Genomic DNA, 57,671 nt, shown 5'->3' with positions numbered 1-57,671 from the left:
CGCCGATTCCGCTGGTCTACAATCAGGTCGGCGTTCTTATCGGCATGACGCAAATCCTGCTGCCGCTGATGGTTTTGACGCTCTATTCCTCGATGAGCCGCATACCGATGGACCTGCGCGAAGCGGCAGACAGTCTCGGTGCGCATCGGGTAGTCAGCTTCGCCAAGATTTTCTTCCCTCTCAGCGTGCCCGGCATCATTTCCGGCCTCGGCCTGACCTTTACGAGTGCGTTGGGCTTCTATGCCACGCCGGTGATGCTGGGCGGTCCGGGCGATCAGGTCGTCACGCAGGCGATCGATATCCAGCTCAACACGCTCGACGACTTCGCCGGTGCCGGCGCGCAGGCCGTGATCCTGCTGCTGATCGTCTCGGCCGTTCTGATCCTGTTGCGTCGCTTCATCGGCAGCACCGTCGATGCCGGCGATGTCTCGAACCTGCGTTCGGCGTCGAAGCGTCACTTCGGCGGCACGACGTGGGAGAACATAGCCTGCTCCGCCGAATGGCTGCTAGACGGCCTCTACCGGCTGGGCAATGTCGGGATCTGGCTCAACCTGGTCCTGACGGTCGTCTTCCTTTCGGCGACGATCCTGACGGTCATTCCGCTCGGCCTCAGCAGCGACGAATTCCTTCGCTTCCCGCCTCGCGGCTATGACGGACGCTGGATCGCGGAATATTTCCGCAACGCCGACTGGCTGCAGTCGACCTGGTTCAGCATCTGGCTCAGCGTCTGCGGCGCCGGCGTCGCGTTGGTGCTAGGCTCGATGGCAGCATATGGCATGGTCCGACTGAACAGGCGCAACACGGCGCTGGAAGTGTTCTTGATCTCGCCGATGATCGTGCCGCAATTCGCCATCGTACTCGCACTCTACTTCCTGTTCATCAAGCTTAACATCATCGGCTTGCCTATCACCTATATCCTTGCATATGGCCTCTTTGCGTTTCCGACTGTTTTCTTGGTCATGTACGCGTCCTTCCAACGGTTCGACATGTCGGTGGTCCAGGCGGCGGCGATTTCGGGCGCGCGTACGCATGTGATCTGGCGATCAATCATCGCGCCGCTGATGGCCAGCGCGATGTTGAGTGCCGCCATCCTCGCCTTCCTCCTGGCATTCGACGACCTCATCGTCGGCCTGTTCTTTAGCCGTAGTGGGCGATACACGCTTCCGATGCGGATGTGGGCAGATATCCGCGTGGAAATCAGTCCCCAGATCGCAGCCGTGGCAGTGGTCTTCTTCGCGGTAGCGGCGATTGCAGGCCTGTTGTTCGGGCTGTGGTCGCTTCTTCAGGCCAGGCGGCGGGCGACATTACGGTGAGAACAGGAAGTGGCCGGGATCGGCCGCGGATCGCCGTGCCCAAATTTCCGGATTGCCAAGAGACGGCGGGTCATAGGACTCGCTGGGAACAACAAGACTACAACGACCCTAACGAAAGTATCGAATATGCCAATCTCCCTTAGAACGATCGACCTGCCAACATTCGGAACACCCGTCGTTACGCCTGCTATCCCTCGAAAGGTCTACGACGCCAGGGCCAGCGCCCTGCTCAAGAGCGCGGGGACCGATTGGGTAGCAGTTTATAGCGACCGCGAACATCTTGCCAACTTTGCCTTTCTGACCGGTTTCGAGCCGCGCTTCGAAGAGGCGTTGCTGCTGCTCGGCTCCAACGGCCGGCGTGTTGCACTCTGCGGCAATGAAAGCATTGACTACGCACGGCTTGCGGAACTTCCCGACCTTGAGACAGTGCTTTGCCAGAGCTTCAGCCTCATGGGCCAGGACCGGTCGGTGGCGCCGTCGCTGAAGGTTGTCCTGGACGAAATCGGCGTGCGGGGTGGCGACACCATCGGCGTTGTAGGCTGGAAATATCTCTGCGCGGCGGAATGGAACGAAAGTGCGCCGAGCTTCCAAGTCTCGGCCTATGTCATCGACAGCCTCAAGCTCGCAGTCGGGGCAGGGGGGCAACTGACAGACGTCACGGCCGCGCTCATGCATCCGGAAACCGGTCTGCGCGCTGTCGTCGACGTACATCAGATCGCCGCCCATGAATGGGGCGCTGCCCGGGCATCGGATGCGGTCTGGCGCATCGTTCGTGGTATCAAGCCAGGCGACAATGAATTCCTGGCGGCCTCCCGGATGGGCTATGCCGGCGAGGAACTGTCGGCCCATGTCATGTTCGCCTCCGCACCGGCCGGGACGCCCGTCGTCGGTCTGCGCAGCCCGAGAGGACGGACGTTACGCCGCGGCGACGGTGTCACCACTGCTGTGAGCTTCTGGGGTGGTCTGTCCTCGCGCGCTGCGTTGCTCGACACGAACAACGAGGAGTTTCTCAAGGCCGCGAAAGCCTATTTCAGCGGCGTCGTCGCGTGGTACGAAACCGTTCGCATCGGCACGAGCGGTGGGGAAATCTTCGATGCCGTCGTCCAGGTGCTCAAGGACGGTGGTCTCAAACCTGCCCTCAACCCCGGCCATCTGGTGGGGCATGATGAGTGGGTCAACACGCCCATTTATCCCGGCTCCGCCGACAAGATCGTCTCAGGCATGCCGTTCCAGATCGACATCATCCCCACCCCGATGCCTGTAGGGCAGGCGCTCAACATGGAAGATGCGGTCGCCATTGCCGACGCGAACCTGCGCGCGGAGCTCGCGAGGCTCTATCCCGAGATTGCCTCCCGCATCGCCGCGCGCCGCGACTTCGTCCAGAGCCAGCTCGGCATTTCGCTCGATCCGAGCATCCTCCTCCTCTCCAACACGCCGCTCTGCCTCGCGCCGTTCTGGCTCTCCCCGGACCAGCTCCTGACGCGCGATTAACGCAATCGGCCGCCGCCCAAGCGGGTCGCGGCGGCCGCCAACATAACGGGTATGCCACGATGCAGTTTTCACGGGCCGAGTTTGACGAACGCATTTCGCGTCTCAGGGCCGAACTCGAACGGCGCAATCTCGAAGCGCTGTTGATCGACGACTCTGAAGTTACCGCCTATTTCACCGGTTCGGAAACTGCCCTGACGCTTTTCCGTGGGGGCATCATCCCGCTCCGTGGCGAGCCCTTCTTCGTCCTACGGCATCTCGACGTACCGCCCATGCGCGATCGCACCTGGATCAAGGACATTACCGGATTTCGGGACTGGGACGATCCGGTCGCGCTGCTGGCCGAGAAGATCCGGTCGCACGGCTTGGATCGCGCCCGGATCGGCGTCGATTTTGGCAGCCATACTCTGACCATCAAGGCCTTTGCCGATCTCAAGGCGGCGCTGCCCGACATCGAGTTTGTCGATACCGACCGGTTGGCCTGGAGGGACATGAGGCGCATCAAGTCCGCAGCGGAACAGCAGAAGCTCGCCCGCGCAGGCCACATCGCTGACCGCGCTTTCGCCGAGGTGATAGCGGCCACCCGTCCGGGGATCACGGAGCGTGAAGCGGCCAAGATCGCGGTTTCGACCTATATCGAGGAAGGCGCCGACACCGGCACGGTGGGCGTGATCACGGCAGCCAAGTCGAGCTGGGATTTTCTGCACGGCCATCTGCACGACGACCCTTTGCAGGTCGGCGATGTCCTGCATCTCGAACTATGCGGCCGCTATCACGGTTATCAGGCCCGCGCCATGCGCGACGTCTGCATCGGCCGCCCCCGGCCGGAACTGGTGGAGACGGCAGACACCCTGATCGCTCTCCAGGATCGCCAGATCGCCATGCTCCGGCCCGGCGTGCCGGCCAACGAAGTCGACGCGATCCTTCGCCAGGGCGTGCTCGATGCCGGATTGCGCGAAAGCTACGACAACATCACCGGCTATACCGTGGGCTTCTATTCGGAATGGTACATCGAGGCGAGCGACTTCGCCTGGACCTTTACGCCGGCATCCACCTGGACGGTCGAGCAGGGCATGGCGTTCCACATGTACACGTCCGCCAATGGATTTGCGATCAGCGATACCGTCGTCGTCGGTCCGGACGGTCCGCAATTTATGACCACGACCGAACGCAAGCTGTTCGTGTCGCGGCAGGGATAGAATTCGATGATCGTCGACATCAATGCGGATATCGGGGAAAGCTTCGGCCCTTGGAAGATGGGCCATGACGACGAGATTCTCGCCATCGTGACCAGCGCCAACATCGCCTGCGGCTTTCATGCCGGCGATCCGGCGGGCATCCTTTCGGTGCTTCGGGTCGCGAAGGAGCCTGGCGTAGCGATCGGCGCGCATGTCGGCTATCGCGACCTCCACGGCTTCGGGCGGCGCGCGATGACGCCGTCCTACGAAGACCTGTTCGCCGACGTGATCTACCAGATCGGGGCGATCCGCGGCCTGGCCGATGCGGCCGCCGCCCGCGTGGCCTATGTCAAGCCGCATGGCGCGCTCTACAACGCCATTGCCCGGGACAAGGCCCAGGCCCGTGCCGTCATCGACGCTATTAAGGCGATCGATCCCGGCTTGGCCATGCTGGCTCTGGCCGGAGCCCCGATCATCGGCTGGGCGGGCGAGGCGGGCCTCGATACCGTGGCAGAGGCCTTTGCCGACCGGGCCTACAATGCTGATGGCAGCCTGGTGAACCGCAACCTGCCCGGCGCGGTTTTGCACGATGCCGGCGAGATCGCCGATCGCATGCTCGAACTGGCCACCGACGGGACGATAAGGGCGGTCGACGGAACCAGGGTGCCGATCGAGGCACGGTCGATCTGCGTCCACGGTGATACGCTGGAGGCTGTTGAGATCGCCGGCCGGCTGCGCACGACCCTGTCTTCCAACGGCATCAGGCTTGGTAACTTTGTCGAGAGTCGTCATGGCTGATGAGATTTCTTTTCGGCCGCTCGGGATGGACGGCCTGCTTGTCGAACTGGCCGATCTACAATCGACGCAGGCATTGCTTCTCGCCCTGAAATCGGCCCCGATTGTAGGCGTCCACCAGATCACGGCCGGCGCGCTCAGGTTCGACCGGTCGATCGCATCAGCCCGTTCGATCGAGTCCGAGATTGCGGCCAGAGACCTGTCATCGGTCGAGACGATTGCAGGCGAAGTGGTGGAGATACCCGTTACCTATGACGGCGAGGATCTCGGCGACTGTGCCGAACGTCTCGGCTGGACGGTCGAGGAACTCATCCGACGGCATTGCGAGGCGACATTTGCGGTGGCCTTCATGGGCTTTGCCCCCGGCTTCGGCTATCTGAACCCGGTCGATGCTTCCTTCGACGTGTCGCGCCTGTCGACCCCGCGCCGCCGCATCCCGGCCGGTTCGGTAGCCATTGCCGGCAGGTTTGCTTGCGTCTATCCGTCCGACAGCCCCGGCGGCTGGCGCCTGCTCGGGCGGACACCGCTCAGGATGTGGGACACCGCGCGACTCCGGCCCGATCTCGAAGCCGACTTTCCATGCTGCCGGCTGATCTTGTTGACGTGGTTACTCAGAAGACTGATGCCTTCGTCTGTCGGGCGGGGCGACGGCCAAGTCTCGATTCTGTCGCGCCAGGACGTACTCTGCCAGTTCGTCAGTCCAATCTCTGGGATGATCGCCACGGCGTCACCCACGCGAACTGGGTCTCGAAGCCCGATAGGTATTCAATGTTGGCTTCAGATATTAGAATGATCGCATCGATCCCGGCCTTAGTCATGGCTGTTCGGGTCCGCTCGATCCGTGTCTCGAACTCATCCGTGTGAAGGGAGCCATCTCGTTCGTCGCGATCCTAGTCGTCGTCGATTGAAGTGCCATCAGTTCGTTCCTCCATTCAGAATAGATGACAGGAAGCCCCACGTGCAGGCCTCCTGCGGATCGGTGAACATCTGGTCCGGTGATCCCTGTTCAACGATCCGGCCCTTGTCGAAAAAACAGACCCGGTCGGAAATCTCGCGGGCAAAGCGCATCGCGTGCGTGACGAGCAGCATCGTTAGGTCGTGCTCGTGAGCCAACGAACGGATGACCCCGAGGACCTCGCCGACAAGTCGGGGTCGAGCGCTGACGTGGGCTCATCAAAGAGCAGGACCTTGGGTCGCATTGCGAGCGCCCTGGCAATCGCCACCCACTGCTGCTGGCCGCCGCTCAATTGGCCGGGAAAGGATTGGGCCTTCGCATCCATGCCTACCATCTTTAGGAAATCCATGGCGCGGGCCTCGGCCTCGCCCCTCTTCATTCCCAACACCGATATCGGTGCTTCGATAACGTTGCGAAGGACAGTCATGTGAGGGAACAGGTTGAAGCTCTGGAAGCACTGCCGACGTTTCGACGCACCTCCTGAAGGTGCTTCTCCGATGCCTTGAACGGGCCTTTACCGTTTGCCTCGTGATAACTGACGCCATTGAGCGTCAAGGTCCCTCCCTGGAAAGGCTCCAACGTCATCAGAATGCGCAGCACTGTCGACTTGCCCGAGCCGCTCGGTCCGATAAGCGTAACTTTGGCGCGAACGCCAAGGTCGAACTTTCCAAGAACCCCATGATGGCCATAGCGCTTGGACACCTGGTCGAACTTGATGAATTCGCTTATTTGAGGGCAATTCCTTTCTTAGGAATGATGCGTTCGGCGCGGCGGAGCAGACCGTTGTCAGGACGAGGAAAATGGCACCGACGACGGAGAGCGGCACCGAATACTCGAAGGTTCGGTCCCCGATGCGATTGGATAGGTTGAGTATTTCGACGACGGTGATCGTCGAGAGGATCGGCGTGTCCTTCATCATCGAGATGAGATAGTTGCCGATCGCCGGGGTGATGCGCGGTACGATCTGGGGGATTACCGCCTTAGAGTAGACGCGTGCCCGGGAGAGGTTGAGGGCCGTGGCCGCCTCCCACTGGCCTTTGGGTAGCGCCTCCAGGCCTGCCCGGTAGACTTCGCTCATGTAGGCGGCGTATTGCAGACCTAGAGCCATGCAGCCAGTCCAGAAAACGGGGAGCACGAGGCCGTATTCGGGAAACACGAAATAAAGGAAAAAAGCTGCATGAGGAGCGGTGTGTTCCTCAGGGACTAGACCACATTATCTCGTCATCAACAGGCGCCGTGTGGTCCGGGACGAGGTGAAAATTTTCAAGAAATGGCCGATCAAGACCCCCCATCTGCGATAGCGGCGGTACATGAATGATAAGAATCTATCACATGCTTCAGTGTTGAATGGCCGCAGACTCTTCTTCGAGTTGGAACCTTAACTAATTCTCAGAAAACGAAAAATCTAGGTCATTCAACAATGTTTCAAGCTCGTGAGAGCTGCCTGAAATGTAATCCTTTTGGCCCAAATCGATAAAAAATTATCGCGCCTTTAACAGATTATCGTGATCCTCATCGTTAATGTCGGATGAAGACATACGCGGCGCTATGACGGCATTCGCTAAAATAAGATGATATTTTGAGCCATTCCGGCCAATTTGCGCCCGCACTAGTTGCTGGAATTTTTGAAGGACCGATGCTGTGAAAATCCGTTTCAACCTAATGACCAAGATTCTGGTGGTGGCGTCGCTCGTCGTCGTTGCTGCTTTTTGTAGCTTTTCCGTTTATATCGATTCGCTCCAGCGTCAAGCTACAAGGGACGCAGTTTCCGAAGAGATCGAAACAGCTGGCCAGCAGGCGGCGCAAAGCATCGCGAACTGGCTCAACGCGCGTATCATGCTGACAGAGCTCTCCGCCAACGGCATAACTGAAGGTGAAACCACGAAGGAGATTTCGGAAACCTTCACAAAGCCAGTACTGCAAAGAGAGTTCATCTTGAACTATTATGGTGATGAGCAGGGCATGTTCACGAATGTGCCCAATCGCGCTACGCCCTCGGGCTACGACCCCCGCATCCGGCCCTGGTACAAGACAGCGGTCGAAGCTGACAAGCCGGTCATTACCGACCCCTACATAAGCGCAAGCTCGGGCGAGCTCGTGATCACCGCCGCCCTTCCGGTCAAGAACGACAAAAGGCTCATCGGTGTTGTTGGGAGCGATTTCTCCATCAACGCCATGGCCAATATGATCAAATCCGTGAATCTCGGTGGCAATGGTTCAGCATTTCTCGTGAAGAGTGACGGAACAATTCTTGTTCATCGCGATGGGAAACTGGTGACAAAAAAGCTCGCCGATGCCTTCCCGGAGGCTACACCCGCAATCGACGGCGGTCTCGCGGAAACGACTTATGGCGGCAACTCGGTTCTTGTCCATTTCCTCCCCATTCCGGGCATTCCACGTTCGGACTGGTACCTTGGCGTCCAGATGGACCGGAACCTTGCCTTCGCGGCGATCGGCCGGTTTCGCGTCGCAGCCACTGTTGCAACTCTGATCAGCGTCATTGCTATGATCATCGTACTTGCTGTTTTCCTGTCCAGAATTGTTGTTCACCCGGTACTTCAAATGACTGGGACGATGAGTGCTCTGGCGGGTGGAGATCTGTCTGCCGAGATTCCGGCCACCCGCAGAAAGGACGAGCTCGGAAATATGGCGGCTGCCGTCGCAGTATTCCGCGACAATATGATTCAACGAGGCCGTCTTACCAAGGAAGCCGACGAAACCCGCTTGCGAACTGAAGAGGAACGACGCGACCGCGAGGCAATCAAGGCTCAGGAGGCGGAAGAGGTCGCCTTCGCCGTAAAATCGCTCGCAAACGGGCTCGACCGCCTGGCCAATGGGGAGCTCGATCATCAGATCGGTGTCCCCTTTGCCGGCCACCTCGATACGCTGAGGGTCGACTTCAATACGGCCGTTGAAAAACTACACGATGCACTCTCCTCCGTTGGCACCAACGCCCGCGCAATTGATTCGGGCGCGAGGGAGATTCGAACCGCAGCCGATAATCTCGCCCGTCGAACGGAGCAACAGGCGGCGTCGGTCGAGGAGACGGCTGCAGCCTTGGAGGAGATCACAACGACGGTCAAAGACAGTGCTCGCCGCGCCGAAGAAGTGGGCCTGCTTGTAATGCGGGCACGGTCAGGCGCAGAACGATCCGGCGATATCGTTCAAAGGGCCGTAGACGCCATGCAGATGATTGAAAGATCCTCAAACGAGATATCCAATATCATCAGCGTTATCGACGATATTGCCTTCCAGACAAACCTGCTTGCTTTGAACGCCGGCGTCGAAGCGGCACGGGCAGGGGAAGCTGGCAAGGGGTTTGCCGTCGTCGCCCAGGAAGTACGCGAACTTGCGCAGCGTTCCGCAAATGCGGCGCGGGAAATCAAGTCGCTGATCACCGCGTCGGGCCTCCAGGTGAAGAACGGTGTCACGCTCGTCAACGAGACGGGCAAGGCCCTCGAGGAAATTGTCCGCGAAGTGCAGGAAATCAACGGCAACGTCGAAGCGATCGTCCAGACCTCCCGTGAACAGGCTTCTGGCCTCCATGAAATCAATACGGCGGTCAACACGATGGACCACGGCACGCAGCAAAACGCCGCGATGGTCGAGGAACAGACGGCCGCAAGCCACGGTCTTGCAATGGAAGCAGCAGCACTGAGTGCGCTGCTTTCACGGTTCCGTATCAGAGGAGCATCCGCAGCTCATCCTGTCGCACTCAAAGTGGTTGCCTGAACGTGTCGTGAAGTAACGCTCTCGGAGCTGCTCAGCAAGGCTTCGAAACTTGCCTCCCTATGGGGCAAGCAAGCCGTGCTCTCAGAAAAGCACGATCGAATGCGTCAGGCCGATAAGTTAATATCCCTGATCAGATGACCGCGGTTTCCCGAAGGAGACCGCGGTCATCTTGTCTTTTGCCGCGATCGGGCACTGAGCAGGTCCTCCAATGTCATCAATAGCAGGGATTGAGGCTTCTTCCCCAGATTTTATTGCTTGAATTGACTTTCGTTCCGCAGGAGGCTTACTAGAGCGTAGATATAGTGCTGCGATGATGGTTTGCGGTCGCCACTCAGATGCGGAACGACACGTTGGATAGAACGACTGACGAGGGAAGATGCCCGGCAGAGCTTGTCCCGTATATCAAAATTGTCGAATATCTCGGCAAGGTTCTCGGCCCCAACTCCGAAATTGTGCTTCACGATACGAGCGATCTCGGCCGTTCAATTGTTGCGATCGCCAATAGTCATGTGAGCGGCAGAAAGGTGGGGGGGCCTGCCACTAATCTTGACTTGCGCATCATGCAAGGCCCACAGGCTCGCAACGTCGACTTCATTGAGAACTACCCTACAGTATCGCGCGATGGGCGTGCGCGAAGATCGTCTACTTTTTTCATCAAAAGCCAGTCCAATGAGATCCTGGGCCTACTATGCATTGATGTCGACACCGATCCGCTCGTTCGCGCTAGGGATTTATTGGATGAGCTCGTGAGGACGAAGCCACTGGCTGAGCGTCAAAGCCATACTGAACGCTTTAGCACAACCCTCGATGAACTAACGCTGGACATCATTAACGAACAGGTCGCCAAAGCCGGAATCGACCCAGAGCAGATGACCCCGGATGAGAAGCTATCCGTCGTCGAGCGTCTTTATATATCTGGCGTATTTCAACTGAAAGGCGCGATTTCGAGGACAGCATCCGCGCTGAGTTGCTCCGAACCGACTGTCTATCGATATTTGGGGAAGATCAGGGCGAGTGCCCGCTAGAGGGGGCGTAAGCGGCAGACATCAAACCGAGTGGATCCTGTGATATCTGCAGCGGCTTTCCTATGGCGAAAAATTGCACTGCCGTTTGCAAAATTAGCGAATTCCCACCTCTACCAAATAGGCGGATAGACTCTGCGCGATTCAATGAAGGAGGAGGTTGTCTTCATGTCGCAAGCTTACCGTGATACCACGAAGGGCCTGGACCTTCCCCGTCTGCGTGCTGAGACCCCGGGTACCAAGAATAGGAATCATCTCAACAACGCAGGCGCAGCTCTCATGCCGAGTCCGGTCGTTGAAGCTGTTACGGGCTACCTGAAACGTGAGGCTGAAATCGGAGGATATGAGGCGGCAGCTGAAGCCAACGGGACGCTCGAAGGAGCATATGACAGCCTTGCTTGCTTGGTAAATTCCAAGCCCGACGAAATAGCAATAGCTGAAAACGCGACGGTTGCGTGGCAACGCGCCTTCTATTCGCTAACCTTCAAGCCCGGAGACAGGATTCTGACCGCGAGCGCCGAATTTGCGGCGAATTATGTGGCTTTCCTCCAGGTTGCTAAGAGAACCGGTGCGACAGTAGAAGTCATTCCAAACGATCCTCTCGGTGTCCTGGATCCGGACGCCTTGGAAAAAATGATTGATGATCGTGTACGCTTGATTGCTGTTACATGGATTCCTACCAATGGCGGGCTTATCAACCCTGCAGTCGCGGTCGGACGCATAGCCCGTAAACACAATATTCTCTATTTGCTCGACGCATGCCAAGCCGTCGGTCAAATGCCCGTCGACGTGGCCGACTTGGGCTGCGATATGTTGACCGCGACCGGCAGGAAATTCCTTCGCGCTCCCAGGGGAACTGGCTTTCTTTATATTCGCAAGTCGCTGCTGGAAAGGTTGGAGCCGGCAATGATCGATCTTTATGGTGCTCCCTGGGTCGCACCTGATCGATATGAGTTGCGGCCTGACGCAAGGCGTTTTGAAACATGGGAAAAAAATTACTCCGTTCGTGCTGGGCTACGAGCGGCTGTGGATTACGCGCTCGAAATCGGACTGAAGGACATCGAGGCACGTTGCAGGGTACTCTCGTCGAATCTACGCGAAGGTCTCAAGCATGTACGATCAGTATCCGTTCATGATCTTGGAGCCGATCTCGCCTCCATCATCTCGTTCAGCGTCGGTGAACTGAATTCGCTGGATGTCATGGCGCGACTAACGGAAAAAGGCATTAACGTATCCGTGTCACCACCTTCGAGCACGCTGATGGACGCTACTATGCGCAATCTCCCACCGGTAGTCCGTGCGTCCCCGCATTACTATAATACCGATGAAGAAATAGAGAGCTTCCTCGAAGCCGTCGCTCAGATTGCTAACTGACAGGTGCGATACATCGATGCCGCAGTCACGCATGGCCGAGTCATAAGGCCGGCTAAAAATCGCAAACGTGAATTCCCAAGCATACGAAAATTTTGTCGTAAGTTCGTCAACCTGAACCTCTGCCAGTGGCACGCGCCCATGCTAACTTCCACGGAGACCAAACATGCAAAAAATCGAAACAGAAGCAGCTCCCAAGGCCATTGGTCCGTACTCTCAGGCTGTCCGTCACGACGGACTTTTGTTCGTATCAGGCCAGCTTCCATTAGATCCGAAGACAGGAACGATATGGGGAGATAACGCCGCGAAGCAGGCTCGCCAATGCCTCGAAAATTTACGCGCGATTGCCGAAGCGGCGGGGGCTGATATGACCAAGGTTGTCAAAACAACAGTCCTATTGGTCGATCTGGCTGAATTTGCTGCGGTCAATGACGTTTATGCTGGTTATTTTAGCGATCCATTTCCGGCGCGAGCTTGCTATCAGGTGTCGGCGCTTCCGAAGGGCGCCCTTGTTGAGATCGAGGCAATCATAGCATTGAAATGATTCGCGCAGCGTTAGCAGGCTTTTTGTGATGGTAAGAAGCCTGAAGCGTCTTCATGGACGCGGTTCAAGCGGACAAGTAGAGATGCAGCCGCAAGGCGCGCGCTATTTATTGCGCGGAAAGAGCACTCGCGATTACAAATCGGAGTGTGAGGTTTTGAGGAGGAAACAATGTCGGAGAAGATCCATCCTGTGACGAAACCGGTCAAGGCACGCGCCCTGATCGACAAGGCGAAGTACCAGAAATGGTATGAGCAGAGCGTCGAGGATCCCGACAAGTTCTGGGGCAAGCACGGCAAGCGCATCGACTGGTTCAAGCCCTATACCAAGGTCAAGAACACGTCCTTTACCGGCAAGGTTTCGATCAAGTGGTTTGAGGACGGCGTCACCAACGTCTCCTACAATTGCATCGACCGGCATCTGAAGAAGCACGGCGATCGTGTCGCTTTCATCTGGGAAGGCGACAATCCCTATATCGACAAGAAGGTCACCTATAACGAGCTTTACGAGCAGGTCTGCCGGCTGGCGAACGTGCTCAAGAAGCACGGCGTCAAGAAGGGCGATCGCGTCACCATCTACATGCCGATGATCCCTGAAGCCGCCTATGCGATGCTGGCCTGCGCCCGCATAGGCGCGGTGCATTCGGTGGTCTTTGGCGGCTTCTCGCCGGAGGCGCTTGCCGGCCGCATCGTCGACTGCGCATCGACCGTCGTCATTACCTGCGACGAAGGCGTTCGCGGCGGCAAGTCCATTCCGTTGAAGGAAAACACCGATACGGCCATTCAGATCGCCGCCAAGCAGAAGGTTGCGGTCAAGACGGTGATTGCCGTGCGCCGCACCGGCGGCAAAGTCGGCTGGGAGCCTGGCCGCGATGTCTGGTATCACGAGGAAACCGCCAAGGTGAAGGCGGATTGCCCGCCGGCGAAGATGAAGGCGGAAGACCCGTTGTTCATCCTCTATACCTCCGGCTCCACCGGCAAGCCGAAGGGCGTGCTGCACACGACGGCCGGCTATCTCGTCTACGCGGCGATGACGCATGAATACACGTTCGACTATCACCCCGGCGATATCTACTGGTGCACGGCCGATGTCGGCTGGGTCACCGGTCACTCCTATATCGTCTACGGGCCGCTCGCCAATGCCGCGACCTCGCTGATGTTCGAAGGCGTGCCGAACTATCCCGACCAGGGCCGCTTCTGGGACGTCATCGACAAGCACAAGGTCAATATCTTCTACACCGCGCCGACGGCGATCCGCTCGCTGATGGGAGCCGGCGATCATTTCGTCAAGCGCGCCTCGCGCTCCAGCCTGCGCATTCTCGGCACGGTCGGCGAACCCATTAATCCAGAAGCCTGGGAATGGTATTACAAGGTGGTCGGCGACAGCCGCTGCCCGATCGTCGATACCTGGTGGCAGACTGAAACCGGCGGCCACATGATCACGCCGCTTCCAGGCGCGACCGATCTCAAGGCCGGCTCGGCCACCCTGCCCTTTTTCGGCGTGCAGCCGCAGCTGGTCGACAATGAAGGCAACGTGCTGGAAGGGGCGGCCGACGGCAATCTCGTCATCGCCGACAGCTGGCCGGGCCAGATGCGTACGGTCTACGGCGACCACGAGCGCTTCATCCAGACCTACTTCTCCACCTACAAGGGCAAGTATTTCACCGGCGACGGCTGCCGCCGCGATGAGGACGGTTACTACTGGATCACCGGCCGCGTCGACGATGTGCTGAACGTCTCGGGCCATCGCCTCGGCACGGCGGAAGTGGAATCGGCGCTGGTGTCGCACAAACACGTGTCCGAAGCCGCCGTCGTCGGCTATCCGCATTCGATCAAGGGTCAGGGCATCTATTGCTATGTGACGTTAATGGTTGGCCTCGAGGGCTCGGATACGCTGCGGCAGGAGCTGGTGAAGCATGTCCGCGCCGAAATCGGCCCGATCGCCTCGCCGGACAAGATCCAGTTCACGCCTGGCCTGCCGAAAACACGCTCCGGCAAGATCATGCGCCGCATCCTGCGCAAGATCGCCGAAGACGATTTCGGCGCGCTCGGCGATACCTCGACGCTCGCCGACCCGGCTGTCGTTGATGATCTGATCGCCAACAGGCAGAACAAGGCTGATGCGGCTTGAGGCCCAAAGAGCTTCATACTTTCCAGCACGGCGCCCTCTTAAAAATATCTAAGATCATGCCGTAGAATCATAGATATGAGCTCATTCCGATAGTCGGAATATCATCGCCAAAGCACCATGGGACGAATTTACTCACGACTTCGCTGAGCCGATGCTCCTCTCATCCATGGCGTTCGACAGCAAGTGGGCCTCCGCAGGCTCTCTATCCAATGGGCAGGCCGTCATCGCCGTCCTGCCCATTGAACTCGATTACTTCTGGCAGCTCCTTATGACCAAAATCCTAATCATGGGCTTGGCCGCCTTGTCCTTTGATATTGCGTGGGGTTACGCAGGCATCTTAAGCTTCTACCAAGCCCTGTTTTTTGGCATTGCCGGCTATGGGCGTAACGCCCACGCGTAGTATCCGGTCGCGATCCATCGACTGAAACAGAAACGGCGGACGCACCATTGCCCCGCCGAACTCTGGCGGAGCATACATGGCACGGATGCTGATTTGTCCGTCTGCGTTAGGCATGACCCGTGGCACAACTCAACTGGACCAGGAAAACTGTCCCAAACTGGACGTTGGAGTTAGACCAGATGGATGTTAGATAATGATAGTCGCAAACGTTGCCGCATGGGTGCGTTTGGAGTGCGTCCGTGTGCAAGATCCCAGCAATCAATAGAACCTGTTCTATGCCTGTTTTTATCTCCCTGTTGCCGGCCAAGGTGTCGGCGCCGCACTCCGGTAAAGCGCCGATTCCAGCCTGTGCAAAGAATTCGGCCAATCAGGCTGGTGCGGCTTTATTTCCGATGGGAGCAGAAGGGAGATGGGCGGCGCTTATTGGAATCGCTCGGCGCTGGCTGTCTGAATCAGGTGTCGACCTGCGATGCTTGATCCCTTTTGTGCCAGTCTGGTACCAGAAGAAGCGCAAGACAACCGGGCCGATGAAGGGAGGTTCGCCCAGGCTGGAATATTCTGTCGCTTCCTTGCCGACATAGCATTCTGGTCGTTCCGGCCGAAAGATTTACTTTTCAGCTTATTCTATCCGGCGTCGGAACCGTCGGGTGAGCTTTCTTTATCTAATAGGAGAATACCTATGCGAGTACATTTTATCGTGCACGAAGCATTCGAGGCGCCCGGAGCATATGAGATCTGGGTGAAGGACCGTGGATACGAAGCAACTTATTCGCGCGTCTACGAGAACAAATCGCTGCCGGAGACCGCGGAAGGTATCGATTTGCTGGTGGTAATGGGCGGTCCGCAATCACCGGAAACCAGCACAGAGGAATGCCCGCATTTCGATGCCGCCAAGGAGCGCGCCTTGATTGGAAAATGCATCTCCGCAGACAAAGCCGTTGTTGGCATCTGCTTGGGCTCGCAGTTGATCGGAGAGGCCTTGGGCGCCACCTATGAGCACAGCCCGGAAAAGGAGATCGGAAAGTTCCCAATTATCTTGACACCCGAAGGAAGGGTGAACGACAAAGTCGCGCATTTCGGCGATACACTAAACGTTGGGCACTGGCATAACGATATGCCCGGCTTGACTGAAAACGCAAAGATCCTTGCCCTCAGCGAAGGATGCCCACGCCAGATCGTCGAATACAGCGATCGAGTCTACGGCTTCCAATGCCATATGGAATTCACTCCGGCCGTGATCGAATTGCTAATCGCAGCATCAGAAAGTGAACTGGCAACGTTGAAGGATTATCGGTTCGTCCAGCAGCCCGATGCTCTGCGCGCTAACGATTATGATGAGATGAACCAAAAGTTGTTCGGTTTCCTGGACAAGCTGATGCAGACCTACGCGTCGAAGCATTAAACGTTCCGGCCGCAACGATGTCCGCAAACTCGCGATGGACAAGACGGGATTCTCGTCTTGTCCGGACTTGCCATTCAGCTTTGCGAAAAAGAGTGCGACCGCATCCGAATGGGCCGCGACCTAATTGTCGAGGGGGGCCGGGAAAGCGATTTTCCCTATCTATTGAACAAGCCAAAGACTTCCTGAGGCGAATTCATCAGCTTAGCTGAGAATCGAACACAGGAAACTTCCTGCGGGAGGGGCCGCTTGCTGCGATCGACAAGTCACTCATGCCCAAAGAATCTTTTATCTCGTTGCACCCGTCAATCGCAGTATGGTCGGAGCTGCCGCCATTTTGCAACGCGGGCTATCGGACCTGGCAAGAGTAACCTTTGAACAGGACCTAGCGATAACACCCCACCAGCAAAGCAAAATGAGATGTTTCGCACGGTCACCTTTGATCTCATCGCTCGATCCGACAACGCTTTCGTCCACGAAGTATACTTCTTCCTTTCGCAAGCATTTCGTGGCATTTGGCTCGTCGGAGTTCATTTCTCAACCCGAACGCCCATGGGTCGTAACGTCGTTTTGCAAACATCGATAATGAGGTCCGCCAAGATGTGGACTCCTCGTTCGATCTGTCGAACGTCGAGTGCGGCATAGCCAAGCACCAAGCCAAACCGGTCGGATAATTGGGTTATCGTTCCAGGATCATAGAGCGGCAAGATCGAATACAATCCCACGCCGGCGCGGCCCGCTTCCCTCAAGAGTACCTCACCCAATTTCTGCGGGACCTCTTTGAACCAAACTACGATGTGAAGTCCGGCATTTGCGCCTTCAACTTCAATTGCATTGCCGAATCGATGAAGCAAAGCGTTGAGAAGTGTGGTGCGCCGCTCATGGTTGAGACGTCGTATTCGTCGCACATGACTTTCATAAGCGCCGTTCTCAAAAAGATTTGCCAATGCCTCTTGATGGAGCGCTGGCGTGTGTCGATCAGTCAGAAGTTTTGCCGTAGCGAAGACTTCGCTCAATTGCGGCGGAACAACAAGATAGCCTATGCGCAGTCCCGGGGCGAGCGTCTTCGAAACCGTTCCCAGATAAATGACGTTTTGCGTATTTTCCAGTCCGAAAAGTGAGGGAACGGGACTGATATCATATCGAAATTCACTGTCGTAATCGTCCTCTACGACATAGGCGCCGAAGGCCTCGGCCCACTGGAGCAGTTGGTGGCGACGTGACACAGGCAGGACACCGCCCAACGGAAATTGATGAGAGGGGGTGACGTAAGCCAACCGGGCGTCGACATTCTCCAACTGCGTGGTATTCAGTCCCGAATCATCGACCGGGATCGGTATGGCAGACGCGCCGCTGCCCGCAAAAATCTGGCGGGCCATGTCATAGCAAGGATTCTCGATCACGAATTTGTCGCCGGCGTTGAGAAGCAAGCGCGCACACAGATCTAAACCCTGCTGTGATCCGTTGACTATGATAATCTGGGCAAGGTCACATCGAATGGCCCTCACACGCCACAAATAGCCCTGCAGCGTTGTTCGAAGTCTTACCGATCCCCTAGAGTCGCTATATGTCAATCTGTCTGGTCTGCGCTTCATCGCTTCGGACATCGCTCGCTTCCATGCCGCTCCCGGGAAATCCGTTCCCGCCAAATCACCGTGGCGGAAGTCGGCTATGGACTTTGAAGCATGATCGGCGGACCACGGTGAGAAACCGCGTATTCGCTCCCCATATGAAGAAAGACGTACAGGACCATTTCGGTGGTTGTCCCTCTGCGCTTTCGGTCTATCTACGACGGCCTTGACGACACGGGGCCGCACGCCATGTTGTATCTCGATAAAACCTTCAGCTTCGAGTTGCTCCAAGGCGACGGTGACGGTCGTGCGGGATACGCCCAGTTCCTGTGCCAGACCTCGTGACGAGGGGAGTTGGCCACCGTCACCGAAGGCACCTGCCGATATCTGCTCTTTTAGCGCCAAGTATATCTGGTATGCCCCGGGACGGCGGGCGGTCGACGTGATTTCTAACTGGCCCATCTTATCTGCCTGGAACTGGATATTAACAGCACGCCAGTCTGGGGCTATTTAGTCCTTTTTCCAAGCCCCATTTGCAATCTCATTATCCGCGAGCGCGTCTCTAAGCCGGATGATCTTAGGCTCAAGGCTCAGAATGAATATATCAGCAGCACCCGTCGCCCGACCTAAAATATTTTTGGGCGTCCTTATCATGCTTGGCATCACCCACTTTCTCAATGACCTGCTGCAGTCGTTGATCGCCGCAATTTACCCGATCATCAAGGAAGCTCACGACCTCGATTTCGTACAGATCGGAACCATTACGATGACTTTCCAGATCGCGGGTTCAGTCTTGCAGCCCGCGATTGGAAGTTATACCGATCGGCACCCGATGCCGTATTCTACGATACTTGGAATGCTGTTTACGTTGGGCGGAGTCGCCGGTTTGGCTTACTCATCAAGCTATGGATTTATTCTGCTTTCTGCGGCGAGCATCGGAATCGGATCCTCAATCTTTCACCCGGAGGCAACACGAATGGCCCGCCAAGCTTCTGGCGGCAGCCAGGGTCTTGCACAGGGTATATTCCAGATCGGAGGACAAGCGGGCGGTGCATTTGGGCCGCTGCTTGCGGCATTGGTGATCGTTCCCCACGGACAGAAAAGCCTCGCCTGGTTTTCGTTCGCAGCGCTCTTCGCAATGGTTCTTTCGATTTGGACTGCACGTCAGCATGCGACGGTGAACGAGCACGCGAGGCAGAGGGTCAAATCCCGGGGACTTCACGAAGAGCGGCCGCAACACGCTCGTACAACGGTGATAGCCGGACTTATCGTTCTGTCGATATTGATGTGTACAAAGAATGCATACCGCGAAAGTTTCCGGTCGTTCTACACCTTTTACCTGATCGAACGGTTTCATACGTCTATTCAGATATCGCAGCTTATGCTGTTCGTTTTTCTGATTTCGTCGGCTGCCGGGGCGCTCATTGGTGGTATTGTCAGTGATAGGGTCGGTCGCGCTCGCATTATCTGGATATCCATTCTTGGTCCTCTGCCGCTAACGCTTCTCCTGCCTTATGCGGGCCTCTTCTGGACCGTCACCCTAACCGTTCTGATTAATCTCGTCATGGCCAGTGCCTTCGCATCCATTCTGATCTATGCGATCGAACTGATGCCAAATCGTGTCGGCTTCATTGGAGGGTTGTTTTACGGTCTCGATTTTGGTCTCGGCGGCATTGCCGCAGCGGTCCTCGGCGGCTTGGCAGACAAGATTGGCATCGAGGGCGTCTACCGGCTATGCTCACTTCTACCATTGCTAGGCTTGCTGGCTTGGTTTCTCCCACAAATAGAGGGCCAGAAAGCTAAAGGCCGATGATGCCAACTGGACCATGCAGAACCATTAAAACTGGCTATTTTAACAGGTCCAGAACGTTGCTATCTGTGTGTAGGAAATTGAACAGATGAAGACGTCATGTACGTCCGGTCACCGTATTGGGCGATATTTTCAAGTACTCTGACGGAAACGAGCAATGTTACTGCAACGAACTCCGCTTTCAAAGGCTGACATAGATCGTTTTGGTTTTGACCCGACCTCGACGTTCCGCGCCAATTTGGTGGCTGTCGAGGATCGGATAAGGCGAGCATGTGCCCGGTCCGGACGAGACGCCGAGTCCGTCCGTCTGCTCCCGATCACAAAGACTGTTCCTGCGCATGTCCTGCGTTGCGCGTTTGAGGCCGGCATAACGGATTTCGGGGAGAACAAAATACAGGAGGCGGTGTCCAAGCGCGAGCAAATGGCCGATCTGGACATCAATTGGAGTATTGTTGGGCACCTGCAGTCCAATAAGGTAAAATATGTTTGCCACTTCGCACGTGAGTTCCACGCGCTCGACAGTCTACGGCTTGCAGATCTTCTGAACACTCGGCTTGAACGGGAAGGGCGCTTCCTCGAGGTCTATATACAGGTCAATACCTCCGGTGAGGAAAGCAAGTTCGGCTTGCATCCCGATGCCCTGATGCCATTCATCGATACGCTCAATCAGTTTCCAAGACTGCGCCCGCGCGGATTGATGACGCTTGCTCTGTTTAGCGACGATATGGAGAAGGTTCGACCATGTTTCGCATTGCTACGCCGACTGAGAGATCAGGCAATTGAAAGCAATCCGACGGTCAACGAACTTTCGATGGGAATGTCGGGCGACTTCGAGGAAGCCATAGAAGAGGGAGCGGACGTCATTCGAGTCGGACAGGCCATATTTGGTAAGCGACCGACGCCCGATTCACATTATTGGCCGGGTTTTCCCGGGTCTGCGTAGTCCACGAAGCCTTTGAAGCCCCCGGAGCGTACGACAAATGGGCTCGCAGGCGTGGATACACATCCACCTATTCCCGCGTTTATGCCCACGAACCGTTGCCGCGTTCGGCTGAAGGAATTGATCTCCTGGTGGTGATGGGAGGCCCGTAATCACCATCGACTTCTCTGAAAGAGTGCCCCTACTTTAACGATGCCCCAGAAAGGATGCTCATCAAGCTTTGCGTTGATGCGGGCAAGGCGGTAGTTGGAGTGTGTCTCGGACCCCCGTTGATTGGCGAGGCTTTGGGTGCGGGCTACGAACACAGTCCCGAGAAGGAAATCGGAAAGTTCGCCATCCAGCTGACATCCGAAGGAAAGCAGAGCACAAAGTTTGATCATTTCGGCGACGTGCTGGAGGTCGGACACTGCCATAATGATATGCCTGGTCTTACGAGGATGCGAAAATCATCGCCTTCAGTGACGGGTGTCCACGCCAGATCGTAGAGTATCAGGATATTGTTTATGGCTTTCAATGCCATATGGAACTTAACCTCGAGGTGGTGAATCACCCCATCGCTGCGTCGGAAAGCGAACTCGCTCAGCTGAAGGGACATCGCTATGTCCAGCAGCCGGATGCATTACGTGCAGACGACTATGTCGAAATAAACGACAAGCTCTTCGTGTTCCTCGATAAGCTGGTTGAAGCCTACGAAATGAAACGTTAGCGAAGAGTGCGGTTGGGCTAATTTCGCATTTTTGCACGATCGTGTGCGGTCTTGAACAATTGGATCGTTGCCAGAAGTCGTCATAACTGGCCCATGCGAAATTGAATGGGGTATACATGAACGAGAACGGTTTCCGGATCGTGCTTGCCATAGTGAGCATGATCTCCATCGGCACAACATACGGATGGAGTGCGACTGCAGCCGTCTTGAGGCAGAGCGCACAAGGTGGCGACCTTCTCATCTACGCATGTTTGACGGCCGCCATAGGAGCAGGCTCAGGGTTTTCCGCGCTGTTGACCAAGCCATGGGGTGCTCGCGCCAGTGTCGCAGTCGGATTGTTGACTTGGGCGACTGGCCTGCTTGCGGCGACTATGATCGGTCCCGTTTCCAGCCCCATTCCGCTTTGCTTGACAATAGGCATCCTTGGTGGTTTCGGGGTTGGCATTGCATACACTGCGTTGGTTGGAGTTTTCCGGACGACACTCGCCTCCCACAAGGTCCTGAGCGGTTCAATCGGTCCGCTGGGTTTTGCTTCGGGAGCAGCGACACTCGTCTATGTTCAAACAGCGAATCCAACGACGACCGGTACCTCCGCCATTTATCTTTGGCTTGGCGCTATTGTTTTGATCCTCGCCGTATTCGCGGCTTTCTTAATGCCGGGGCCAAGTCAGCCTTTGATTGTTGCAAACTCAGCAACGCGCCCGAAGCTCTGGACGACTAGCACGCTCTTTATTTGGTTGCTGTTGGCGTTGAACGTTGCGCCCGGAATGGCGATCGTCGGTGTAGCAGTGCCCTGGGTAGCGACCTTGCGCAATTTGACAATCGGCGAAGCAGGAATTGCAGTTGCGTTCGTGGTCCCCTCGTTGTTTGTCGGGCAGATCCTTGCTGGTTTGGCGGCTGAACGATACGGTGAAAAAACAACGCTACTCGCGATGTTTGGTCTGCGAGTGGGGGCTTTTGCAGTTTTTGGTCTTATTGTTCCAAAGCCTGAGTTTGTTATCATGATAGCGCTTGCATGCCATGGTGGCGGGTTTGGCCTTATTCCACGTATCGTTAGTCGTAGTCCATCGGGTGCACATCCATATGCGATCAGCCTGGTGCTTACCGCATGGGGCATTGGAGGTCTCCTGGGGATTGCGCTTTTTTCGACGACGGCCGGTGGAGCGCAGCAGTGGGTTGGTTTCGCTGGCTTGGCGGTGTTGATGGCGGCCGGATTGTTCGTGGTCGCTCCGGCCACGCGGCAAGGCGAGGTATGATGGCTCGGTATGCCTGACAGATGACAGCGCCAATGGTATCTGCCTCGGCTTTGAACAAGGGATCATCCGCTGGGGAAAGCGTAAGCGGCTATTTGCTGCGGATAGTCTCCCCATATTTGGGCTACCCAGTAAAGCGGCAAATAGCTGGCAGATGAAAATTAAATTTTATCATAGGCGTGCCCTGCTAAAGGGCATGCCTTCGGTGATGGCGGAGTGGTCGAAGGACGGCTAGTACGAAGCAGTCTGGTGTATTGTCGCGCGTTGAGAGAGCGAATGACATGCGCCGGCTATTACGCGATCGACATCGGCAATAAACTGTTCGTCTTCACCCCTCGGTGTGATTTCGAGGAGAATGCGCCGGGTCTCGGCAGCTCCCACGGTTCGATGCAATACCCATGACGCCAGATAGGTGGTGGCCAGGCAACCACCGGCAGTCGCAACGTTGCCGCTCACGACAAGAGGCTTTTCGACGACCGTTGCGCCAGCGGCATTCAATTCCTCAACAGCCGATACCGTGGTCGTTGCGGGAGAACTGGTCAAAATTCCTGTCGCAGCAAGTATAAGGGCACCAGAGCACTGCGACCCGATCAGCTGTCTGGCAGGGTCCAGTTTGAATTGCTTCATGAACTCCGTCGATTTGGCGCATGCGCGAGACCCTGGACCGCCTACCACAAGGACTACGTCCGAGCTCTCTACTGCTGCAATGTTAGAATCGGTGCTGACCGACATTCCAAGTTCGGACGTGTGAACAGATGCGGTACCGAGTATCTGGACCTCCCATTGGCGTCCTTGTACCCGATTTAGAATGTCCCAGAGCAGGACCAGATCAACGTCCGCAAATCGATCATATACGACTATGGCCACAGAAGTCATTTTCTACTCCAAAGTTGAGCTGCTTGATTCTTGAGGTTGCGATCGCTGCCGATCACTTTTAACGTATCATCCTCTTAAGCAGCATACTCCCAGATTGCTCGAACAAGCGTTGATTAAGTTGGCAACACGAGGTTACTTGAGCTCAAGGTCTAATGAGCATGCGTCTCGATCTGTAATGCCAAGTTGCTATAATTGCATGCAATCTTGATATGGCGAATGTCGGGGCATCCGTAACCGTATAAATGAGGCGTGTGATGATAGTGATGTCATAGCGGGTCGTTTCGGTTGAAACTCATCCGTTTAGAGATGCTCTTTACCGAGCGATTGTCGCTGTGTTTCAGTCTGCCAGTTGCTCTCCTATTGGAAAGATCCAGACAGACAAGCGGAATTCGGTTCTGCGTACTGCACCACGAAACTCCATGAGGAAGAAGGCATCGCTTTCTTTCTTCTGGATTGATTTTTATGCAGCCCTGAGAATCGATACTCATCGGCGATGAAAAGCGCTTAGTTTATCCTAATTTTGCATGCGCTCATGTAGTTTCGACGACCGAAATATCGATCGAGAAGATGCAGTTGCGGGCACCTTCTGGTGGCTGACCTTGCCCGGCCACATCAAACGCCCGACATTGAAGGCGGTGTGGCCCTGGGATCGAAGGTGTCCAGGGATACAAAAAACGTTGCCACGAATGTTGCAGGCGGGGCTCCAATTCCGCCGAATTCCAATGTAGACCACCATCTGTACTGACCTCGACGATCTGGATCGGATCCGCGGCCCAAGCCCAACCGGAAACAACCGTCTCTGCTCCTAAGCGTATGGTCATTTCATGGGCCGGGTCTACAATCAGAGAATGGGGGGCGACCCGCCAGACGGGAGTGATGGTTTCGTGACCGTCTACCACCTGTCGATCATTGTACATGACGGTGGTGAAATAACCTGGTGAGCGTTCGGCGCGCAGGTCGAGGCCAGTGAGCCATTTTGTCGAATTTGTTCCGTAATAGCCGGGGACAACAAGACGTACCGGCCCACCACGTTCATCTTCGAGATCTTGGCCATTCATCTGCAGAGCGAGCAAAATATCTTCGCGCTGGACCTCCTTGATTGGCAGATCCTTTACAAAGGCAGGGATATCAATCCCGTGATAGTCGCCACCGTCAGCACCGATTGACCATAAAAACGCTGCGTGCGGCAGAATGCCTGCTTGCGCAAGAACATCCTTCAGCGGAATGCCGCGCCAGACGACGTTCGCGACGCGGCGCACCGGGACGGTGGGATGGAACGGGTGACCAGCGCATTCGTGGAAGGAATATACCTCGCGCTGCGGCATGCCGCGCAAATCATCTAGCTTGAGGGCTATCTCGCGATCAACCATTCCCCGGATCGTGACTATCCAGTTGCTTCGATCGACGGGCGGAATGCCCATGTGGTTCAATGAGAAGACCTCATCACGCTGGGTCTCAAAATCCACCAACGCCTTAACCGGCGGTTGCTTCAGGTTCGGTAGATTCACACCGTCGAGCCAAAATCTGTTCATCTTGTTTCTGCCTGCTACGTGGATACCGAAACACCTTGGGCGTGAAAGGGGGCCGGCGACCCCCCTTTCATAACTACTTCGAGGCGGCGATGACTTCGATCAAAATACGCGCGCCATCAACAGGAAGAGGTGAAGCCTTGACGACCGATCTTGCCGGTACGTGTTTGAAACGTGATTTCCAAACCTCTTCGAAGTCGGCAAAATCATGCAGGTCTGTCAAAAAGATCTGTGCTTTTGCGATATGCTGGAGATCGCTTCCAACCTGCTGGAGCGCCGCGTCCAGCCGGTTCAAGACCCACTCGGTCTGGAGCTTGATTGCCGACGAGTAATGTGGATAGGCGGGATGCACAACGCATTCTTCGGGAAGACGGCCACTATCGAAACCGGGGAAAATACCCGCCGAGAAAACAAGATCTCCAGTCCCAACCGCTTCCGGACCGCATGGCCCAACCTTTTCAGGCAATCGGAGGTCCTTGCCTGTGTAGGCTGTCAGATCAATCTCAATGACAGTGTCGCCCACCAGGAGAGAGCCAATTCCGGTGACGGCAAGCGCCGCGGATGTCGGAAGCGCATCCTTCCAGGCGGATTTGAAGCCTTCATGCTGCTTCGTGTCCAGGAGAAGAGCTTGCCCTTTAACAACCTGAACGAGTTCGGCGCCGCCGGCTGCGAGAGAGCGGGCCATATTCTTGATCGTGTACGATGATTGTTTGCAAATGTCTGCTTCGGCACCACGACCGCCGGCTTCCGGCGGTACACCGTCTACGGCATTATGAGCCAACTGTCCGGAGGTGAAGACGAAGTCTCCGGCTCGCATGACTTCGACCTTTTTCGTCAGTGGGCGGGGGGCATCCGATTTGCCCGGTGTCTTTGTCAGACCGCCATTCTTATCAAGGGCAATCAGGGAGATCTCAAGTCGCGCACCGGGAACGAGAAGATCGGCAGCTCCTACGGTCGTCCGGGTGGGTGGGTTCGGAAAAACTTGTTTCCATACTTTGTCAAAGCCCGGGAACTGAGTTCCATCGCGCAGGAAGACATGGGCCTTTACTACGTGGTCTAGCGAGCTCCCCCCTTCTTCGAGGAAAGCGGCTAGGGTCCGGAGAATATGGGCGGTCTGGCGTTCGGATGGCGCTGAGAAATATGGAAAGTTGAAATCTTCGGCCGCTTCCGGCGCAATACCATTTTTCCAATCGGTCGCGAGGACTGCGGAGGTGAAAACAAAGCCGCCGGCTTTGGCGGTATTTGCCTGCCACAATGGCGTCGAACCCGGCAATGTATCGTTTTTCTCTGGCACTGTTGTGTTCATTGAAATCTCCTCTATTTAACGAAGTTGTTTTTCGATCCAGAGAGCATGCTCGAGCAGCCTTCTGTCTGCGAAGCGAGACCCGATGACTTGAACTGACAAAGGCAGCCCATAGGCACCGTTACCAAAAGGAAGGGCGATCGAAGGAAGGCCGAGCAAAGACCAACCCAGGCAGAAAGTAGCGTCACCGGTTGAATCGAGGCCGATCGGCGCCTCCCCTGGCGTTGAAAATGTCAACAGGACGTCGAAATCGTCCAATGCTGTATCGAAGGCGGATGACAAGTGTCGCGCCTGCAATTTTGCATCATCGTAGGCATCTTCGGTGACGACGTTGGCTGCGGCATACTCCTTGAGGAAGACGGCTCCAAGATCGTTCGCTCGCGTACTAGACACTTCGGGTTCCAGCGACCTGGCCATCTCATAGCGTGAAATGGTCCTTTGCCATTCATTGGACCTTTCAAAACCGGGCACAGGATTGACATCTATGAGCCTGGCGCCCGATCTTTGGCAGATAGCCGCGACCATTTGAAATGCCTTGACGGCTTCGGCAGTTGCATGTTCGTGAAAAGGTCCTGGAAATATACCAATCCTGGGTGCCGCAACGCAATCATCGAGCGGCCGGTAAGTCGTTCGCCCACGTAGGGCGTCGTAGAACAGCGCCGCATCTCCGACTGAGACGGAGAATGTTCCCAGCGTATCAAGCGACCAGGAATAGTGCTTGGCTCCGATGTTAGATAGCGCACCGAACGTGGGCTTGAACCCGACCACGCCACAAAAGGCAGCGGGGCGCACAATCGATCCCCCGGTTTGAGATCCGGTTGCCAAAAATACCTGCCGATCCCCTACTACGGCTGCAGAACCTGAAGAGGATCCTCCGGGTGTGTGCTGTGGGTTATGGGGGTTTGTCGTCGCGGTTGGTCTGCTGGCGCCAAATTCTACAGTAGATGTTTTCCCGAGGATAATAGCACCGCCGCGACGCGCTGCGGAGATGTTGGCAGCATCAGTGAAAGGGCGGTATCCGTTGTAGAATGGCGAGCCATAACCTGTGGGCTGTTCCTCTGTGTCAAAGAGGTCCTTGACGGCTATCGGAATGCCGTGAAGCATGCCTGTTCGGGGCAAAGCCTGCATTCGGCGTGCGTCTTGGATTGCCCTTTCACTGTCGAGATAGGCCCAGGCGTTTAGCTGGGGTTCTCTGTCGAGAGCCCTTTCTATAGAGTACCGAACGAGGCATTCGATCGACAGCGTGCCGTTATCGATCTGCTTAGCGGCCTCCAAAGCGGTGTCTGGAATGACTTTTTTTGCGCTGCGAGTTGCCATGTCCAAATGCTAGACATTTGCATCTATTGCGACAAATGCTTATTGCTTCATCACTCATGCCAAATTGATATACACCACACTTCAGGCGAACCTCCCAGCGGCCGTGCCCTCATCAGCCGTCCTAGCAGGATATTTTGCGCCAACATGCTTCGCGCAACGCCGGTTACAGCTCACGTGCTGAAGACGGTCTAGCCCGCCACAGGTAGCGGGAGACTTGAGTCACTACCATCAACTATTGGTGTATGGCTTTGGACACGCAGCGCGGTGTTTACTTCCGACACTAAAGATTTATTCGCTTGCGCACACCAGCATTTCTTAAGGCTCGCCAAGACCGAGTAAACCGCGAGTGCGCTCAGACCGACCGGAATGGGGACTGCTGCGTGTTGCCCGCATCCGACAATTGGATTGCCGGAGGAGGATATCTTTCCGGGCGACTATCTCCAACCAATGAACGCCGGCCATCAGGGTTCAAACTGAGATGACGTTGGCCGTCGAGAGACATCTGACAGGGCGCGAAGTCCTTTCAAAGGTCACAGCGAAGCCGAAATCGCAAAGAGCGACGTAGACCAGACCCTCTCAGCGATCATCGATCTCCGCTTGTGGTTCGGAAAGAAGGCTTAGACGGCAAACCGACCTGCGCGCCTATCCCTGACGGTCGCTATAGATAGGTTCGTTTCGACACTGGCAATGCGGGAAACATCGAGGACCAGTCGAAGATTCCAAGCCGCCTTCGACACGGGACGGAACGACGCAACCGAGCAGGCGCAGGGGAAGCCGCAACCGCAAATGGTTAGCCTGCGGTTTTCGACCGGGATAGGGACAAAGAGTGGCTCTCGCCAGTTATGCACTTTTGGAAATTGCGCGGACGTAAAGATGTCGCACCATAGCTGCCTAGTTGCTTACCTGCGCGCAGTGGCAGGGCCACGCACGCCACTCATTAATGAAGAATCCGGCGAAGGAAATCCTGAGCCCGTTCACTGGCGGGTCGATCAAAGAACTGCTCCTTAGATGCGTCCTCAATGATGCGTCCAGCCTCCATAAAAAGTACGCGATCAGCGACTTTCTTGGCAAAGCCCATTTCATGGGTGACGCACATCATAGTCATTCCCTCTTTAGCAAGTTCCATCATAACATCCAGCACCTCGTTGATCATTTCCGGATCAAGAGCAGAGGTTGGTTCGTCAAAGAGGATGGCCGCCGGATCCATCGAGAGAGCGCGTGCGATCGCGACGCGTTGCTGCTGGCCGCCAGAAAGCTGCCCGGGATATTTCTCCGCATGGGATTTCAACCCGACACGGTCTAGCAGCGCAAGACCCTTCGCGACCGCTTCCTCTTTTCCTCGGCCGAGAACCTTTCGTTGCGGAAGCGTGAGGTTTTCCATCACCGAGAGGTGCGGAAACAGCTCAAAGTGCTGGAATACCATGCCAACGCTCGCCCGGAGTGTCGGGAGCCTTGTTTTCCGATCCCGCAGACGTTGGCCATTGACGGTAATTTCACCCGTTTGAATTGGCTCGAGGCCGTTGACAGTGTAGATCAAAGTGGACTTTCCTGATCCCGATGGGCCGCAGATCACGACAACTTCCCCTTTGGCTACCTGAGTGGTGCAATCCGCGAGTACTTGGAAACTGCCGTACCATTTGGAGACGGATTCGATCGAAATCATCGTTGTACCCTTTTCTGAAGAGCTCTGACGCATATGGACGCGAAGCTGCAGATAACGAAATAGCAGGCCCCCGCAATCAGGATCATCTCAGCGGAGGTCCCATCACGCTCGCCGATATTGGTAGCGGTGCGGAAGAAGTCGGCGAGGCTGATCACATACACAAGTGAGGTGTCTTGAAACAAGATGATGGCCTGTGTCAGAAGCAAGGGTGTCATGGCCCGAAAAGCCTGCGGCAAAATAATCAACCACATGGCCTGAGTGTAACCCATACCAAGAGCCATTGAAGCTTTCATCTGGCCCTTCGGAATTGCGCTGATGCCGGCACGGATGATTTCCGAATAGTAGGCCGCTTCGAAGAGTGAGAACGCGACCATCGCAGAGACAAGCCGGATATCTGCGCTGGGCGACAGTCCAAGGACAACTTGGATGAACTGCGGTACGATCAGATAGAACCACAACAAGACCATCACGAGCGGTATTGACCTGAAAATCGTGACATATCCGGTGGCAAACCAGCGGAATATCCTGATATTGGAAAGGCGCAACAGCGCCAGGATGGTCCCCAGGAATATCCCAACAACGATCGCAGTGGCAGTGATCTGAAGAGTGACGATCATGCCGGCGCCCAGGCTGGGAAGTGCCTCGAAGATGATTCCCGAGTCAAAGTTATCCATTATCGACCTCCAATTGATCCGGGGATTCTAAGTCGCGGTTCAATGAGACGCGCACCGGCCACAACGATGAGGTTGATAAGTGCGTAAGACAAAGTGACTGCAGTGAAGGATTCGTATGTATGAGCAGTATAATCAACCAGCTGACGCGCCTGCGCGGATAGCTCCAAAAGCCCGATGGTCGAAGCTACCGTAGAATTTTTGAAGACATTGAGGAACTCTGATGTCAATGGCGGCAGAATAACCCTAAATGAGACTGGTAGCAGAACATATCGATACGCTTGCCATTGGGTAAATCCGAGTGCCAAACAAGCCGCACGCTGCCGAGGAGGCAGTGAGTTGAGCCCAGATCTCACCTGTTCGCAAACGCGGGCAGCAGTAAACAAACTAAGGCAAATGACTGATGTGACGAAGAACTGCGTCGTGGGCGGGAGCTGCTTGATCGCGTTGCCGATGGTCAACGGCAGAAGCTCTGGTATGACAAAATACCAGATGAAGAACTGGACGATCAGGGGAATATTCCGGAAGATCGAGACATACGCTGCTCCGGCGGTCGACAGCGCCCGGTTCGGCACTGTCCGCAAGACACCCAAAAAGGTTCCTATGGCAAGCGCGGTAATCCACGCCGCAATCGAAACCTGGATGGTGATCCAGAAGCCGGACAACAACCACCCAAGATAGGTCGTCGGTTCGCCAGTGGAAACCGGACCCAGGAAGATCTCCCAATTCCATGTATAATTCATCGAAAGACTCCGGACCAGAAGGGCCAGCGAACTGGCCCCTCTGCCCAAATTTTGTTACCGGCTTACCTTGTTGAGATCGTCTGAAGCCGTGTCGTTGGGATTTGCGTAGAGCGTTCTCAGAGCGCCGCTCATCGGAAACGCCAGGTTCAGCCCGCGGGGAGGAACGGGAGACTCGAACCACTTCTTATAGAGGCTCTCCATCTCAGCAGAGTTTTCGATTTTGGCGATGACCTCGTCTGCGATTTTCTTGAACTCCGGGTCTTCCCTTCGCATCATACAACCGTAGACCTCAGTCGATTGGGGTTTGCCCACGACATGCCACTTTTCCGGCGTGCGAGACCGAGCCTTCTGCCCCGCCAGCACAGCATCGTCTGACATGTAGGCGATCGCTCTTCCCGTCTCCAACGTCTGGAAGGACTCGCTTTGGTCTTTGGTGCTGATCACGCTCATCCCCATTTGGCGATCCTGGTTCATGGCGCGCAGTAGCCGTTCGGACGTGGTTCCCGCCATGGTCACGACGGTCTTCCCCTTTAGATCCTCGAAATCGCTGACACCCGAATCGACCGCCGTGAGAAGTCGCGTCTGGATCAAAAAAATCGAATTTGAGAACGCGACCTGCTTGGCGCGGTCCAAGTTATGGGTTGTCGAACTGCATTCGAGGTCAACTGTCCCGTTCTGAATGAGGGGAATACGGTTCTGAGAGGTCACCGGGATGTTCTGGACGACAAGCGAAGAAAGGCCCAGCTTACCTTTGATCGCCTCGACGATGCGAAGCTGGATTTCGCGAGAATAGCCGATGACCTCTTGGTTCTGATCGTAATAGGAGAACGGAACCGAGGTCTCCATATGCCCTAGGGCGATGGTCCCACTCTGCTTGATCTTCTCAAGCGTCGGCGATTTGGTTTCGTCTGCGTAGACAGCAGTTGTTGCAAGGGTGACAGCAGACAGTGCGGTTGCCGCTAAGATGTTAAACTTCATGTTCTCCTCCTGTAGTTGTTATTGCTATTTCATTCAGCGCCTGTCTGATGGCAGCCGCCCAGATCGTGCATAGCTTGGCGATTGTCGGCGTAAACCGGTTGACGCGCCGCTGCGCTCCGGACCTATCAACGCTGGATGGCAGCGGGATCGCACAAAATTTGAACTCCCGATCCCAGGTCCGATAAGCCTTTCAAGGCTGAACAAGGAAGGCCTTGAACACACCAGACATGAGCGTCCATCAAACATCCAAGTGATCGACCCCGATAAGGCCTATCCCAGTTATTTCGGCCCCCCAAGCTGCCTTGCCGGAAAGTATAGAAAGGCAACATGATATCTGCAAATACCCCAATCGTCGGCGTCTATGTTGATTTGATATAGGCGTTGCTACTCGGCGCATTTGCAACGCCCAATTGTGGCGACGCTGGACTGCCCGGATGTCTGGCGAAATCGCAATGTCCGTATGAAGGGTCGGCGCGGGTGAAATTGGCCGTCATGAAACGGCATAGGTCGATTCACGTCCAACTTGTGGTTGGCAGTATCGGCATACAGGTCGTTGCTACGAAGCTTGTCCGACCGTCCTCGACGTCAGCGAGTGTGCCAAGGATGGCTTATATCCCACCACTATTGATCTGGTTATCGGCATCAGAGTGCGGTGCCCGCATTACTTTTTGTACCCCCAGTCGACATGCTATAAGACTCCGGCTTCACATCTATAGCGGAAGATGCTTATTATTGTGCCTTTCATGCGTACTTGGTATACGCTCACACGTTCGAGGGGTCATGCATGAGCCGGGCGCTTAACAGCCGTCATATCGAGACATTCCGCGCAGTGATGCTTAGTGGGACAACAACGGCCGCTGCACAGGTTCTGAACACGACCCAGCCCGCAGTCAGCAGGACACTCGCGCAATTGCAGTCGGCTGCCGGCATACGGCTTTTTGACATGCAGCGCGGCCGTTTACTCCCGACACCGGAGGCTAAGGAACTATTCGATTCCGTGCAAAGCCATTTCTTAGGGCTTGAGAAAATCGAGCAGACGGTGAGCGCGCTGCGACAGACTGGAACGGGACTATTGCGTGTCGCGTGCACCCCGGTATTGGGACTGTCGATAGTCCCCAGTATTGCTGCCCATTTCAGGAAGAGCTTCCCGAGCGTCCGGATCAGTCTTCACACAATAGATACGCGCTTGATGCGAGACGGGCTCTTGAGCGGGATGTATGACTTGGCGCTTTCGACCAGCAACTTGAATTCAACCGGGTTGGAGTCGGAGTTAATCCACCAGACCCTTTCCGTATGCGTCATGGGTAAGGCGCATCCGCTCGCCGCAAGAGACTCGGTAGCAGTCACGGATCTTAGCAACTATCCGCTTCTTGCCCACCACAAGGAGGATACGCTGCAGCAACGGTTGCATAATCTCCTAACAAAACACCAGATCGATCCTCCATCGGTTATCGAAACAAATTACTCCGCAACGATTTGCGCGATGGCGGCCGCCGATCTGGGGATCGGCCTCGTTAGCCCATACGCCGCATCAGTTTTTTCACACATCGTGCAAATCCGCCGGTTCTCGCCTGGTATTCCTATTCAGACCGAAATGGCCTATCCCCCGAATGTCGCGCAATCGAAACTGGCTCTGGCATTTGCTGAGGGGGTGCGGACAGAATTCCAGAAGATGAAGTGATCGCTCGTATATCAATTCTGCATAGTTTTGCAACGCGACGGCATTGGTCATTATCCACTTGATGATCAATTATGTCGCCAATTAGGACGAGCTGGGTGAAGTCGCCCTGATCGGTGGCGAAGGAGGGTTGCGGTGCACTTAGGCCGCGCGCCCTCTCGGGTGAGGATAGCGAATGCTTGTCGATCTGACACAAGATTTTCATGATGGGATGCCCAGTCCCAAGCTCAAGGCTGGCGGCGTTGGGGTACAGATCGAGCCATATCTGACCCACGAACAAACCGGGCCGTCATACGAACTGAGGTCTGAATTCGAAATCACCAAGGTCTCATTTCAGACGTCGGTCGGAACCAAGCTGGATGCCCCGCGCCATCGGTTTCGTTCTGGCGAGGATATCGCTTCGATTGAATTGGAGCGACTGATTCGTCGCGGGGTGGTTATCGATGCGCGTTTTGCAAAGCCGGGCCAAGGCATCACCCTTGCGGACATCGGCTTTCCTGATGATCTCGAAGGCCTGGCCGTCCTAATAAATTTCGGGTGGGACGCGCATTGGGGGAGCGACCTTTACCATGACCACCCATATCTTGCTCGAGACGTCCTTCGTTTCCTTTGTGACCGGAATATCGGTCTTCTGGGAGTTGACTGTTCGAACATCGATTCGACAGCTGATATGGAGCGCCCAGCCCACACGTGGCTGCTCGAAAAGGGCACCCTCATTGCTGAGAACTTATGCCGTCTGAATGAGCTTCATGGGAAGGCATTTCGGTTCTTTGCCATGCCCTTGAAAGTCCGGGACGCTGCGGCGTTCCCCATAAGGGCTTTTGCTGAGGTGTCAGTCTAACGACAGCCGGCGGGCTGTCGGCACGCCTCGCCACATCGCATTCGCACGGGTCAGTCGAAACACGCGGCAGCATACCAGAAACACATGGCCACGTAGCAAGAAATCATTTTCTGATATGCTGGCCGCTCGATAGGCTTACCTCAGTTTCAAGAGCCGCGTCGTTGCGGCGAGGTTGTTCTTTGTAAGGAACAGTCTCATCAGACATTGGGTGTGCAATGACCAAACCAAGAAAGATCGCCACGACTCGGCGAATTGGCTCTGACGAGAAGAACTATTTTTTTGGATATTATAACAAGTCCAACTGGGATCGCACCGGCCGGTACCTTCTTGCGCATCAAGTCCCCTGGGCTGAGAAAACTATCGATCCTTATCTTGTGTCGCGGGTGGGATACTTCGATACGGCGGAAAGTGACAAATTCACCGTGGTGGGAGAAACCTCCGCGTGGAACTGGCAGATGGGCGCCCAGCTGCAGTGGTTGAACAATCTACCCGGACGCAAAGTTATTTACAACGCCCGCGCGTTCAACAAGTCTGGCCGCTATCCGGGCTTCTGTAGCGTTGTCTGCGATATCGAGACGGGCGAGGAGCGCTGCCTGCCGTTGCCGATATATGTCGTTGCCCCGAACAGCGCGTGGGCGTTGAGCGTCAACTATCGCCGTCTTTGGGTTACCCACCAGACGATCGGATATAGCGACAGCGAGCCGGTGGATGCGTTGGATCTGCATCCGGCCGATGATGGAATTTTCCGCATGGATGTTGTCAACGGCGACTATCACCTTCTGGTGAGCTATCAAGCGTTGCGCGACTTTCATCCGAAGGAATCGATGCGCAAGGCCTTGCACTGGGTTAGCCATATCGAAGTGAACCCAGCCTCCACCAGAGTCCTCTTCCTGCATCGCTGGACAGAGCGTGTCGCGGACGAGACCTGCTTCCTGCATCGCCTGATCACCATGAACCCAGATGGGTCCGATATGCGGCTGCTGGAATGTTCAGATCATCCTCTGCCACAGTTGAACGATGATTTCGACCCCAACAGCGCCGGCACCTTCGACTACGAAAAATCGGAATACCAGATCTCCCATCCGCTATGGAAGGATGACACGCACATCATCGTCTGGGGACCGCATTCAGGTGAAATTCACTACCATCTTTATGAAGACGTCGAGGGTGGAAATGTCGACGTGGTCGGTCGCGGCGTCTTGACTGAGAACGGCCATATGAGCTTCTCCCCAACTGATCAGCGCTGGATGGTGAGCGACACCTATCCGGACGCGACGACATCTATTCGAGAGCTTTTCCTGTACGATATGATGACCGGGGATCGAACCTCGCTAGGCAGCTTTTATACCAGCCCCAGCCTGGGCAAAGAAAACCGTTGCGATCTGCATCCACGCTGGCGGCCGAACGGAATTGAAGTTTGTATCGATTCCATCCACGAAGGCGAACGACGGATCTACACGGTTAGCCTTGACCAGGTTTTGGCCTAACCCGCATGGAAGCTTGACAAAACTCATCGATCGCTGAGCTGCCGTCGCGTTTAGCAACCAAAGGCGACGCGATCCTCCCATCAAGATTGCTCAGGCTTCCTTTGTGCTCGTCAAACCCTCGGGAAAGGGGGCCTTCGCGTATTGTTTCAGCGCTTGTGAAAAATGGGGCTCGTGAAAGGGCTACGCCACGAAGCACCAAAAGAGGCGGCGCGATTCGAGTTTTTCACGGGCAGAAGCCGACGGCGCGAGGGGAGCGCTGAGCAGAAGGCTCAAATTGTTGCGGCAAGCTATGAGAAGGGCATGACCTTGACGTATCAAATTGCCCATTTACAGCTTGCTCACTTGGCGGCAAAAGAACAGCTTCCGGAACTGGGTTGTGAGACGCATGGCAGCAATAATTTTGAGCTACGCACTGTCGCCGTTCCAGCAGTATATTGGTTCTCGATCCAAGCCTTCGACAACATCTTCAGGTGGCAAAGCTATTCCGAAATTGGTCGCTCCATAGCGATGCGAACCACGAGAGAGGATTTCTTATTCAAAGCGGCCACACGCGGACAAAGTGTTGTCAGGGTGGGTAGCCGGAACATAACGGTCAATCCGATGCAGGCTTGCATCACCGACTTCCATGAAAACCAGGTGGTCAACATGGGAGCGGATTGCCTAGCCTACGGGTTTGGAATATCACGCCACCTGGTCGTCGAGTCCCTCCAGAAATTGCACGGGGTCCCGGTTCCGACTGGCTTCGGATTCGAGCCGGTCATCGACATGTGCAGTCCCTATGTTGCCACCTTGCGGAACATGCTGAGTGTGTTTCAGGACGACGCTCGAGAACATCGAAGTCTGACCGGATCGGCGGTTGCCTTGAAGATGTTCGGGGAGACTTTCTCAATGTTTGTCGTTGAGAACTTCAGGCATTCGCTGAGCAATGCTTCCAATGCCGCCCATTGGGTTGCCCCGGCTCAGCTACGAAGGGCGATGGATTTCGCCATCGCGAACGCTGCCGCGCCAATTACCGTCTCAGACATGGCCGCCGCTGCCGGCGTCAGCGTGCGGACGCTTCAGACTAATTTTCAACGGTTCATCGAGCGCTCACCCTGGGAATTCCTGAGAGACCATCGATTAGGGCTCGTACAGTCGGAACTTGTGGCTGCCGAAAATGACAGCTCAGTGGGGAGTATAGCCAAGAAATGGGGTTTCGCGCATCCGGGGCGGTTTGCAGCGCTTTACCGTCGAGCTTACGGACGATTTCCTTCTGAAGACTTAGGTATGCATGCGCGATAGTCACACGTTGTCAGCGCCAACGGCCGCGAGCTCGGGTTCACATAGAACGTTCCTCTCTCTGCTTCGCTTATCGCCAGCCGGAAGTAAGTGCTCCCTCTTCAGCATGAACCTTCTTTTGAGGCCAACCAGGAGCTCGCTGCGGTGGTCGTCTTGAAATCCGCGATAGCCCGGCAATAAATGCTGGGAACTTCTTCCTGAAGCATTTTGCTGAGCGAATTTCCGGGAGGCAGCTCAAGCGCGGTCGTACAGCCGTGCTCCTTCAGTAGTGTCATGCAAGTCAGCCAGTCTACCGGTGAAGTCAATTGCGAGCACAGCTTTTCGATCGCCAGATCTCGATCGCGGACAGCAGTTCCATCTACCCCGGCGAGTACCGATACATCGGGGATGCGGAATTCCACGCTTTGAAGTGCATTTCGAAAGGGAGCGACGGCCGCCGCCATTAGCGGCGTATGCGATGCAATACGAACGGAAAGCTGCCGCGCGTGTCCGCCCATAGATGTCACCATGCCTTCCAGCTCATCGATGGCGCGGGCAGGGCCCGTCAGGACAAGGTGGTCCTCCCCATTCCGAATGGCAACATGGCAACCGACTCCGGAGCATAGCGCGATCAACGCTTCTTCTCGCAAGCCTTTGATTGCGATCATCCTGGTGGGCTCGGAGTAGGAGCTGTCCATTGCCTGGCCACGCTGTTGCGCGAGCCAGATCAACTCGCGTGGGTTCCAAGAACCGGCGCAGCCATAGGCAAGTAGCTCTCCAATACTATAGCCCGCGATCAGAACCGGCTCGGGAAGCTCTGGTCGCAGCACCTGTAAAATGCCATCCCTGTCGCACAGAGCAACGGCTGCGCGATCGCGTTCTCGAAAAGCTTTTCGCCGGACGCCGCAACATTCTCGATCGAAAGCCCGGTCACGCGATGAAAATCATCGAAGACCTGCAGAGCCAACGGGTGCCCAGCAATCATTCGCAGCATATCGCTGTTTTGGCTGGCTTTGGCCCGGACATAGAATTGCGAAGCTCATTGCGCTGCAGCCTCCAACTCGTGGAGGAAGAGGTGCAGGCCAGAAGGTCCGCAGCGCCGCCCGGCGAAATCCGGCGCTCGACGCATCGCCGGTGGAACTCGATGGCTTTGATCTTGAATTCCGTATCCAACACGCCACCTGCGTCAAGAATGGTGATGGCTTGTCGTTGGAGGAATGCCAGTCCTTCGCGCCCTGTCCTGTGGAGGAATTGGTATCGTCGATATTGGCCATCAGGGTGAAGAGGACCTGCAAACAGGCGTCCTCTATAGAGCGCTCCTTGTGAAGGATGGATTTCATACACGGCAAGGCCAGATCTACCAGAACACGAAACCCGCCAGTGGCCTGATGTCTTGCGCCTTGCCCGCCATGCCTCGCCAAGGCGAGGGAGCCATTTGAATTCGGCACGGCGGGCGCCGCAGCGAGAATATCCGCTCCCCAGGTACTTTCTACCGTAGTGCATACCGCTTCGCCCGTTGGCGAAACTCCGCCGGCTGACAGCAAGCCCGCTGCGGCGGCAAGGAGACCGAGGTTGAAAATCACGCTGCGGTGGGTGTTGACGCCCTGTGTCGCGGCCATCATCCTCGCCTCCGCGAGCAAACCTAGTTCCTGCAGTTTTCCAAACGGATGCCGTTGCGATCCGGCAATTGCGATTTCCGTGAAATAGCCGCGGAGAGAAAACAGGCTGCGCATGAACGTCGCCATCGACATGTCGTTGTGAGCGCGGTTGTCGACAGGGCTGACGAGGCCCGGCTTGGGATGCAGCGCGATTTCCGCGTATAGGGACCGAATAGCGCTCCGGGCGATCGCCGATGCGGGAGTTCCGGCCGGAGCCAAGGCGGGTCGAATCTTCGGCGCACTCATGCTCATGGCGTCGGGTCCATTCGAGCCTTCAGCGCGTCAAAATCGACAAGACGCGCTCCACCGTGGCCCTTTACGAGGATCGTCGCTGGGCGCGCCGTATATTCACGAAACGAGACCGCATCGCCGTTTGAAAGGACGAGTTCTCCATCAAGCCTCGGTTGGGAATTCCTTTCAGCCAATTTTTTGAATGTTTCCGTCCAGCTCCCCGGCCGCTGCACACGTAGCAATAGATCGAGATCGGAGGCGGGGCGGAGATATTCCAGCCCGGTTAGAAAGGACCAGGCCAGAGATCCGTACACGCTCACTTCGATGCCGTACGCTTCGCAGCTCTCCACGATCTCATCGATGAAGGGCAGCCAGACGCGAGGTGCAGCGCCAGCCGCCTCGCGGAGAGGCGGTGCCGGAACGATCCGTTCCAGGGCGCACATCTCGACGTGCAGGCACAGCCGTTCCTTCGCCGGCGTTGCGAGCCCGAGCCGGATGGTCCTGCAATCGTCTGAGGCTTGCGCAGATGCCACGACAAATGGTCTGGTTAGTGCAGCCCATTCGGTAATCTGTTCGACAGGACCACCGCCATAGTGGTTGCCTGCCGCGATATGGCTTTTCCAGCCGCGGGCGAGCCAGGCGAAGGAGTGCCGTTCAGGTCGCATAGTTGCGAACTCGCTCGGCAACGGATCGGGCGAGGGTACGACCTCCCCGGGTCTCTCCGTTTTCCCTGCGGCAATCCTTGTCGGGACGACACGGTTCGGCGAGAGCGGTCGCCAGGCATTCCGAGAGGTCGCCGGTCCAGATCCCTTTTACAGCTCCCATGGAGATATAATTTTCGACGCCTGGCGCGAAGACAGGCGAGTCCTTCGATAGCTCCTCGAGCCGTTCCACGGGGATCTTTGTGACCCGCGACATTGCTGGAAGGTTCATGACGCGAACTTCAGCACCGGGCAGGGCATAGCACTCATCGGCGAGGAGACCGGAGGAAAGATACCCCGCGCTCACTGCTTCGTTCCAGACGAGTCCGATCAGTCGGTGGCCGCGACGTCCGGCGACGTCGAGGCTTTTGATCAGGTGCGCGATGTAGCTGTTGAGGCCGAGGAGTTCGTCGCACCGGCTCATTTTCTGGCCCGAGGTGTCGACAAGAAGGAGGATTGGCGATCCGGGCCGCTCCTTCATGATCCGGATGACGTCTTCCGACATCCGCAGTGAAAGATCGATACCGATCGCCGCCTTGTCCATCGTGCCTATGACAGAGACCTCCGTCTTGCCGGATCGACCGGGTCCGGAGAAGTAGGGATCGTCGAAGACGATGGAATGGCCTTCAGGAAAGATCGATTTGACCAGCTCTTCCGCCGTCATGCGACAACCCTCCTGCCATCGACGGCCGTGCGAAACTCATCGGCCTCCATCAGTGTGAGCCGGTCCACCTGCTCGATCCCAAGATCGGTCCATATTTCCGTTCCATCGTTCATATGCGTGAACCGCTCCCTCCTTGAGACGAGCATCGAGTGTTCGTTCTCGATTGCGTCGAGGTCCAGCTCTTTCTCGTTCGAGAGGCTGGTCAAGATCGCCGTTCGGAAAGCACTCACGTCGTCAGCAACAAGGGCGGTGGCGTCACCCGGGATGTAGCGGTGCTTGCCGCCAACGGTGCGCCAGACAAGAGCTCGGTCGGATGCATCGAATTCTTCGACGCCCATAGTGGTTTCGATGGCTTCAGGGCCCGAAAGACTAAGCCTTCCTTCCTCGGACATGATGACCTTGCTACAGAGGCCGGTCGCGATGCCCATGCCCCCCGAAGACGCCATAGCGCCCGCCGTCAATGACGATGGTGGGAATGGCGGCGGCACGCAGGTGCAGAATTGCACGCATTATTTCGGAGACGGCAATCAGGCCAGCATTCGCCACATGAAGTCGAACGCCTCCGGATTCGAGGAGCAGCAGCACGCCATCGGGTCTGGTTTCCAACGCGCGTTCAAGGAGCCTAACGAATTTTGCTCCATGAACCTCTCCCACAGTGCCGCCCATGAACGCGCCTTCCTGGGCTGCTACCAGGAAAGACCGACCGTCGATCTTGCCCGAACTAACAACAATCCCGTCATCGAACGCGGCCGGAATGCCCAGAATTTTGAGGTGGGGACTTGTCACGCGATCCTGAGGCGGCAGGAATTCAACGAACGAGCCTTCGTCCAGCAGAGCGCCCACTCTTTCACGGGCGGTGGCTTCGTACCAGCTTCTGCTCATTTCTCCTCCTCCTGCCCAGGGCCAAGGTAGGCCTTTAGTGCCTGCTCCACCCTAAGGGCGACCACGGCAGGTGTCGCTCCAGCATCGTTGATCGATATCTTTACGTTCCCGACGCGCCAGCGCGTGACGACATCGGAGAGCACGGCTTGCCAGATTTTCCCAAAACCGACGGCGGCGGTATCGACCTTGATCCGGCACGCGCCGCCGAGTTCGAGGGGCTCGACCAACACTTCTAAATTGCCTGATCCCAGCACGCCGGAAAGGGTGGGAGCATTCCTTGCCGCGAGCGGCCGACGGCCGGAGAACTCGAATTCCAGTCATTCCATTGTGCCCTCACCAGTTCCTGAAGCGCGCCGGAGGACGATAAAGTCCGCCGGAAGCACGGACCAAGTCCTTCATTGATTTTGCGGCCAGAAGGTCTCTCGTTGCCAATGACACGTCGACGCCCAAGTCCTCCGGGCGTTTTACGATCCCTCTGTCACGGAGGTTTTCGACGATGCGGTTGTCGCGCGCCATTCCCACGCTCGTATAACCCGCCACCCCACGGATCGCCTGTTCCCGTTCCTCGCGGTTACGGCAGAGCAGCAAGTTAGCGATGCCTTCTTCTGTCACGACGTGAGTGACGTCGTCGCCGTAGATCATCACCGGCGGCAATTCGAGGTCCGCGCTTTCCGCAAGCTGCCATGCGTCGAGCGTCTCGACGAAGGCCGGTGCCATATGCTCACGAAAGGTCTCCACCACCTGAACCACAAGCTTCCGGCCACGCGGGACCGAGCCTTGGGGCGCCTGAAGACCGGCCCTCAGCCAGGCTTCCGACGCATGGCGGCGTCCGCGCGCATCCGAGCCCATGTTCGGAGCGCCGCCGAAACCGGCAATTCGACCGAGCGTTGCCGTGGAGCTGTTGCCATCGAGGTCGATCTGAAGCGTTGAGCCGATGAAAAGGTCACAAGCATAGAGGCCGGCCGTCTGGCTGAGTGCTCGGTTGGAGCGCATTGAGCCGTCGCGGCCGGTGAAGAAGACATCGGGTCGTGCCCGGATGTAATCTTCCATCCCAAGTTCCGAACCGAAAGAATGAATACTCTCCACGAAGCCCGCTTCGATCGCGGGAATGAGAGCCGGGTGCGGATTGAGCGCCCAGTGCGTTGCAATCTTGCCCCTTAGTCCCAGGCTTTCCGCATAGGTTGGAAGGATCAATTCAATTGCCGCGGTGTCGAAGCCAATACCGTGGTTAAGCCGTTTGACACCGTATTCCTCATAAATTCCTCTGATCGCCATCATGGCCATCAGGATCTGGATTTCTGAGATCTGAGCCGGATCGCGGGTGAATAGCGGTTCGATATAGTGCGGCTTTGGGCTTTCGACGACGAAATCGACCCAGTCCGCCGGGATATCGACCCTGGGAACTTTCTCAACAATTTCATTGACCTGGGCAATGACGATTCCTTGCCTGAACGCGGTCGCCTCGACGATGATTGGGGTGTCCTCGGTATTGCCGCCCGTATAGAGATTGCCAGCCTTGTCGGCCGCCTGAGCGCAGACAAGGCCGACGCGCGGGGTAAGGTCGGTGAAGTAGCGGCCGAAAAGTTCAAGATATGTGTGGATGGCCCCGATCCGCAATTTGCCCGCTGCCAGCAGCTTGGCCAGCCGTGCCGCCTGCGGGCCGGAAAATGAGAAATCCAGCTTTGACGCAACCCCGCGCTCGAAGACGTCCAGATGCTCTGGAAGTGCAAGGACGGATTGTACAATGTGCAGGTCGTTGACACGCTCGGTATTAAGCTTTGCCAGCGCCTTGGCGAGAAAGTCCGCCTGCTTCTGGTTGTTTCCTTCGATGCAGACCCGGTCGCCGGGCTCGATAACGGCTTCCAGCAGGCTTGAGATTGAGGACGCAGGAACGGTTTTTCCGATCGAAAGAGAGGAGGCACGCTCCAGTCGAGACTGTCGGTTTCCGCTAAGTTTATTCCACATAGCATCATTCCCGGAATATTTGCGCTCCTCATCGGTTGTAGCCCAAAAAAGGCCAGAGGAGACATTTGAGCGATAGGCTCCCTCCATCGCCATCCGATGACAATAAAGGGAGCCCTTTTTTGCGTTTAGAGCCGGTTCCCTTCGTCATCAAAGAGCGAGATTTTCGACGTGTCCACAGCTGCGAACAACTTGTCGTTCGGCTTAACGGTTGGATCGCCCATCTGCCGCACAGAGTGGGTGTTCGACTTGGTTTCGAACCATACGACTGCGTCTGCCCCCATCGGCTCGAGCACCGTTACTTTTCCCTCAATAACGTCCTCACGTGGGGTGGGCTGCAGACTGAGATGTTCGGGCCGTACTCCTAGCGTTGCGGGGCCCGCCTTGGCCTCCCGCGAGAAGGGGTATGTGGAGACATCTAAGGTGACAGTTTCACTGACAAACCTTGTCGCCCCCGACGAGAGGTTAATCGCGCCGTCAATAAAATTCATGGAGGGCGCCCCGATGAAGCCAGCAACAAATTTGTTCGTTGGGCGGTGATAAATCTCAGAAGGTGTCGCGAATTGCTGGACGACGCCATCCTTCATGATCACGATACGGTCAGCGAGGGTGAGCGCCTCGACCTGGTCGTGAGTGACGTAGATCATCGTGTTTCCAAGGGCCTGATGAAGTTTCTTGATCTCGACGCGAAGCTCGTTTCGAAGCTTCGTATCGAGGTTGGAGAGAGGCTCGTCAAAGAGAAAGACGTCGACATCCCGCACGAGCGCTCGGCCGATGGCCACGCGCTGGCGCTGGCCGCCGGACAGTTCTGCCGGTTTGCGATCGAGTAGGGGTTGGAGATGAAGCATGGAAGCGGCACGATCCACGCGGCTGGCGATCTCGTCCTTAGGAAGGCCAGCGACCCGCAGCCCGAAGGACAGGTTCTTCTTCACGGTCATTCGCGGGTAGAGAGCGTAGGATTGGAACACCATTCCGATCCCCCGATCCTTTGGCTGGGCACGCGTGACGTCTTTGCCAGCGATATTGATCGCACCCGCGGTGACATCGTTGAGACCCGCAATCGCGTTAAGCAAAGTGGACTTGCCGCATCCAGACGGACCGAGAAGGACAATGAATTCCCCGCGATCGATGTCGAGGTTGAGACCGTCGATGATGACCTTTTCGCCATAGGAGATCTTGAGGCGATCAACCGATACAAAGCTGTTCATGTTCTTTAGCCTTTCACTGCGCCGGCTGCGATCCCGCGCACGAACCATCGGCCGGACATGAAGTACGTAACCAGAGGGATAAGGGCAGTAATGATCGTGGCTGCCATATTCACGTTGTAGAGCCGCTCGCCAGTCGTCGTGTTGACGATGTTGTTCAGCTGTACGGTCATCGGGAGGTTGTCTCGGCCCGCGAAGACGAGGCCGAGGATGAAGTCGTTCCAGATCCCCGTGATCTGCAGGATCGCAGCAACGACGATCATCGGCGTCGACATCGGGAGCATGACTTCGATGAATATACGAAGGAAGCCGGCACCATCCACGCGAGCAGCCTTGAAGAGCTCGATCGGCACAGCTGCAAAGTAGTTGCGGAACAGCAGTGTCATCAGGGGCAATCCGAAGAGCACGTGCACGATAATGATGCCCGCCAAGCTGTTATAGGCACCTATTGCAGCCATCATCCGGACAAGTGGGTAGATGAAAATCTGGTAAGGGACGAAAGCGCCCATCATGAGCAGGGCGAACATGACTTTCGAGCCGTAGACGCGCCAGAACGCCAGGGCATAGCCATTGATGGCGCCGACAACGACCGAAATGACCACGCTCGGGAAGGTGATCTTGACGGAGTTCCAGAAGCCAGGGCTGATACCGTTGCAAGTCGTCCCCGTGCACGCGCTTGACCAGGCTGCTTTCCAGGCGTCCACGTTGAATAGAGCTGGAAAGGCAAAGATATGCCCCTGTCTGATCTCGTCCATCGTCTTGAGGGAGGTGACGACCATCACATAGAACGGCAGGAGGAAGAAGGCGGAAGCGACGATCAGGAAGCTGTAGATACCGATCGCGGTCCAACGATTGGGAAGAATTTCGGTGCGGGACATCTCAGCTCCTCGCTTTCCGGCTGCGCCAATATTGGGCATAGGCCCACGGCGTGATAACTGCTGCTACGGTAATCAGCATCACCGTCGACGCGGCCGTCGCCAGGCCCAAATTTTGGCGGGCGAAAAGGTTGTCCATGATGAACTTGGCCGGGACCTCGGACGAACTGCCAGGGCCGCCCTGTGTCAGTGCGACGACCAGATCGTAGGTCTTCACGACTCCCATCGCCAGCAGAACCGTGGCGGTGGCAAACGAGGGGCCGAGTTGCGGGAAGATGATCGAAACGTAAGTACGCCAGACCGGAATCCCTTCGACGCGTGCGGCCCGCCACTGTTCTTCATCGACGCCGCGAAGCCCAGCCAGCATCAGTACCATCACCAGGCCCGAGGCCTGCCAGAGCCCAGAGATCACAACGGCATAGATTGCCATGTCGCGATTGCTGGCCCAGTCGAACTTGAAGGACGTCCAGCCGAGCTGAATGACCGTCGCCTGAATGCCAAGTTCCGGGTTCATAAGCCACTGCCATACCAAGCCCGTCACGACGAATGACATTGCGTAGGGGTACAGAAAAATCGTCCGAAACATGCTTTCGAAGCGAACTTTTCGGTCGAGCGCCACCGCAAGGAGGGAACCAAGAACGAGAGCGCCAGCTATGAACATCGCACCGAAAATGACGAGGTTCTCGAGCGAGATGATCCATCGCGGCTGCTGAAACAGGGTAACGTACTGGCGAAGGCCGACAAAATCAGTTACGGGCAGCAGGCGCGAACTCGTGAACGACAGCCGAACGGACCATGCCATTGTACCAATGTAGACGACGAGGACCACTATCCATGTCGGCATAAGCGTAAGCAGGGCGCCGGGAGAGGCCCCAACGAATTTTTTCATAGTTTCGAATCCAGGTGATCGGGTTAGGCGGAAAGAGGCAAAAGGCCAACTCGCAAGAGCCGACCCCGAAACCCGCTTAGCCGGCCTTCATTACCTCGATGAAGCGTTCCACCATGTCATCGTTCTTCATGGAGGTGTCGCTCCCGAACTCGCCGATCAGATCGCCGAGGGTGCCTACGTTGTTGGGTGTCAGAACCAGCACGTGGTCGGGGACGATCTTACCCTGCTGCAGCATTTCAAGCCCCTTCTGGGCGCACGCGTCGAGCTTGGAGCTATCAACGTCGGTCCGTACCGGAATGGAGCCCTTCCTAACACTGAAGTCAACCTGGACATCCTTGTCCATGATGACCTCGGCCAGCAGCTTCTGGGCGGCTTGCGCCTCAGGCTTGTCGATCTTCGGGAAACCGAAGGAGTCAGAAATGTAGACCAACGCGTCGGACGAGGGCGCAAGCGCGCAGCCATAGTCCTTACCAGCGACCTGCTTGGCGTTGGTGAATTCACCTTTAGCCCAATCACCCATGAACTGGACGCCAGCCTTGCCGCTAATTACCATCGCTGTAGCGTCGTTCCAGTTGCGACCCGTCGCGCCATTGTCGATGTAGTTCTTCATCTTGCGGAAGATTTCGAGCGACTTGGCGAATTGCGGCGACTTCATTGTCGCCTCATCCTTGTCGACGTAAACCTTCTTGAAACCTTCCGAACCAAGCTGCGACTCAAGGATTGCGTTGAACACCTTCAATTCTTGCCAGGTCTGGCCGCCCCATGCGATAGGAATGATGCCTGCCGCCTTCAGCTTGTCGAGGTCGGCGAAGAATTCGTCCCAGGTCTTCGGTACATCCTTGATGCCGGCTTTGTCGAAGGCGGGCTTTGAATAGAACATCCAGCTCGCGCCGTGGATGTCCACAGGAGCGAGATAGACTTTCCCGTCATATGTGATCCTGCCGAGGACGTCTTTGGGAATGAAGCTCGCCCACTGCTCGGACTTCGCAAGGCCGTCGATCGAGTAAAGCATTCCCTGTTCGATATATTCCTTCGGCTCGAAGCCGACAGTGAACTGATGGGCGGTCGGCGGATCACCTGCAGCCATTTGGTTCTGGAATGCCGCAGCCGAATTCTCGATACCCGCGACGGAGGAATTCGACCACTCACCACCGCGCTTGTCGAACTCGGTTTCAAGAACCTTCGCTGCCGCCGCTTCCCCACCGGACGTCCAGTAATTGGACACCTCTGCCTTGAGCTTGTCCTGGGCGAGCGCAGTGCTTGCCAGCAGCACGCTTGTGAGAACGAAGGCTGTCGTCTTGTAGAGATTCATGGAGTTACCCTCTTTCGTTATTGTTAGTTGCCTCAGTATGCCTGCACTTGGCAGGCGGTTTATCCGCGAGTGGGACTCCTAGCCCACTGGCGAAATTGATCCGGTCGCTTTTGCCTCCGCCACAATGACCGTGACGTCGTGGATCGCGTTCCGAGCTCCGGTCACGGGTTGCCTTTCTCCACATTCGTTCATGCACCTGCACATCAAGACGTGCTGGCCGGGCGTCGGCACCCACCGATATTCAAACAGCTGCCAACTCCGATCCTTGCGCGAGCCAAGGGATGCTTGGTTCCAAGTTTTTCCCCCGTTAAGGCTGACCTCGACCGAGGCGATTGGAACATCGCCCCAGGCCCAACCCCACACACGGGTCTCCACCGCCGGCAGCAAAGGGACTGCCGGTTCAGGGCCGACGATCACCGACTCCGGCGCAATCGCCCAGACCGGCTTCGAACCAGTGGGTGTCGGATCATTATAAAAGCGCGTGGTATAGGGACCTGGGGCACGACGATCGGTGGCGATGACCGAGCCGATCCACTTGACGGAATTGGTCCCGTACCATCCCGGAACCACAAGCCTCACGGGGCCACCCCGTTCCGGACTCAGAGGCTTGCCGTTGATCTCAAGAGCAAGAAGAACCTCCTCGGCCAGTGCCTTGCCGATGGGCAGATCCTTTGTGAAGACCTCGTTCTGCAGCCCGGCATATTCGCCCCATTCCAGACCTGACGTCCAGATGAAGGAGGCGGCGTCCTTGAGTTGCGCCAGCTGCAGGACATGCGAGAGCGGAACGCCCTTCCACACGATGTTTCCAACCCGGCGCTTGGGTTCCTGCGGAGCGAGGGGGCTGCCGGCGCATTCATGGATGGACATGTACTCGCGCTGCGGCATCGATCGAATGTCGTCCAGCCGCAATGTCATCGGATTGGCTACCAGTCCGCCGATGGTGACGAACCATTCAGCGGGATCGATCTCGAGAAAGCCCATGTGGGTGACCAGGAACAGGTCATCCTCATCGGTTACCCAGCTCTCCAACGCGTGTACGCCTCTTTCCGGGCCGCGATAGGAGAAACCCTCCTTTGTCATGCGAAGACCCGAACGTTCCACAGCGCTTACTCCGCTTCAGCCGAGAGGACGTCGATCTCCGACCCCAAATCCTCCCCCGGCTGTCTTCCGCCGAAAGTGATAGGGGCGAGGCGTGTTCGGTTGACTGTAACGTCGAATATGTCGAAGCGATTGTATCCCGCCACGATGTCGTGAAACCTCTTCGGCTCCACGCACTGGTCGAGGTCGATTTCGGCATAGCCGATGCCCTCTTCCGTCATCTCATCGCCGATCGGCGCGCCGGTGGGATCGAGAAAGAAGCTGCTCGCCCGGGGGCTCGCATCCAACAGGGCTTCGATTTCACTGTCGCCCTGGGCGATCGAGTTCCGGGCCGCATCATCCAGGCATCCCGCGACGACGATCCCGAAACATTTCGCTTCGAAGCAATGCGCTGCCGCGCGAATGCGGTTGGCGGCGCGGTTGTCGTAATTGTCGCTGTCCGATGGCGGCCGGGTTGGCCAGATCGGCGGATAACTGCTGATGTGCACCTGCTCGCCTTGGGCCATGAGAGTATAGCGGGCCAGCGGATTGGTGTTTTCGCCGCAGATGAGGTTCCCTACACGGCCAATTCGTGTTTCGGCGACCTGAAGACCCGCACCGTCGCCGGGGTTCCATACGAGTTTCTCGAAGAAGGTCGGGACAAGTTTGCGGTGATGGACGAGTATGCTTCCGGAGTCGGAAATCAGTAGGTTGCTGTTCCACAGTCCGCCAACGCTGGCTGGATTCCTTTCGGAGAAGCCCAAGGAGACGAAGACGCCGTGCTGCGCTGCTGACTGCCTTACCCGATCGATCTCGGGACCGTCAGCGAAAATCGATGCTGCCGCAAAGCGTTTGAACTGGTCGTGCGACCGAATGGGAGAGTAAAGTGCAGACCAGATTGGGAAACCTGGAATGAAGCTCTCTGGGAACACGACAAGCGATGCGCCATTAGCCGCTGCCTCAGCGATTATCGAAGCGGCCTTCTCCACGGTCGCACGGGCGTCGAGATAAACCGGCGCGACATGTGCTGCAGCAGCTTTGAAGTTCCAATTGTTCATCAAGATCTCCCTCTTATCCGGGGGAGTTTAGTCCGAACATTTTCGCTCGGCTAATCGCAATCTTCGCACTATGATGTGCAAAAATAGACGAGGGCGAACATGGCGACACCACTAGATCGTTTGGACTGGGATGATTTGAAACTTTTCCTCCGCGCGGTCCGAAGTAAGAGCGTGACTGGTGCAGCGAAGCTTCTCAACGTCAGCCATTCCACGGTTTCTCGCCGACTGAATCGGCTGGAATACGCGGTCGGTGCTGCATTGTTCGAGCGCAGCAGAGACGGACTGGTGCTGACTGCGACGGGCATGACCGTCATGCGGCGTGCGGAGGAAATCGAACTGGGGATAAACAGCCTCCGATCCGACATGAGCAATCGAAGTGAGGTCAGCGGTACGGTTCGCCTTGCAACCATGGAAGGCATTGCTTCTCTCTATTTGTCATCGCATCTGACCAACTTTAAGGAGAAGTATCCCGACCTGTTTCTTGAGCTCGTCACGTCGCCACAGACGGTGCGCGTAGCCCGGCGGGAAGCAGATCTTTTCCTCAGCTTTTTCAAGCCCCAAGGCACTGCCTTGATCAGCGAGTGCATCGGGCAGTTCGCGACGGGGCTTTATGCCGCGCCTTCCTATCTGGAGAAGTACGGAATCCCTGAAAACAAAGCCGATCTGCAGCAGCATCTGTTTGTGGGTTACATCGAAGAACTCGTCCAAGTCGAAGCCGTACGGTGGCTGGAAGAGCTTGTTCCGAATCCCGAATTTTCGTTCACATCCAACAGCATGATAGCTCAGATGTTTGCAGCGGCCAGCGGCGTGGGGATTGTGACGCTGCCGGAGTTCGCCCTCCGGATCAGCACTGGCCTGATCAATGTCCTTCCGGAAGTGCGGGGAAGCCGTGAAGTTTGGCTGTCCGTTCACCAGGACATGGCCAACCTGTCGCGTATTCGGGCGGTCAACCGGTTCCTCAAGGAGCTACTGCGTGCCGACGACGCCAAGCTCGGTGGCCGCGAGGTTTGGACGCTCGAGGCATAGACCGTGTTCATAAATGCACATCCACGTGCGAAATCGGAAATTGAAGCAGGGGGCGCAACGCTTTAGCAGATAGCGATTGGCCCGTCCTGCGGCCGAATGCCATGGAGATGCCGATGCCTGCTTCCTTTTCTGCAGTACCCGTCGAGGACCTCGTTTCTCAGCTTAGCAACGAAGAAAAGGTGCTTCTCCTGACCGGGTTCAACATGTGGAAGACACATGCGGTTCCGAGACTTGGCATCCCTGGCATTGTCATGACCGACGGTACCTATGGCGTTCGCTATTCTGTCGAGCAGATCGACAATGACGAAAAAGGCGGACAGGACATCGACGCATTCCTGAACGTCGTGAACCAGCGCGCAATCGACGTGGAATCCTCCTTCGGGATGACGAAACCGGCCACATGCTTCTCAAACGGTTCGAGTCTAGGTTGCTCTTGGGATGTCGACCTTGCCCGTGCGATGGGCGAGGCGATGGCCAAAGAGTGCCGGAATTACGGCGTCCACCTGCTGCTTGGCCCCGGCATCAACCTTCGGCGCAATCCTCTTGGCGGTCGCAGCTACGAATACTATTCGGAAGATCCCGTAGTTTCCGGCGATATCGCCGCCGCTCTGATCGATGGGCTGCAGTCCAACGGTGTCGGTGCATCGCTTAAGCACTTCGCCTGCAACAACTCCGAGATGGAGCGCACGACCATGGACTCGGTGGTCGAGGAGCGCGCGCTGCGGGAGGTCTACCTCCTCGGCTTCGAGCGCGCCATAGCGAAATCGAACCCTTGGACTGTCATGTCCTCCTACAATCGCCTGAACGGAGTCCAGGCCGCCGAAAACGAATGGTTGCTCGGAGACGTGCTGCGCGGCGAATGGGGCTTCGACGGCATGGTGATTTCGGACTGGCACGCAGTGAAGGATCGACCTCAGTCGCTGCAGGCCGGCACTGATCTTGATATGCCAGAGACGGAAACGCGAAAGAAGCGTCTGCTGGCGGCCATCGAAAGCGGAGAGATCGATCGGGCGATCGTCGATCGTTCCTGCCAGCGCGTCCTAGAATTGGTGAAGAAGGCTCTCGAAGCGACGGCTGCCACCCCTACGCCAGTGGATGTCCAAGCACACCATGAACTTGCTCGGCGTGCTGCGGCGGAGTCGATCGTCCTCCTGAAGAATGACGGCATCCTTCCTCTCGATCCTTCGACGCTAAAGCGAGTGCTGGTCGTGGGCGAGGACGGGAAGAACCCAGTGTTCCAGGGTTCGGGCTGCGCAACCACGCGCCCGAGCCTGATCGACTATCCGCTTGAGGAGATCGAGCGCTTGGTCGGCGCTCAATGCGTCGTCGATTACGTCCAGGGCACATCAACCGACACCGCCGCCGTTGACGGATTGCGCGCAGAAGCAGTCGCCAAAGCGGCCGATGCCGATGCAGTTGTCGTTTTCGTGAGTACGGAAGTTGGGTATGATGGCGAAGGTTCGGACCGCCGTGATCTGAGCCTCGCACCCGGCCATGATGCGCTTGTCGCTGAGCTTGCAAAAGCGCACCCTCATGTCATCGTTGTCTTGTCGAATCCAGACGCGGTTACGATGCCGTGGCTGAACGATGTTTCAGCAGTGCTGGAGACTTTCTTCGCCGGTCAAGGTGTTGGACATGCAGTCGCGGAAATCATATTCGGGTTGAGAAATCCGTCGGGCAAACTGTCCGCGACATTTCCGAAGCAGATCGAGGACATTCCCGGCTTTCCGACGTATCCCGGCGAGAACGGCCGTCACGTCTACTGCGAGGGCATACATGTCGGCTACCGGCACTACGACCTGCGCAAGATCGAGCCGCTATTTCCCTTCGGCTTCGGGCTGAGCTACACCAGTTTCTCATACTCGAACCTTCAGCTAAGTGCAGATAGTATTCGCAAGGGAGAGGGACTAGAGGTCAGTTTCGATGTGACGAATACCGGCTTGCGGGCAGGCAAAGAGATTGCTCAGCTCTACATCGAACATGGGAACCCACGTCTCCACCGCAGTCCGCGCGATCTGCGCGGCTTTGCAAAGATCGAGCTTGCTGCGGGCGAAACCAAGACCGTCCAGATCCAATTGTCTGCTCGTGATTTCGAAGTCTACGATACCCTTCACCAGAAGTGGGTTTTGGACCGCGATCGAATAAGGATCAAGGTTGGCGCATCGTCACGTGACCTGCCCCTGAGCCAGGAACTGACATTGGATGCAATGGAGGTGCATCGTCCGGTGGCGAAGGATACCCAAGCGATGTACGTAATCGACAATCCAATTGCCCGTCCACTCCTCATTGATTTCGTGTGCCGTACACAAGGGATTTCGGGAGCCGACGCAGAGCGCCTACTCGAACATTGCAGACACTCGTTCCTCGGCTTGTTCGCAACGTTCGACAGACGACTTCGTGCAGATTTCGATGATAGCGAAGTTGAGGCACTCCTCGCCGAAATCAACGAACGCATGGCACTACAGATCGTATAGACGCGAAGGATCATGGTGACGAATAGCAGTGGACCGGTCAGTATGCCACATCAAGTGGCGAAGGGCTTCGATGACGATCGACGGCGGCCCACTGCAGCCTCGAGGCCGAAGCAGGACATTCCCTTCCCCTTGTGAATGGTCACTGAGCCGCGATGCCCCTCGAGATGCCGCAAGAGACGCCCATCATTACGATCCGCTCGGCCAGATTCAGTTGACCTTTGTGGCACGATGAGGACAGATCGAACTTTGATCATTTTGGACTGCATCAAACACTGTGATGGTTCGGGGCTCGGGACGCCGCGGCCCGGTCAGGTGAAAAGTAAAGTTTCTGTCGGTCACCTCGGTCAGTTCCAAAGAGTGCAGTTTCGGCAGTGAAGCTGGGTGAGTGAGTGAAAGAATGGCTCTGGAAAACAGGTATTTGGTGGATGTCATCGCCAAACTGCCCGTTGCGACCCCCAAAACGGGCTATTTGTTGCTTTCTGAACGATAGGAACTCATCGCAAGTCCGATACAGCAGAAAAATCGAGAGCCCTTGACAGACGAAAAAGCAACACTGCCCAAATGACCGTCCAGTTCCATAATAAATCTTATCTGTGAAACTATCGCAAATTGCACACGGCAGTAAAGTACAATCTTAAGGGTGTCTTTTTGTCTTTCTCCCGCCTTGGATGACGTCACGGATTATAAGCTCAATCCCGTGAGCAGTCTGTCGGTTCTCGTGCTGCTTAAACCTGGCCCAGAGTGCCGTCAATTAAATGCATATCAAACCGAAGTTCCGAAAACGGAAATCAATTCATCCACGGTTTGGCGCATGCTTGCGGTGAGTTGACGTCCTTTTTGCCAGAACACCACATAGTGATAGACAGCGCCCGGTTCGAACGGCCGGAACTCCAGCCCAAACTGCTTATATTCCCGCGCGATCAAGCTATTGATAATAGAAATTCCAACGCCGGCCGCGACGAACCCCACATCATGACCGTTTGCGTCATATTCAACCGCCAGATCCGGCTCCACGCCGCTATACCGCAAGGCATTGATATTCATCTGATGGGCTGCAAACTGAGGCTCTATGTCTACCAAAGCCTCACCGGCAATATCTTCTGGCGAAATAATGTCTTTGGCAGCCAGGCGATGTCCCGCCTGAAACAGGCAGACGTTTCTGGCGGTGGCGGCGGGCACCCATTCAAAAGCGCGCTCGTCAAGGGGCAGACGCGACAACCCGAGATCCGCTCGGCCATTGAGGACGTGCTCCGCAATCTGCTGATAGCTGCCGGACTTGATTTGAAACGACAGCGGGTTGCGCTTGCGGACTGCCTGGATCGCTCGAGGAATGGCGTTTAGGCAGAAAACCCCAGGAACGGCCAGGCTTAGCGAGACTTCCTCCTCATTGCGTAAGGCAGCGATTGACTTTTCAATGCGGTCGACGCTCTGTAGAGCGCCGTCGACGCGCCTCAACAGATCCCAGGCACGATCGGTGGGCGCCAGCCGATTGTTCTCACGCGCAAACAAGGCAAGACCGACCTCCCCTTCAAGCTGCCTGACCTGCTGACTGACGGCCGGCTGTGTGATTTTCAGGTTCTTCGCCGCGAGCCGTTCCGACCCCGTGCGCAAAACCTCCCGGAAAATCTGCAGCTGCCGCAGCGTCACGCCGGGCGTGGATCTTGCAAGCATCTTTTCGGCCCCACGGGGTTGAGCTCAATGCCAGCTCAAAGTCCGCATTTTTTAAAGCGGTGGCGAGCGACGGCATATAAGCTGGACTTATCGGAATTAAGAGCACCTTATAGATTGACGCCACATAATCAAAGTATAAATCTTCGGCATGCCCGATTATTACTTGAGATTATAAGTACATTAAAATACTATCTCCGGTAGTATCGAATGGCTGTTGAAAAGATGCTATATAAGACGACCTTATTTCGGCATCACCCCGACCTGAGGCGGAGAGGATCTGCGTGCTCAATTTTGCGCTTCAATTCTTCCAAGGACTCCAGATCACGGTTGTACTTACGTTCGCGAGCGGCGTTCTTGGGTCTCTTCTTGGATTACTTGTCGCAATCGTCAAGCTATCGAAGGCGCGCCTCCCTGCCCTCTTCGGCCAGGCCTACACGACAATCGTCCGCGGCTTGCCCGAGCTGCTCGTCATTCTGGTCGTCTATTTTGGTGGGACCGCGGCCATCACGGCGCTGACAGGCCGCTACGTCGAAATCAACGCTTTTGCCGCCGGTGTCGCCGCATTGACGATTGTCTTTGGAGCTTATTGTGCCGAGATTTTCCGGGGTGCAATCATGAGTGTGCCGAAAGGACAGGCGGAGGCCGCGCGTAGCCTGGGCCTGAAACCTTGGCAGATCTGGGCATTCGTAATCCTGCCGCAGATGCTGCGAGTCGCCCTGCCCGCCTACGGCAACCTCTGGATTTCCCTCGTCAAGGATACGTCTCTCGTCTCAGTCATCGGATTGACCGACATCATGCGCGTGGCTTTCATCGGTGCCGGATCGATGAGGGCTCCCCTTCCCTTCTACCTTGCGGCCTCGGCACTTTATCTCGCTCTCACCAGCCTTTCGCTCGCGACGTTTCGTGTGCTGGAGCGGCGTATCCAGATTCCTGGCCACTGAGGGAAGCTGAGCATGGACCTCGATCTGATCATCGAAAGCATCTCCGTGCTCGTGCACGGTGTTTTCCTCACCCTCTTGCTGACGCTTCTGTCGCTGGTGATCAGCTTCGTTCTATCGGTGCCGCTCAGCCTTTTGCGGGCATCGCCAAACAGAATGTTGTCGGGATCGGTACTGGCCTACACCTACGTATTCCGGGGCACACCTTTGCTGGTGCAGCTTTTCCTCGTCTATTACGGCCTCAGCCAGCTATCGATCATCCGGCAGAGCGTTCTCTGGCCCGTCCTGCGCGAACCCTTCTGGTGCGCCCTTATCACCTTCTCTTTGAACAGCACCGCCTATACGGCGGAGGTATTCAGGGCCGGCATATTGACGGTTCCGCGCGGCATCGTGGAGGCGGCGAAAGCGCTCGGGTTGACCCGACTGATGCAGATACGGCTGATCATATTCCCATTGGCATTCAGGGCGGTGCTTCCTTCCTACGCGAACGAAGTCATCGGCCTGGTAAAGGCAAGCTCGTTAGCAAGCACTGTCACGCTCCTGGAGATCACCGGACTTGCGCGCCGGATGGTCTCGGAGACGTTCGCACCCTACGAGGTCTTTCTGGCGGCAGGACTTCTCTATCTGCTTCTCAACTTCACCGTTTCGGTATTCTTCCGGTTCCTCGAGATACGTCTCACTCGCTCGGCCAGTTATTCGAAGATTGCGGCGGTCGGCGCGATGATTTTCGGCATCGGGCTTCTGAAAAAGCTGACGAGCAAGCGCGCGAACACGAAACCGGGCAGCCAACCATCCATCCACTCGCTACAAAAAGGGGAATCCACAAATGCGTAAATCCATTCTCGTCGTGTCCGTCATTGCTCTGGCACTCAGCCAAGTCAGCGCCCAAGCTATGGACCGCAAGACGCTCACGATTGCGACCGAGGGTGCCTCTCCGCCGTGGGATATGATCGATACGGAGGGCAAGCTTGTCGGTTATGATATCGACGTTGGCAAAGAATTGTGCCGACGCATTGCGGTCGAGTGCAAGTTCGTTGCACAGGATTGGGACGGAATGATCCCGGCGCTGACCATCGGCAAGTTCGATGCGATCATGTCCGGCATGGCGATAACCGAAAAACGCAAGAGATCGATCGCCTTCTCACGCCCTTATGCCGGCGGCTTCAATCAGCTCGTCATGCGCAAGGATCTCCAACTCCCGCAAACCGACACCAAGGCCAAGATCAACCTAACGAGCGTCGGCAAAGCACAGGAAGCGGTCCTCGAGCAGCTGCAGTCGGCCCTTTCCGGCAAGACGCTTGGCGTGCTCAGATCATCGAACTCTGAAGCCGTTCTCAACGATCTCTTCGGCAAAGTGGCGACGATCCGCAGCTACGACACCCAAGACAATCTGCATCTCGATCTTGCCGCGGGCCGTATCGATGGCGGCCTTGCTGACTATTTCACATGGAAGACCTTTCTCGACAGCAAGGATGGCGAGACCGCTGCTTTCTATGGCCCGGAATTGTCAGGCGGCCTGTGGGGGCCAGGCGTCGGTGTCGGCATCCGCAAAGACGATGCCGATCTGGCTGCAGCCTTCGACAACGCCATTCAGGACTGCATTAGCGACGGAACATTGAAGAACCTCAGCCTGAAGTGGTTCGGCATCGATATTTCTCCGTCCATGACGCCCTGAACCGACCCGACCGATTGAGCAACGCACATCGTCTAGCCGTCAACGCCAGGAACTGGATATCTGGTTCCAGTTAGAGCCAAATTACACTTTGCAGGTATATCAATGCCCTCCCCTTTTACCCTAGCCGTGACCGGCCAGTCTCTCATTCATCACGACATCAGGGCATGCGCTGATCCAGGCTTTTTGCAGATCGCCGAGATTTTGAAAGAGGCTGATGTCGCCTTCACCAACTTCGAGGGAACCATTCTGGGGCGGCATGGCGGGTCACCCATGAAAGGCTCGTACTTCGGATATTCCGATCCTCATGTTCTCGACGCCCTGAAACAAGCGGGGTTCAACGTCCTGGCGCTTGCAAACAATCATGCCTTCGATCTTGGCCCACCTGGTATTCTGTCGACGCTCGAGGAGGTGCGTGCTCGCGGCTTC

General features: G+C 56.4%; 50 protein-coding genes and 4 pseudogenes (2 of these 54 cut by a window edge). 27 read left to right on the top strand and 27 right to left on the bottom strand.

The annotated features are described in order from the left end of the window. The 5 genes and pseudogenes from AC13Q5_RS15570 to AC13Q5_RS15550 form a co-directional block, all read left to right on the top strand. On the top strand, nucleotides 1–1,313 hold the 3' portion of the coding sequence (locus tag AC13Q5_RS15570; RefSeq protein WP_488502270.1) for an ABC transporter permease subunit. Its footprint begins 385 nt before the window's first position; only the last 1,313 of its 1,698 coding nucleotides appear in the window; the start codon falls outside the window, past its left edge; it ends in the stop codon at nucleotides 1,311–1,313. Between the two features lie 126 nt (nucleotides 1,314–1,439). Further along, nucleotides 1,440–2,804 carry a M24 family metallopeptidase gene (locus AC13Q5_RS15565; RefSeq protein WP_488502269.1) on the top strand — a complete coding sequence of 455 codons (1,365 nt, stop codon included), beginning with the start codon at nucleotides 1,440–1,442 and terminating at the stop codon, nucleotides 2,802–2,804. Nucleotides 2,805–2,863: 59 nt separating this feature from the next. Continuing rightward, nucleotides 2,864–4,000, top strand: a complete 1,137-nt coding sequence (locus tag AC13Q5_RS15560) for a M24 family metallopeptidase (protein ID WP_488502268.1) — start codon at nucleotides 2,864–2,866, stop codon at nucleotides 3,998–4,000. Nucleotides 4,001–4,006: 6 nt separating this feature from the next. Further along, nucleotides 4,007–4,777 carry a LamB/YcsF family protein gene (locus AC13Q5_RS15555; RefSeq protein WP_488502267.1) on the top strand — a complete coding sequence of 257 codons (771 nt, stop codon included), beginning with the start codon at nucleotides 4,007–4,009 and terminating at the stop codon, nucleotides 4,775–4,777. Further along, a pseudogene (locus AC13Q5_RS15550) lies at nucleotides 4,770–5,321 on the top strand (5-oxoprolinase subunit B family protein); the annotation flags it as partial. The gene AC13Q5_RS15555 and the pseudogene AC13Q5_RS15550, both read left to right, overlap by 8 nt. 148 nt (nucleotides 5,322–5,469) lie before the next feature. Here AC13Q5_RS15550 and AC13Q5_RS15545 read toward each other — a convergent pair. From AC13Q5_RS15545 to AC13Q5_RS15535, 3 genes and pseudogenes are all read right to left on the bottom strand, one after another. Then, complete coding sequence (locus AC13Q5_RS15545) at nucleotides 5,470–5,592, bottom strand: aminopeptidase P family N-terminal domain-containing protein (RefSeq protein ID WP_488502266.1); 123 nt, start codon at nucleotides 5,590–5,592, stop codon at nucleotides 5,470–5,472. A gap of 97 nt (nucleotides 5,593–5,689) precedes the next feature. After that, a pseudogene (ehuA, locus tag AC13Q5_RS15540) lies at nucleotides 5,690–6,458 on the bottom strand (ectoine/hydroxyectoine ABC transporter ATP-binding protein EhuA). Between the two features lie 109 nt (nucleotides 6,459–6,567). After that, nucleotides 6,568–6,864: pseudogene (locus AC13Q5_RS15535) on the bottom strand (ABC transporter permease subunit); the annotation flags it as partial. Between the two features lie 506 nt (nucleotides 6,865–7,370). Here AC13Q5_RS15535 and AC13Q5_RS15530 point away from each other — a divergent pair. The 7 genes from AC13Q5_RS15530 to AC13Q5_RS15500 all read left to right on the top strand — a co-directional run bounded on the left by AC13Q5_RS15530 (nucleotide 7,371) and on the right by AC13Q5_RS15500 (nucleotide 16,327). Next, a complete protein-coding gene (locus AC13Q5_RS15530; protein WP_488502265.1) occupies nucleotides 7,371–9,461 on the top strand; it encodes a methyl-accepting chemotaxis protein in 2,091 nt (696 codons plus the stop codon). Nucleotides 9,462–9,811: 350 nt separating this feature from the next. Further along, entirely contained in the window at nucleotides 9,812–10,486 is a 675-nt protein-coding gene (locus tag AC13Q5_RS15525) for a helix-turn-helix transcriptional regulator (RefSeq protein ID WP_488502264.1), read from the top strand. Nucleotides 10,487–10,651: 165 nt separating this feature from the next. Further along, nucleotides 10,652–11,857 (top strand): aminotransferase class V-fold PLP-dependent enzyme, encoded by a 1,206-nt coding sequence (locus tag AC13Q5_RS15520; RefSeq protein WP_488502263.1) that lies wholly within the window; start codon nucleotides 10,652–10,654, stop codon nucleotides 11,855–11,857. A gap of 163 nt (nucleotides 11,858–12,020) precedes the next feature. Further along, a complete protein-coding gene (locus AC13Q5_RS15515; RefSeq protein WP_488502262.1) occupies nucleotides 12,021–12,398 on the top strand; it encodes a RidA family protein in 378 nt (125 codons plus the stop codon). A gap of 168 nt (nucleotides 12,399–12,566) precedes the next feature. After that, nucleotides 12,567–14,525 carry an acetate--CoA ligase gene (acs, locus tag AC13Q5_RS15510; protein WP_457881501.1) on the top strand — a complete coding sequence of 653 codons (1,959 nt, stop codon included), beginning with the start codon at nucleotides 12,567–12,569 and terminating at the stop codon, nucleotides 14,523–14,525. A gap of 166 nt (nucleotides 14,526–14,691) precedes the next feature. Beyond that, nucleotides 14,692–14,925 (top strand): hypothetical protein, encoded by a 234-nt coding sequence (locus AC13Q5_RS15505; protein ID WP_488502455.1) that lies wholly within the window; start codon nucleotides 14,692–14,694, stop codon nucleotides 14,923–14,925. A gap of 469 nt (nucleotides 14,926–15,394) precedes the next feature. Further along, on the top strand, nucleotides 15,395–16,327 hold the full coding sequence (locus AC13Q5_RS15500; RefSeq protein ID WP_488502261.1) for a type 1 glutamine amidotransferase: 933 nt from the start codon (nucleotides 15,395–15,397) through the stop codon (nucleotides 16,325–16,327). Nucleotides 16,328–16,854: 527 nt separating this feature from the next. On the opposite strand, the gene pdxR is transcribed toward AC13Q5_RS15500, so the two are convergent. Continuing rightward, nucleotides 16,855–18,357, bottom strand: coding sequence for a MocR-like pyridoxine biosynthesis transcription factor PdxR (pdxR, locus tag AC13Q5_RS15495; protein WP_488502260.1), 1,503 nt, complete (start codon nucleotides 18,355–18,357; stop codon nucleotides 16,855–16,857). 133 nt (nucleotides 18,358–18,490) lie between these two features. Here pdxR and AC13Q5_RS15490 point away from each other — a divergent pair, with 133 nt between their 5' ends. From AC13Q5_RS15490 to AC13Q5_RS15470, 5 genes are all read left to right on the top strand, one after another. Beyond that, on the top strand, nucleotides 18,491–19,708 hold the full coding sequence (locus tag AC13Q5_RS15490) for an MFS transporter (RefSeq protein WP_488502259.1): 1,218 nt from the start codon (nucleotides 18,491–18,493) through the stop codon (nucleotides 19,706–19,708). Between the two features lie 154 nt (nucleotides 19,709–19,862). Beyond that, nucleotides 19,863–20,648: a YggS family pyridoxal phosphate-dependent enzyme gene (locus AC13Q5_RS15485; protein WP_488502258.1), complete on the top strand. Its 786-nt coding sequence runs from the start codon at nucleotides 19,863–19,865 to the stop codon at nucleotides 20,646–20,648. A 203-nt stretch (nucleotides 20,649–20,851) separates the two neighbouring features. Continuing rightward, complete coding sequence (locus tag AC13Q5_RS15480; protein ID WP_488502257.1) at nucleotides 20,852–21,130, top strand: glutamine amidotransferase-related protein; 279 nt, start codon at nucleotides 20,852–20,854, stop codon at nucleotides 21,128–21,130. Nucleotides 21,131–21,165: 35 nt separating this feature from the next. Beyond that, nucleotides 21,166–21,351 (top strand): hypothetical protein, encoded by a 186-nt coding sequence (locus AC13Q5_RS15475; RefSeq protein WP_488502256.1) that lies wholly within the window; start codon nucleotides 21,166–21,168, stop codon nucleotides 21,349–21,351. 116 nt (nucleotides 21,352–21,467) lie between these two features. Further along, nucleotides 21,468–22,607 (top strand): MFS transporter, encoded by a 1,140-nt coding sequence (locus AC13Q5_RS15470; RefSeq protein ID WP_488502255.1) that lies wholly within the window; start codon nucleotides 21,468–21,470, stop codon nucleotides 22,605–22,607. Nucleotides 22,608–22,835: 228 nt separating this feature from the next. On the opposite strand, the gene AC13Q5_RS15465 is transcribed toward AC13Q5_RS15470, so the two are convergent. The 8 genes from AC13Q5_RS15465 to AC13Q5_RS15430 all read right to left on the bottom strand — a co-directional run bounded on the left by AC13Q5_RS15465 (nucleotide 22,836) and on the right by AC13Q5_RS15430 (nucleotide 31,684). Next, on the bottom strand, nucleotides 22,836–23,480 hold the full coding sequence (locus AC13Q5_RS15465; RefSeq protein ID WP_488502254.1) for a DJ-1/PfpI family protein: 645 nt from the start codon (nucleotides 23,478–23,480) through the stop codon (nucleotides 22,836–22,838). Between the two features lie 530 nt (nucleotides 23,481–24,010). Then, on the bottom strand, nucleotides 24,011–25,012 hold the full coding sequence (locus tag AC13Q5_RS15460) for a molybdopterin-dependent oxidoreductase (RefSeq protein WP_488502253.1): 1,002 nt from the start codon (nucleotides 25,010–25,012) through the stop codon (nucleotides 24,011–24,013). A gap of 73 nt (nucleotides 25,013–25,085) precedes the next feature. Further along, nucleotides 25,086–26,315, bottom strand: a complete 1,230-nt coding sequence (locus AC13Q5_RS15455; RefSeq protein ID WP_488502252.1) for a RidA family protein — start codon at nucleotides 26,313–26,315, stop codon at nucleotides 25,086–25,088. A gap of 15 nt (nucleotides 26,316–26,330) precedes the next feature. Continuing rightward, a complete protein-coding gene (locus tag AC13Q5_RS15450; RefSeq protein ID WP_488502251.1) occupies nucleotides 26,331–27,629 on the bottom strand; it encodes an amidase in 1,299 nt (432 codons plus the stop codon). Nucleotides 27,630–28,566: 937 nt separating this feature from the next. Next, entirely contained in the window at nucleotides 28,567–29,292 is a 726-nt protein-coding gene (locus AC13Q5_RS15445; protein WP_488502250.1) for an amino acid ABC transporter ATP-binding protein, read from the bottom strand. Beyond that, on the bottom strand, nucleotides 29,289–29,969 hold the full coding sequence (gene gltK / locus AC13Q5_RS15440; protein WP_488502442.1) for a glutamate/aspartate ABC transporter permease GltK: 681 nt from the start codon (nucleotides 29,967–29,969) through the stop codon (nucleotides 29,289–29,291). Before gltK ends, AC13Q5_RS15445 begins: the two co-directional genes overlap by 4 nt. Continuing rightward, nucleotides 29,966–30,706, bottom strand: a complete 741-nt coding sequence (locus tag AC13Q5_RS15435; RefSeq protein WP_488502249.1) for an amino acid ABC transporter permease — start codon at nucleotides 30,704–30,706, stop codon at nucleotides 29,966–29,968. Before AC13Q5_RS15435 ends, gltK begins: the two co-directional genes overlap by 4 nt. Nucleotides 30,707–30,760: 54 nt before the next feature. After that, nucleotides 30,761–31,684: a glutamate/aspartate ABC transporter substrate-binding protein gene (locus AC13Q5_RS15430; RefSeq protein WP_488502248.1), complete on the bottom strand. Its 924-nt coding sequence runs from the start codon at nucleotides 31,682–31,684 to the stop codon at nucleotides 30,761–30,763. A gap of 784 nt (nucleotides 31,685–32,468) precedes the next feature. On the opposite strand from AC13Q5_RS15430, the gene AC13Q5_RS15425 reads away from it, so the two are divergent. The 4 genes from AC13Q5_RS15425 (at nucleotide 32,469) to AC13Q5_RS15410 (ending at nucleotide 36,971) form a co-directional block, all read left to right on the top strand. Further along, a complete protein-coding gene (locus tag AC13Q5_RS15425) occupies nucleotides 32,469–33,365 on the top strand; it encodes a LysR substrate-binding domain-containing protein (protein WP_488502247.1) in 897 nt (298 codons plus the stop codon). Between the two features lie 172 nt (nucleotides 33,366–33,537). Beyond that, the gene (locus tag AC13Q5_RS15420) at nucleotides 33,538–34,203 is read left to right on the top strand and encodes a cyclase family protein (protein WP_488502246.1); all 666 of its coding nucleotides are present in this window, start codon (nucleotides 33,538–33,540) and stop codon (nucleotides 34,201–34,203) included. Between the two features lie 215 nt (nucleotides 34,204–34,418). Then, nucleotides 34,419–35,690, top strand: coding sequence for a hypothetical protein (locus AC13Q5_RS15415; RefSeq protein ID WP_488502245.1), 1,272 nt, complete (start codon nucleotides 34,419–34,421; stop codon nucleotides 35,688–35,690). A gap of 171 nt (nucleotides 35,691–35,861) precedes the next feature. Beyond that, nucleotides 35,862–36,971 carry a helix-turn-helix transcriptional regulator gene (locus AC13Q5_RS15410; protein WP_488502244.1) on the top strand — a complete coding sequence of 370 codons (1,110 nt, stop codon included), beginning with the start codon at nucleotides 35,862–35,864 and terminating at the stop codon, nucleotides 36,969–36,971. 98 nt (nucleotides 36,972–37,069) lie between these two features. On the opposite strand, the gene AC13Q5_RS15405 is transcribed toward AC13Q5_RS15410, so the two are convergent. The 14 genes and pseudogenes from AC13Q5_RS15405 to AC13Q5_RS15340 all read right to left on the bottom strand — a co-directional run bounded on the left by AC13Q5_RS15405 (nucleotide 37,070) and on the right by AC13Q5_RS15340 (nucleotide 49,461). Beyond that, complete coding sequence (locus tag AC13Q5_RS15405) at nucleotides 37,070–37,777, bottom strand: ACP S-malonyltransferase (RefSeq protein WP_488502243.1); 708 nt, start codon at nucleotides 37,775–37,777, stop codon at nucleotides 37,070–37,072. Nucleotides 37,778–37,928: 151 nt separating this feature from the next. Beyond that, nucleotides 37,929–38,851 (bottom strand): annotated as a pseudogene (mdcB, locus tag AC13Q5_RS15400) (triphosphoribosyl-dephospho-CoA synthase MdcB). A 2-nt stretch (nucleotides 38,852–38,853) separates the two neighbouring features. Beyond that, the gene (mdcG, locus tag AC13Q5_RS15395; protein WP_488502242.1) at nucleotides 38,854–39,501 is read right to left on the bottom strand and encodes a malonate decarboxylase holo-[acyl-carrier-protein] synthase; all 648 of its coding nucleotides are present in this window, start codon (nucleotides 39,499–39,501) and stop codon (nucleotides 38,854–38,856) included. Next, a complete protein-coding gene (locus tag AC13Q5_RS15390) occupies nucleotides 39,491–40,201 on the bottom strand; it encodes a biotin-independent malonate decarboxylase subunit gamma (protein ID WP_488502241.1) in 711 nt (236 codons plus the stop codon). The genes mdcG and AC13Q5_RS15390 overlap by 11 nt, the downstream gene beginning before the upstream one ends. Further along, on the bottom strand, nucleotides 40,198–40,629 hold the full coding sequence (locus AC13Q5_RS15385) for a Clp protease/crotonase-like domain-containing protein (RefSeq protein ID WP_488502240.1): 432 nt from the start codon (nucleotides 40,627–40,629) through the stop codon (nucleotides 40,198–40,200). Before AC13Q5_RS15385 ends, AC13Q5_RS15390 begins: the two co-directional genes overlap by 4 nt. Then, nucleotides 40,604–41,083 carry a carboxyl transferase domain-containing protein gene (locus AC13Q5_RS15380; protein WP_488502239.1) on the bottom strand — a complete coding sequence of 160 codons (480 nt, stop codon included), beginning with the start codon at nucleotides 41,081–41,083 and terminating at the stop codon, nucleotides 40,604–40,606. Before AC13Q5_RS15380 ends, AC13Q5_RS15385 begins: the two co-directional genes overlap by 26 nt. Continuing rightward, on the bottom strand, nucleotides 41,080–41,400 hold the full coding sequence (gene mdcC / locus AC13Q5_RS15375; protein WP_488502441.1) for a malonate decarboxylase acyl carrier protein: 321 nt from the start codon (nucleotides 41,398–41,400) through the stop codon (nucleotides 41,080–41,082). Before mdcC ends, AC13Q5_RS15380 begins: the two co-directional genes overlap by 4 nt. Nucleotides 41,401–41,416: 16 nt before the next feature. After that, the gene (gene mdcA, locus AC13Q5_RS15370; RefSeq protein ID WP_488502440.1) at nucleotides 41,417–43,048 is read right to left on the bottom strand and encodes a malonate decarboxylase subunit alpha; all 1,632 of its coding nucleotides are present in this window, start codon (nucleotides 43,046–43,048) and stop codon (nucleotides 41,417–41,419) included. 125 nt (nucleotides 43,049–43,173) lie between these two features. Beyond that, nucleotides 43,174–44,253 (bottom strand): ABC transporter ATP-binding protein, encoded by a 1,080-nt coding sequence (locus AC13Q5_RS15365; RefSeq protein WP_488502238.1) that lies wholly within the window; start codon nucleotides 44,251–44,253, stop codon nucleotides 43,174–43,176. A 5-nt stretch (nucleotides 44,254–44,258) separates the two neighbouring features. Then, nucleotides 44,259–45,128, bottom strand: a complete 870-nt coding sequence (locus AC13Q5_RS15360; protein ID WP_488502237.1) for a carbohydrate ABC transporter permease — start codon at nucleotides 45,126–45,128, stop codon at nucleotides 44,259–44,261. Nucleotide 45,129: 1 nt separating this feature from the next. Further along, nucleotides 45,130–46,014: a carbohydrate ABC transporter permease gene (locus AC13Q5_RS15355; protein WP_488502236.1), complete on the bottom strand. Its 885-nt coding sequence runs from the start codon at nucleotides 46,012–46,014 to the stop codon at nucleotides 45,130–45,132. Between the two features lie 76 nt (nucleotides 46,015–46,090). Continuing rightward, nucleotides 46,091–47,326, bottom strand: coding sequence for an ABC transporter substrate-binding protein (locus AC13Q5_RS15350; protein WP_488502235.1), 1,236 nt, complete (start codon nucleotides 47,324–47,326; stop codon nucleotides 46,091–46,093). 78 nt (nucleotides 47,327–47,404) lie between these two features. Next, on the bottom strand, nucleotides 47,405–48,427 hold the full coding sequence (locus AC13Q5_RS15345; protein WP_488502234.1) for a molybdopterin-dependent oxidoreductase: 1,023 nt from the start codon (nucleotides 48,425–48,427) through the stop codon (nucleotides 47,405–47,407). A 5-nt stretch (nucleotides 48,428–48,432) separates the two neighbouring features. Continuing rightward, nucleotides 48,433–49,461 (bottom strand): carbon-nitrogen hydrolase family protein, encoded by a 1,029-nt coding sequence (locus AC13Q5_RS15340; RefSeq protein ID WP_488502233.1) that lies wholly within the window; start codon nucleotides 49,459–49,461, stop codon nucleotides 48,433–48,435. 99 nt (nucleotides 49,462–49,560) lie between these two features. Here AC13Q5_RS15340 and AC13Q5_RS15335 point away from each other — a divergent pair, with 99 nt between their 5' ends. Together AC13Q5_RS15335 and AC13Q5_RS15330 are read left to right on the top strand one after the other, a co-directional pair. Continuing rightward, nucleotides 49,561–50,487 carry a LysR family transcriptional regulator gene (locus AC13Q5_RS15335; RefSeq protein WP_488502232.1) on the top strand — a complete coding sequence of 309 codons (927 nt, stop codon included), beginning with the start codon at nucleotides 49,561–49,563 and terminating at the stop codon, nucleotides 50,485–50,487. Between the two features lie 113 nt (nucleotides 50,488–50,600). Beyond that, nucleotides 50,601–52,961, top strand: a complete 2,361-nt coding sequence (locus AC13Q5_RS15330) for a glycoside hydrolase family 3 C-terminal domain-containing protein (RefSeq protein WP_488502231.1) — start codon at nucleotides 50,601–50,603, stop codon at nucleotides 52,959–52,961. 762 nt (nucleotides 52,962–53,723) lie between these two features. Here AC13Q5_RS15330 and AC13Q5_RS15325 read toward each other — a convergent pair. After that, complete coding sequence (locus tag AC13Q5_RS15325) at nucleotides 53,724–54,632, bottom strand: LysR family transcriptional regulator (RefSeq protein WP_488502230.1); 909 nt, start codon at nucleotides 54,630–54,632, stop codon at nucleotides 53,724–53,726. 281 nt (nucleotides 54,633–54,913) lie between these two features. Here AC13Q5_RS15325 and AC13Q5_RS15320 point away from each other — a divergent pair, with 281 nt between their 5' ends. From AC13Q5_RS15320 to AC13Q5_RS15305, 4 genes are all read left to right on the top strand, one after another. Then, nucleotides 54,914–55,573 (top strand): ABC transporter permease subunit, encoded by a 660-nt coding sequence (locus AC13Q5_RS15320; protein ID WP_488502229.1) that lies wholly within the window; start codon nucleotides 54,914–54,916, stop codon nucleotides 55,571–55,573. Nucleotides 55,574–55,585: 12 nt separating this feature from the next. After that, nucleotides 55,586–56,404 (top strand): ABC transporter permease, encoded by an 819-nt coding sequence (locus AC13Q5_RS15315; protein ID WP_488502228.1) that lies wholly within the window; start codon nucleotides 55,586–55,588, stop codon nucleotides 56,402–56,404. Next, nucleotides 56,397–57,245 carry a transporter substrate-binding domain-containing protein gene (locus AC13Q5_RS15310; protein ID WP_488502227.1) on the top strand — a complete coding sequence of 283 codons (849 nt, stop codon included), beginning with the start codon at nucleotides 56,397–56,399 and terminating at the stop codon, nucleotides 57,243–57,245. The genes AC13Q5_RS15315 and AC13Q5_RS15310 overlap by 8 nt, the downstream gene beginning before the upstream one ends. 102 nt (nucleotides 57,246–57,347) lie before the next feature. Then, on the top strand, nucleotides 57,348–57,671 hold the 5' end (the start) of the coding sequence (locus tag AC13Q5_RS15305) for a CapA family protein (protein WP_488502226.1). Its footprint extends 912 nt past the window's final position; only the first 324 of its 1,236 coding nucleotides appear in the window; its start codon is at nucleotides 57,348–57,350; its stop codon lies beyond the right edge, outside the window.

It is taken from the genome of Martinezella sp. CNPSo 3964 (genome assembly GCF_057784375.1).
This window is presented reverse-complemented; position numbering and strand designations above follow the sequence as displayed.

Coding starts and splice junctions, on each gene's coding strand:
- AC13Q5_RS15565 (WP_488502269.1), top strand. CDS start 1,440: ATGCCAATCTCCCTTAGAACGATCGACCTGCCAACATTCGGAACACCC.
- AC13Q5_RS15560 (WP_488502268.1), top strand. CDS start 2,864: ATGCAGTTTTCACGGGCCGAGTTTGACGAACGCATTTCGCGTCTCAGG.
- AC13Q5_RS15555 (WP_488502267.1), top strand. CDS start 4,007: ATGATCGTCGACATCAATGCGGATATCGGGGAAAGCTTCGGCCCTTGG.
- AC13Q5_RS15545 (WP_488502266.1), bottom strand. CDS start 5,592: ATGACTAAGGCCGGGATCGATGCGATCATTCTAATATCTGAAGCCAAC.
- AC13Q5_RS15520 (WP_488502263.1), top strand. CDS start 10,652: ATGTCGCAAGCTTACCGTGATACCACGAAGGGCCTGGACCTTCCCCGT.
- AC13Q5_RS15515 (WP_488502262.1), top strand. CDS start 12,021: ATGCAAAAAATCGAAACAGAAGCAGCTCCCAAGGCCATTGGTCCGTAC.
- acs (WP_457881501.1), top strand. CDS start 12,567: ATGTCGGAGAAGATCCATCCTGTGACGAAACCGGTCAAGGCACGCGCC.
- AC13Q5_RS15505 (WP_488502455.1), top strand. CDS start 14,692: ATGGCGTTCGACAGCAAGTGGGCCTCCGCAGGCTCTCTATCCAATGGG.
- AC13Q5_RS15500 (WP_488502261.1), top strand. CDS start 15,395: ATGCTTGATCCCTTTTGTGCCAGTCTGGTACCAGAAGAAGCGCAAGAC.
- pdxR (WP_488502260.1), bottom strand. CDS start 18,357: ATGGGCCAGTTAGAAATCACGTCGACCGCCCGCCGTCCCGGGGCATAC.
- AC13Q5_RS15490 (WP_488502259.1), top strand. CDS start 18,491: ATGAATATATCAGCAGCACCCGTCGCCCGACCTAAAATATTTTTGGGC.
- AC13Q5_RS15485 (WP_488502258.1), top strand. CDS start 19,863: ATGTTACTGCAACGAACTCCGCTTTCAAAGGCTGACATAGATCGTTTT.
- AC13Q5_RS15480 (WP_488502257.1), top strand. CDS start 20,852: ATGCTCATCAAGCTTTGCGTTGATGCGGGCAAGGCGGTAGTTGGAGTG.
- AC13Q5_RS15475 (WP_488502256.1), top strand. CDS start 21,166: ATGGAACTTAACCTCGAGGTGGTGAATCACCCCATCGCTGCGTCGGAA.
- AC13Q5_RS15470 (WP_488502255.1), top strand. CDS start 21,468: ATGAACGAGAACGGTTTCCGGATCGTGCTTGCCATAGTGAGCATGATC.
- AC13Q5_RS15465 (WP_488502254.1), bottom strand. CDS start 23,480: ATGACTTCTGTGGCCATAGTCGTATATGATCGATTTGCGGACGTTGAT.
- AC13Q5_RS15460 (WP_488502253.1), bottom strand. CDS start 25,012: ATGAACAGATTTTGGCTCGACGGTGTGAATCTACCGAACCTGAAGCAA.
- AC13Q5_RS15455 (WP_488502252.1), bottom strand. CDS start 26,315: ATGAACACAACAGTGCCAGAGAAAAACGATACATTGCCGGGTTCGACG.
- AC13Q5_RS15450 (WP_488502251.1), bottom strand. CDS start 27,629: ATGGCAACTCGCAGCGCAAAAAAAGTCATTCCAGACACCGCTTTGGAG.
- AC13Q5_RS15445 (WP_488502250.1), bottom strand. CDS start 29,292: ATGATTTCGATCGAATCCGTCTCCAAATGGTACGGCAGTTTCCAAGTA.
- AC13Q5_RS15435 (WP_488502249.1), bottom strand. CDS start 30,706: ATGAATTATACATGGAATTGGGAGATCTTCCTGGGTCCGGTTTCCACT.
- AC13Q5_RS15430 (WP_488502248.1), bottom strand. CDS start 31,684: ATGAAGTTTAACATCTTAGCGGCAACCGCACTGTCTGCTGTCACCCTT.
- AC13Q5_RS15425 (WP_488502247.1), top strand. CDS start 32,469: ATGAGCCGGGCGCTTAACAGCCGTCATATCGAGACATTCCGCGCAGTG.
- AC13Q5_RS15420 (WP_488502246.1), top strand. CDS start 33,538: ATGCTTGTCGATCTGACACAAGATTTTCATGATGGGATGCCCAGTCCC.
- AC13Q5_RS15415 (WP_488502245.1), top strand. CDS start 34,419: ATGACCAAACCAAGAAAGATCGCCACGACTCGGCGAATTGGCTCTGAC.
- mdcG (WP_488502242.1), bottom strand. CDS start 39,501: ATGCGACCTGAACGGCACTCCTTCGCCTGGCTCGCCCGCGGCTGGAAA.
- AC13Q5_RS15390 (WP_488502241.1), bottom strand. CDS start 40,201: ATGACGGCGGAAGAGCTGGTCAAATCGATCTTTCCTGAAGGCCATTCC.
- AC13Q5_RS15385 (WP_488502240.1), bottom strand. CDS start 40,629: ATGGGCATCGCGACCGGCCTCTGTAGCAAGGTCATCATGTCCGAGGAA.
- AC13Q5_RS15380 (WP_488502239.1), bottom strand. CDS start 41,083: ATGAGCAGAAGCTGGTACGAAGCCACCGCCCGTGAAAGAGTGGGCGCT.
- mdcA (WP_488502440.1), bottom strand. CDS start 43,048: ATGTGGAATAAACTTAGCGGAAACCGACAGTCTCGACTGGAGCGTGCC.
- AC13Q5_RS15365 (WP_488502238.1), bottom strand. CDS start 44,253: ATGAACAGCTTTGTATCGGTTGATCGCCTCAAGATCTCCTATGGCGAA.
- AC13Q5_RS15360 (WP_488502237.1), bottom strand. CDS start 45,128: ATGTCCCGCACCGAAATTCTTCCCAATCGTTGGACCGCGATCGGTATC.
- AC13Q5_RS15355 (WP_488502236.1), bottom strand. CDS start 46,014: ATGAAAAAATTCGTTGGGGCCTCTCCCGGCGCCCTGCTTACGCTTATG.
- AC13Q5_RS15350 (WP_488502235.1), bottom strand. CDS start 47,326: ATGAATCTCTACAAGACGACAGCCTTCGTTCTCACAAGCGTGCTGCTG.
- AC13Q5_RS15340 (WP_488502233.1), bottom strand. CDS start 49,461: ATGAACAATTGGAACTTCAAAGCTGCTGCAGCACATGTCGCGCCGGTT.
- AC13Q5_RS15335 (WP_488502232.1), top strand. CDS start 49,561: ATGGCGACACCACTAGATCGTTTGGACTGGGATGATTTGAAACTTTTC.
- AC13Q5_RS15330 (WP_488502231.1), top strand. CDS start 50,601: ATGCCTGCTTCCTTTTCTGCAGTACCCGTCGAGGACCTCGTTTCTCAG.
- AC13Q5_RS15325 (WP_488502230.1), bottom strand. CDS start 54,632: ATGCTTGCAAGATCCACGCCCGGCGTGACGCTGCGGCAGCTGCAGATT.
- AC13Q5_RS15315 (WP_488502228.1), top strand. CDS start 55,586: ATGGACCTCGATCTGATCATCGAAAGCATCTCCGTGCTCGTGCACGGT.
- AC13Q5_RS15310 (WP_488502227.1), top strand. CDS start 56,397: ATGCGTAAATCCATTCTCGTCGTGTCCGTCATTGCTCTGGCACTCAGC.